The 57671-nt window shown below is 45.3% G+C and carries 46 protein-coding genes and 4 pseudogenes (2 of these 50 cut by a window edge); 30 read left to right on the top strand and 20 right to left on the bottom strand.

Translation table 11 applies throughout. The features are described 5' to 3' along the window. The 3 genes from dgcN to fusA form a co-directional block, all read left to right on the top strand. Positions 1 to 30, top strand: partial view of an N-acetyltransferase DgcN gene (gene dgcN / locus C1S74_RS19585; RefSeq protein ID WP_045397084.1) — the 3' end only. Its footprint begins 975 nt before the window's first position; 30 of the gene's 1005 nt are visible here — the last part of the coding sequence; the start codon falls outside the window, past its left edge; the stop codon is at positions 28 to 30. A gap of 14 nt (positions 31 to 44) precedes the next feature. Continuing rightward, entirely contained in the window at positions 45 to 1031 is a 987-nt protein-coding gene (gene dgcA / locus C1S74_RS19580) for an N-acetyl-D-Glu racemase DgcA (RefSeq protein ID WP_045397083.1), read from the top strand. A 309-nt stretch (positions 1032 to 1340) separates the two neighbouring features. Further along, entirely contained in the window at positions 1341 to 3359 is a 2019-nt protein-coding gene (gene fusA, locus C1S74_RS19570; RefSeq protein WP_045397081.1) for an elongation factor G, read from the top strand. Positions 3360 to 3426: 67 nt separating this feature from the next. On the opposite strand, the gene C1S74_RS19565 is transcribed toward fusA, so the two are convergent. Continuing rightward, positions 3427 to 3621, bottom strand: coding sequence for a hypothetical protein (locus tag C1S74_RS19565; protein ID WP_045397079.1), 195 nt, complete (start codon positions 3619 to 3621; stop codon positions 3427 to 3429). Positions 3622 to 3956: 335 nt separating this feature from the next. Here C1S74_RS19565 and C1S74_RS19560 point away from each other — a divergent pair, with 335 nt between their 5' ends. Beyond that, complete coding sequence (locus tag C1S74_RS19560) at positions 3957 to 6971, top strand: EAL domain-containing protein (RefSeq protein WP_082038992.1); 3015 nt, start codon at positions 3957 to 3959, stop codon at positions 6969 to 6971. A gap of 59 nt (positions 6972 to 7030) precedes the next feature. Here C1S74_RS19560 and C1S74_RS19555 read toward each other — a convergent pair whose 3' ends face one another. The 4 genes from C1S74_RS19555 to C1S74_RS19540 form a co-directional block, all read right to left on the bottom strand. Continuing rightward, positions 7031 to 7645 carry a sugar O-acetyltransferase gene (locus C1S74_RS19555; RefSeq protein ID WP_045397078.1) on the bottom strand — a complete coding sequence of 205 codons (615 nt, stop codon included), beginning with the start codon at positions 7643 to 7645 and terminating at the stop codon, positions 7031 to 7033. Between the two features lie 132 nt (positions 7646 to 7777). Beyond that, entirely contained in the window at positions 7778 to 7987 is a 210-nt protein-coding gene (nqrM, locus tag C1S74_RS19550) for a (Na+)-NQR maturation NqrM (RefSeq protein WP_045397075.1), read from the bottom strand. Further along, positions 7987 to 8484 carry a NifB/NifX family molybdenum-iron cluster-binding protein gene (locus C1S74_RS19545; protein WP_045397073.1) on the bottom strand — a complete coding sequence of 166 codons (498 nt, stop codon included), beginning with the start codon at positions 8482 to 8484 and terminating at the stop codon, positions 7987 to 7989. Before C1S74_RS19545 ends, nqrM begins: the two co-directional genes overlap by 1 nt. Further along, positions 8481 to 8771, bottom strand: a complete 291-nt coding sequence (locus C1S74_RS19540) for a DUF134 domain-containing protein (RefSeq protein ID WP_045397070.1) — start codon at positions 8769 to 8771, stop codon at positions 8481 to 8483. Before C1S74_RS19540 ends, C1S74_RS19545 begins: the two co-directional genes overlap by 4 nt. Before the next feature lie 341 nt (positions 8772 to 9112). On the opposite strand from C1S74_RS19540, the gene C1S74_RS19535 reads away from it, so the two are divergent. The 3 genes from C1S74_RS19535 to C1S74_RS19525 all read left to right on the top strand — a co-directional run bounded on the left by C1S74_RS19535 (position 9113) and on the right by C1S74_RS19525 (position 12327). Further along, positions 9113 to 10105 carry an ABC transporter substrate-binding protein gene (locus tag C1S74_RS19535; protein WP_045397067.1) on the top strand — a complete coding sequence of 331 codons (993 nt, stop codon included), beginning with the start codon at positions 9113 to 9115 and terminating at the stop codon, positions 10103 to 10105. Between the two features lie 88 nt (positions 10106 to 10193). Continuing rightward, positions 10194 to 11093, top strand: a complete 900-nt coding sequence (locus C1S74_RS19530) for an ABC transporter permease (RefSeq protein WP_045397065.1) — start codon at positions 10194 to 10196, stop codon at positions 11091 to 11093. Next, positions 11086 to 12327 carry a quaternary amine ABC transporter ATP-binding protein gene (locus tag C1S74_RS19525; protein WP_045397062.1) on the top strand — a complete coding sequence of 414 codons (1242 nt, stop codon included), beginning with the start codon at positions 11086 to 11088 and terminating at the stop codon, positions 12325 to 12327. Before C1S74_RS19530 ends, C1S74_RS19525 begins: the two co-directional genes overlap by 8 nt. Positions 12328 to 12403: 76 nt before the next feature. On the opposite strand, the gene C1S74_RS19520 is transcribed toward C1S74_RS19525, so the two are convergent. Further along, positions 12404 to 12640 (bottom strand): hypothetical protein, encoded by a 237-nt coding sequence (locus C1S74_RS19520; RefSeq protein WP_039975557.1) that lies wholly within the window; start codon positions 12638 to 12640, stop codon positions 12404 to 12406. A 198-nt stretch (positions 12641 to 12838) separates the two neighbouring features. Here C1S74_RS19520 and C1S74_RS19515 point away from each other — a divergent pair, with 198 nt between their 5' ends. Together C1S74_RS19515 and C1S74_RS19510 are read left to right on the top strand one after the other, a co-directional pair. Beyond that, positions 12839 to 13348, top strand: a complete 510-nt coding sequence (locus C1S74_RS19515) for a copper resistance protein NlpE (protein WP_045397059.1) — start codon at positions 12839 to 12841, stop codon at positions 13346 to 13348. Between the two features lie 193 nt (positions 13349 to 13541). Next, positions 13542 to 14354, top strand: coding sequence for a 5'-methylthioadenosine/S-adenosylhomocysteine nucleosidase (locus C1S74_RS19510; RefSeq protein WP_045397057.1), 813 nt, complete (start codon positions 13542 to 13544; stop codon positions 14352 to 14354). Positions 14355 to 14401: 47 nt separating this feature from the next. On the opposite strand, the pseudogene C1S74_RS19505 reads toward C1S74_RS19510, so the two are convergent. Continuing rightward, positions 14402 to 15287: pseudogene (locus C1S74_RS19505) on the bottom strand (LysR family transcriptional regulator). A gap of 94 nt (positions 15288 to 15381) precedes the next feature. Between C1S74_RS19505 and C1S74_RS19500 the strand changes: the two are divergent. Further along, entirely contained in the window at positions 15382 to 16314 is a 933-nt protein-coding gene (locus C1S74_RS19500; RefSeq protein WP_045397055.1) for a DMT family transporter, read from the top strand. Positions 16315 to 16361: 47 nt separating this feature from the next. Here C1S74_RS19500 and C1S74_RS19495 read toward each other — a convergent pair whose 3' ends face one another. Beyond that, entirely contained in the window at positions 16362 to 18047 is a 1686-nt protein-coding gene (locus tag C1S74_RS19495; RefSeq protein WP_045397053.1) for a hypothetical protein, read from the bottom strand. 333 nt (positions 18048 to 18380) lie between these two features. Between C1S74_RS19495 and C1S74_RS19485 the strand changes: the two genes are divergently transcribed. Beyond that, a complete protein-coding gene (locus C1S74_RS19485; protein ID WP_045397050.1) occupies positions 18381 to 19472 on the top strand; it encodes a transporter substrate-binding domain-containing protein in 1092 nt (363 codons plus the stop codon). A gap of 109 nt (positions 19473 to 19581) precedes the next feature. Here C1S74_RS19485 and C1S74_RS19480 read toward each other — a convergent pair whose 3' ends face one another. The 3 genes and pseudogenes from C1S74_RS19480 to C1S74_RS19465 form a co-directional block, all read right to left on the bottom strand. Next, positions 19582 to 20100 (bottom strand): glycine zipper 2TM domain-containing protein, encoded by a 519-nt coding sequence (locus C1S74_RS19480; RefSeq protein WP_052437413.1) that lies wholly within the window; start codon positions 20098 to 20100, stop codon positions 19582 to 19584. A gap of 220 nt (positions 20101 to 20320) precedes the next feature. Then, positions 20321 to 20587: pseudogene (locus C1S74_RS19475) on the bottom strand (GlpM family protein); the annotation flags it as partial. 364 nt (positions 20588 to 20951) lie between these two features. Continuing rightward, on the bottom strand, positions 20952 to 21311 hold the full coding sequence (locus C1S74_RS19465; RefSeq protein ID WP_045397045.1) for a hypothetical protein: 360 nt from the start codon (positions 21309 to 21311) through the stop codon (positions 20952 to 20954). Between the two features lie 231 nt (positions 21312 to 21542). Here C1S74_RS19465 and C1S74_RS27090 point away from each other — a divergent pair, with 231 nt between their 5' ends. Further along, positions 21543 to 21725, top strand: coding sequence for a hypothetical protein (locus tag C1S74_RS27090; protein WP_045397043.1), 183 nt, complete (start codon positions 21543 to 21545; stop codon positions 21723 to 21725). Between the two features lie 31 nt (positions 21726 to 21756). Here the strand turns inward: C1S74_RS27090 and pncB are convergent, their stop codons facing one another. After that, positions 21757 to 23067 (bottom strand): nicotinate phosphoribosyltransferase, encoded by a 1311-nt coding sequence (gene pncB / locus C1S74_RS19455; RefSeq protein WP_045397040.1) that lies wholly within the window; start codon positions 23065 to 23067, stop codon positions 21757 to 21759. A gap of 391 nt (positions 23068 to 23458) precedes the next feature. On the opposite strand from pncB, the gene C1S74_RS19450 reads away from it, so the two are divergent. Both C1S74_RS19450 and C1S74_RS19445 read left to right on the top strand, forming a co-directional pair. Continuing rightward, a complete protein-coding gene (locus tag C1S74_RS19450; RefSeq protein WP_045397038.1) occupies positions 23459 to 24184 on the top strand; it encodes an NUDIX domain-containing protein in 726 nt (241 codons plus the stop codon). A gap of 32 nt (positions 24185 to 24216) precedes the next feature. Beyond that, complete coding sequence (locus tag C1S74_RS19445) at positions 24217 to 24870, top strand: nicotinamidase (protein ID WP_045397035.1); 654 nt, start codon at positions 24217 to 24219, stop codon at positions 24868 to 24870. 111 nt (positions 24871 to 24981) lie between these two features. On the opposite strand, the gene C1S74_RS19440 is transcribed toward C1S74_RS19445, so the two are convergent. Both C1S74_RS19440 and katE1 read right to left on the bottom strand, forming a co-directional pair. After that, on the bottom strand, positions 24982 to 25446 hold the full coding sequence (locus C1S74_RS19440; protein WP_045397032.1) for an ankyrin repeat domain-containing protein: 465 nt from the start codon (positions 25444 to 25446) through the stop codon (positions 24982 to 24984). Between the two features lie 100 nt (positions 25447 to 25546). Then, the gene (gene katE1, locus C1S74_RS19435) at positions 25547 to 27061 is read right to left on the bottom strand and encodes a catalase KatE1 (protein ID WP_045397029.1); all 1515 of its coding nucleotides are present in this window, start codon (positions 27059 to 27061) and stop codon (positions 25547 to 25549) included. Between the two features lie 523 nt (positions 27062 to 27584). On the opposite strand from katE1, the gene C1S74_RS19430 reads away from it, so the two are divergent. Continuing rightward, positions 27585 to 27941 carry a VOC family protein gene (locus C1S74_RS19430; RefSeq protein ID WP_045397027.1) on the top strand — a complete coding sequence of 119 codons (357 nt, stop codon included), beginning with the start codon at positions 27585 to 27587 and terminating at the stop codon, positions 27939 to 27941. Between the two features lie 780 nt (positions 27942 to 28721). Here C1S74_RS19430 and C1S74_RS19425 read toward each other — a convergent pair. Continuing rightward, positions 28722 to 33068 carry an Ig-like domain-containing protein gene (locus C1S74_RS19425; RefSeq protein WP_156145313.1) on the bottom strand — a complete coding sequence of 1449 codons (4347 nt, stop codon included), beginning with the start codon at positions 33066 to 33068 and terminating at the stop codon, positions 28722 to 28724. Between the two features lie 777 nt (positions 33069 to 33845). Between C1S74_RS19425 and C1S74_RS19415 the strand changes: the two genes are divergently transcribed. Continuing rightward, positions 33846 to 34673 (top strand): DMT family transporter, encoded by an 828-nt coding sequence (locus C1S74_RS19415; protein WP_244184861.1) that lies wholly within the window; start codon positions 33846 to 33848, stop codon positions 34671 to 34673. On the opposite strand, the pseudogene C1S74_RS26915 reads toward C1S74_RS19415, so the two are convergent. Continuing rightward, positions 34671 to 34832 (bottom strand): annotated as a pseudogene (locus C1S74_RS26915) (DNA-binding transcriptional regulator YciT); the annotation flags it as partial. The gene C1S74_RS19415 and the pseudogene C1S74_RS26915 sit on opposite strands and share 3 nt — an antisense overlap. Positions 34833 to 34866: 34 nt before the next feature. Beyond that, positions 34867 to 35256 carry a VOC family protein gene (locus C1S74_RS19405; RefSeq protein WP_045397019.1) on the bottom strand — a complete coding sequence of 130 codons (390 nt, stop codon included), beginning with the start codon at positions 35254 to 35256 and terminating at the stop codon, positions 34867 to 34869. Positions 35257 to 35414: 158 nt separating this feature from the next. Here C1S74_RS19405 and C1S74_RS19400 point away from each other — a divergent pair, with 158 nt between their 5' ends. The 10 genes from C1S74_RS19400 to C1S74_RS19350 all read left to right on the top strand — a co-directional run bounded on the left by C1S74_RS19400 (position 35415) and on the right by C1S74_RS19350 (position 53065). After that, positions 35415 to 35894, top strand: a complete 480-nt coding sequence (locus C1S74_RS19400) for a peptide-methionine (S)-S-oxide reductase (protein WP_045397016.1) — start codon at positions 35415 to 35417, stop codon at positions 35892 to 35894. Between the two features lie 818 nt (positions 35895 to 36712). Further along, the gene (locus C1S74_RS19390) at positions 36713 to 37153 is read left to right on the top strand and encodes a PTS sugar transporter subunit IIA (RefSeq protein ID WP_045397012.1); all 441 of its coding nucleotides are present in this window, start codon (positions 36713 to 36715) and stop codon (positions 37151 to 37153) included. An 11-nt stretch (positions 37154 to 37164) separates the two neighbouring features. Continuing rightward, positions 37165 to 38565, top strand: a complete 1401-nt coding sequence (locus C1S74_RS19385; RefSeq protein ID WP_045397009.1) for a PTS fructose transporter subunit IIBC — start codon at positions 37165 to 37167, stop codon at positions 38563 to 38565. A 121-nt stretch (positions 38566 to 38686) separates the two neighbouring features. Next, a complete protein-coding gene (locus C1S74_RS19380) occupies positions 38687 to 41518 on the top strand; it encodes a GH92 family glycosyl hydrolase (protein ID WP_045397007.1) in 2832 nt (943 codons plus the stop codon). A 120-nt stretch (positions 41519 to 41638) separates the two neighbouring features. Continuing rightward, positions 41639 to 44059 carry a GH92 family glycosyl hydrolase gene (locus tag C1S74_RS19375; protein WP_045397004.1) on the top strand — a complete coding sequence of 807 codons (2421 nt, stop codon included), beginning with the start codon at positions 41639 to 41641 and terminating at the stop codon, positions 44057 to 44059. Between the two features lie 47 nt (positions 44060 to 44106). Next, positions 44107 to 46812 carry a GH92 family glycosyl hydrolase gene (locus tag C1S74_RS19370; protein WP_038894441.1) on the top strand — a complete coding sequence of 902 codons (2706 nt, stop codon included), beginning with the start codon at positions 44107 to 44109 and terminating at the stop codon, positions 46810 to 46812. Positions 46813 to 46884: 72 nt separating this feature from the next. Continuing rightward, complete coding sequence (locus C1S74_RS19365; protein ID WP_045397000.1) at positions 46885 to 49341, top strand: GH92 family glycosyl hydrolase; 2457 nt, start codon at positions 46885 to 46887, stop codon at positions 49339 to 49341. 89 nt (positions 49342 to 49430) lie between these two features. Further along, positions 49431 to 51911, top strand: coding sequence for a GH92 family glycosyl hydrolase (locus tag C1S74_RS19360; protein ID WP_045396997.1), 2481 nt, complete (start codon positions 49431 to 49433; stop codon positions 51909 to 51911). 361 nt (positions 51912 to 52272) lie between these two features. After that, positions 52273 to 52452, top strand: coding sequence for a hypothetical protein (locus tag C1S74_RS19355; RefSeq protein ID WP_045396994.1), 180 nt, complete (start codon positions 52273 to 52275; stop codon positions 52450 to 52452). Between the two features lie 109 nt (positions 52453 to 52561). Beyond that, positions 52562 to 53065 carry an ankyrin repeat domain-containing protein gene (locus tag C1S74_RS19350; RefSeq protein ID WP_052437283.1) on the top strand — a complete coding sequence of 168 codons (504 nt, stop codon included), beginning with the start codon at positions 52562 to 52564 and terminating at the stop codon, positions 53063 to 53065. A gap of 44 nt (positions 53066 to 53109) precedes the next feature. Here the strand turns inward: C1S74_RS19350 and C1S74_RS19345 are convergent, their stop codons facing one another. Continuing rightward, positions 53110 to 53475: a VOC family protein gene (locus C1S74_RS19345; RefSeq protein ID WP_045396991.1), complete on the bottom strand. Its 366-nt coding sequence runs from the start codon at positions 53473 to 53475 to the stop codon at positions 53110 to 53112. A gap of 166 nt (positions 53476 to 53641) precedes the next feature. Between C1S74_RS19345 and C1S74_RS19340 the strand changes: the two genes are divergently transcribed. Further along, the gene (locus C1S74_RS19340) at positions 53642 to 53992 is read left to right on the top strand and encodes a rhodanese-like domain-containing protein (RefSeq protein WP_045396989.1); all 351 of its coding nucleotides are present in this window, start codon (positions 53642 to 53644) and stop codon (positions 53990 to 53992) included. A 73-nt stretch (positions 53993 to 54065) separates the two neighbouring features. Here the strand turns inward: C1S74_RS19340 and C1S74_RS19335 are convergent. Both C1S74_RS19335 and C1S74_RS19330 read right to left on the bottom strand, forming a co-directional pair. Next, positions 54066 to 54934, bottom strand: a pseudogene (locus C1S74_RS19335) (SDR family oxidoreductase). Positions 54935 to 54945: 11 nt separating this feature from the next. Beyond that, a complete protein-coding gene (locus tag C1S74_RS19330) occupies positions 54946 to 55539 on the bottom strand; it encodes a hypothetical protein (RefSeq protein ID WP_045396987.1) in 594 nt (197 codons plus the stop codon). Between the two features lie 146 nt (positions 55540 to 55685). Here C1S74_RS19330 and C1S74_RS19325 point away from each other — a divergent pair, with 146 nt between their 5' ends. From C1S74_RS19325 to C1S74_RS19315, 3 genes are all read left to right on the top strand, one after another. Next, positions 55686 to 56231, top strand: coding sequence for a TetR/AcrR family transcriptional regulator (locus C1S74_RS19325; RefSeq protein WP_045396985.1), 546 nt, complete (start codon positions 55686 to 55688; stop codon positions 56229 to 56231). A 93-nt stretch (positions 56232 to 56324) separates the two neighbouring features. Further along, entirely contained in the window at positions 56325 to 57227 is a 903-nt protein-coding gene (locus tag C1S74_RS19320; protein ID WP_045396983.1) for a LysR family transcriptional regulator, read from the top strand. A 78-nt stretch (positions 57228 to 57305) separates the two neighbouring features. Continuing rightward, positions 57306 to 57671: the beginning of a linear amide C-N hydrolase gene (locus C1S74_RS19315; RefSeq protein ID WP_045396981.1), read on the top strand. 630 nt of this gene lie beyond the right edge of the window; the window shows 366 of its 996 coding nt (coding positions 1–366); it begins with the start codon at positions 57306 to 57308; its stop codon lies beyond the right edge, outside the window.

Here is a 57671-nt window from a genome sequence, read left to right as displayed (position 1 = left end):
GAAATAGCCCAAAAAATTATTGCGATTTAAGGATTGTAGACGCGATGAATATTCATGTAGAACCGGTCACCATTGCGATGGCGACGCCTTTTCGGATCTCTCGTGGGAGTCGAACCGAATGCCACGTGGTGCGAGTAACAATAGAGCAAAGTGGCGTGAGTGCCCAAGGAGAATGCACGCCATACCCTCGCTATGGCGAATCCGTTGAATCTGTCATAACAACTATCTCTCAAGCGGCCCATGAGCTTAAAGGGTTATTTAATAAAGGCGAGACAAATCTTGTTTCTCTACGAGAGAAGCTACAAGCTATTTTACCTGCGGGCGCCGCGCGCAATGCAATAGACTGTGCGATGTGGAACTTGCAAGCTAAGCTAAGGGGCAAGCAACATTCCCAAGACCTATTTGAACTGCCAACATCAATTGTCACTGCGATGACTGTGTCGATTAACACGCCAGAAGCAATGGCAAACCAGACTCGTAACTACATCGAACAAGGCGCAAAACTACTTAAAGTGAAGCTCGATGGCGAACAAGTGATTGAGCGTGTACGCGCTGTTCGTGAAGCGGCAGGCGATGCGATGATAGTGCTGGATGCGAACGAAGCTTGGCAAGATCTCGATTTAGAAGCGACCTTCGCCGCACTGGCTCCGCTCAATATCACCATGATTGAGCAGCCATTGCCATCGAACAACGACAGCAAACTGAAAGACATTCCACATCCAATCCCACTTTGTGCTGACGAGAGTTGCCATACGCGTCAACAATTGCATAAGTTAGTGGGGAAATACGAAATGGTGAACATCAAGCTCGATAAAACGGGCGGCTTAACCGAAGCCCTGTTGCTGGCAGAAGAAGCTAAGCGACTTAAGTTTGCGCTTATGTCAGGCTGTATGCTCGGCACATCACTGGCGATGCGTGCCGCACTGCCTATCGCGGTGCAATCAAAAGTGGTCGACTTAGATGGTCCAGTTTTACTGGGTCAGGATGTTGAGCCTGCTTTGGTATATCGAGAAGGTGAAATCATTCTGTAAAGAATCGGCGATGGCTCCGTCACCGATTTCATGACCTAGATTAAAAAACAATCACCACCAGCATGAAATAAGTCACATAAATTACATGGTTATTACGGCATGCTAATACCGTAGTAACCTCTAATGCGCTTTTCAGCAAGGTGGTGGTTGTATGTATAGAGTCATCCGAAAAATGACATGGAAGACGAAAAGGCGGTAAACCCGCCCTACTCCAATGCAGTTCGTGACCTGAATTCAGGTTTGCTTTGGAACCGTTGATTTGCCAACGAAGGCTTATTCGGTTTCGCGCGTCATTTGCAAGGAGGCTCTATGCCTATCAATAAGATCCGCAACGTCGCTTTTGTCGGTCAAACGGGTACCGGCAAAACCACTCTGATAGAAAAACTGCTCTACACCTGCCAAGCCACCAATCATTTAGGGTGCGTGGAAAAAGGTGATACCGTCACCGACTTTGACCCTCAATCCATTCAATATCAACACAGTATCGAAGCCACCCCCGTCGCCCTTTGTTGGAACAAACATCGCCTTAACCTCATCGACACTCCGGGACAGAACGAATTACTCGGACGCACGCTCAGCGTGTTCCCTGCCGTAGAAACTTCAGCGTTGATCATCGACCCTCAAATGCCCATCAACCAAACTGCTGATCGCTTATTTGCCTTCGCGAAACAGCAACAAAAATGCCAGATGATCATCATCAACAAGCTAGACAATCACGGTAATAAGCTTGAAGCCGTGATGGAAAACATCATTGAGCATTTTGGCGATAACTGTTTACCAATCAACTTACCTTCAGCCAATGCCAAATCCGTGGTCGACTGTTATTTTGAGCCAGAATTAGAACGTGACACTTTGCTTTCACGAGTTGAAGACGCTCACGAAACTTTGATTGATCAGGTTATTGAGGTCGATGAAGCCTTGATGGAGCTCTATCTCGAACAAGGCTCAGAACTGACAGCAGAACAACTGCACGACCCATTTGAGGAAGCGTTAAGAACAGGCCACGTCATCCCAATTTGTTTTGTTTCTTCTGAAACGGGCGCAGGCGTCGAACTGCTCTTAAGAACGTTGGCAGAAATCATGCCGATGCCAAATGAAGGTAACCCGCCACTGCTTGAAAAAAATGGCAAAAAGGTCAAAGTAAATTGTGAAGCACTCGAACGCAGTGTCGCGCATGTATACAAAATCAGCGTCGATCCTTACATGGGTAAGTTAGCCTATTTGCGCGTCTATCAAGGCGAAATAAATGCTGGTTCTCAACTCTACATAGGCGAAAGCAACAAAGCCTTTAAAGTCGGACACCTATACCAATTGCAAGGCAAAGACCGCAGTGAAATCCCTAAAGCGTTGGCAGGTGATTTCTGTGTGTTAGCCAAAGTGGATGAGCTTGAGTTTGATGCCATTGTGCATGACTCCCATGAAGAAGATGGCGTACAACTTAAAACACTTAACTTCCCTGATTCCATGTACTCACTGTGTCTCAAACCGATCAAACGAGGCGATGAGCAAAAGCTCAGTGATGTGCTTAATAAAATCGCCAGTGAAGATCCATCGCTTAGAATTGAACATCGCGCACGCACCAACGAGACCATCATCAGTGGACAGGGTGAATTCCACCTCAAAGTGGCATTAGAGAAAATGTCCAATGTCTACAAACTGGAGGTTGAAACCAGCCAACCAAGTGTCGAGTATTTTGAGACCATTACTAAGCCTGCTGAAGGGCATTACCGCCATAAGAAACAAAGTGGCGGCGCTGGTCAGTTTGGTGAAGTGCAGTTGAAAGTGCGTCCCCTAGAACGGGGAACTGGCTTTAAGTTCGTCAATAAAGTCGTCGGCGGCGCGATTCCAACCTCACTTATCCCTGCGGTAGAAAAAGGCATTGTACAAGCCCTTGAAGAAGGGGCAATTTCTGGCAACCCAATCAAAGATGTCGAGGTAACGGTTTACGATGGTAAATACCACTCGGTTGATTCAAAAGAGATCGCCTTTGTGATCGCGGGTAAGAAAGCCTTTTTAGATGCCATCAATAATGCTGGACCAATTGTCTTGGAACCGATTATTCAGATGGAACTGCATATTCCGACATCGAATGTCGGTGATGTGTCTGGCGATCTTTCAGGGAACCGAGGCTTAATTGAGGGTACCGAGCCTATTGATGCCAACTTCACCATGCTAAGAGCAAAATCTCCGGTTAACGAACTGCAAGATTATGCGCGACGATTACGCTCAATAACGGGTGGTGAAGGCAGCTTCAATATGACGCTAAGCCATTACGAACCAGCACCGCCAGCCATACAAAAACAAGTGTGCGACGAAGCAACGCAGTAAAGCTAAGTTAACACCGGTTTCAACAAAAACGCCCTCAATCTAGAGGGCGTTCTCATTATCAATCAAATTACTTATCAAGTGACAAACCTATCTGGCTGAGCTTGCTTTCAAACGCTTCCACACTTTCGGCCTGATAAGTTGGAGAACCGTTAAAGTAGCGAGGTTTCTCTGGCAACATCGCGTTTTTCAACTCTTTTTCCTGATCGACATTGTCATGATAAACCGTTATGCGATTTGGAATATCCTGTTTCATTACAGCCATTTTGGTTCTCCTTTATTAAGACGAACTTAAAGCGTAGATGCGAACAAAAAATGCGCAAAAAATAGCGTGCAAAAATTAGATCTTCTAGACAATTTATTTGTGAATGCTCGGTGATTTTATAAACCAAATGTGAGTGGTATTTTGACGCTACGCCAGTGAAATGACAGTGATTTCATCCGTTCCCCTACCAAATGTGCGCCTATTATCATTTCCAATATTTACGTCTTTTTTTTGAGATTTTAGTCAGTAATGTTGTGTTGCAGACAGCCTCACATTGAAGAACATCCAGAGGCGGTACTTTTTCTTTATGAGCTTTACTCTAATTACTGATTCAAATGACTAGACGAGTTTTAGATAGACGACCAACCATTGGTATCATTCTGCCAATGTTGAGCGGTTTTTATATGGGAGAGCTTAACGCCACGTTGCGCCAAATGGCCAAACAGCATGGGGTTAATTTGATTTTTATTCGAAGCGGGCATCGCCGAGATTTCGATTTACCCGTCGCACTGAATCATCTTGATGCTTTGATGGTGGTGCTGCACTCCGCCGCAGATCACTTGGTTCAGACGGCGCTAAACAAGGGCATTCCAGTACTCTCTTTAGGTGCAAGCTATGCGCCGTTAGACGTAGAACAGTTTATTAGCGTTCAAAGTGATGGTGTCAAAGCGCTTTACCATTGGTTGTCTGAGCAAGGCCATCAACGTATTGGCTTTTGTGGTGACCTATCTGTAAACGACGTTCGTGCTCGCTTCAAAGCTTTCCAACACGCAACCAGCGAACATCATGGTGCCTTTAACCCTGATGATTTTTTCTGTGTCAGTAACTGTTCCTTAGCTGGAGGACGAGAAGCAGCTGTCGAGTTTGTCCAACGTGACTCACAATGTACAGCGGTTATTTGTGCTACTGACCACAATGCGATTGGCATGATAGAGCAACTCAAACATTTACAAATCAATGTTCCAGATAAAGTCGCGGTCGTGGGAATCGATAATGTATTCTTCGGCCTACAAACTCAGCCCCCGTTAACAACAGCCGATCAGCAATTGGAAGTTCTGGCACATAACGCCTTTGAACGCGCACTTGAGAGAATCAACGGTGCCCCCTTCTCCAGCCACATCAACCAAGTACCACAGAAACTCGTGATTCGACAATCTTGCGGTAATCGTAATCCAATTTATGAATCAGCAGAGTGCCCGAACTCTATTCGCCACGCGCTGCTAAATGTGGCAGGTCGTTCGCCCACTGAGATTTTCGAAAACTTCTACTCTCAAGCCCAAAATGGCTTCAACTCGATCCTTGATGCGCAAAGCCTTTACGGCAACAATCTCGATTGGGCTTGCCTCGCCCAATGCAACCGAGAGCAATATCTGGTAGAAAGCTGGGTAGAGCAAGGCATGACCCAACCAACGACTCTGCCGAAGCAAAGTACTGCAAGCGATGACATCCGAGACTTCCCATTTCTAGAAGGATGTGAACATTTTGTTGCGACGGTCATGCCCGTTGCTACCGGTCAAAAGAATCAATGGCAACTAGTAGCCGTAGTCGATTCATTGAACGACCCACAAAACATTGGCACTCAGTCCGTTTTCAACAACTACCTCGATATGTTGTCTTTGTTCATCGAACGCGACGCCTTGCTCAATACCAGCACCTTGCGTCAGAAAAACTCACAGCAGTTGCTGCAACAACTCAAAGTGGTATCGAATAGCTCAAATGATGGTATCTGGGACTGGGATTTAACCAGTAATAAACTACGTTGGAACAGTCGTTTGGTGAACATGCTCGGCAATGAAAGCATCTCCCATAAACGTTCCATCGATTGCGACCATCTATTCCAATTTATTCACCCTGAAGACATCGACCAATTGGAAGAACACATCCAAGCACATTTGGTTGATAGAGTGCCGTTCAAAACTGAATTCCGCATTCGCAAACACGATAGTAGTTACATCTGGGTACAAGCCAATGGCTCTGCTGTGCGCAATGCACAAGGTCATGCGGTGCGCTTTATCGGCTCAATGACCGATGTGACCGAGCAAAGAGAAAGTGCAGCGAAAATTCATCATATGGCGTATTTCGATTCTTTGACAGGCGTGGCTAACCGCCGCAAGATCATGGAAGACATTGTTGAGCATATTGATACCAATCCAGATAAGCCAAGTGCAATTATGTTGATGGATCTCAACCGATTTAAAATGATCAACGACTCCTTCGGACATCACGTCGGTGATGCCTTGCTATGCCATATCACCAAGGAACTTGAGGACGTGTTACTCGAACCACATACCATCGCTCGCTTAGGTGGTGACGAGTTCTTATTTTTCTGCCAAGTCAGTAATGCTGCGCAAGCAAGTCAAATTGCCAGCATGATTTTACGCACCATCGAAAAGCCGATGATTCATGAAGAAATGGAATTGGTCAGCCAAGGCAGTTTGGGGATCTCTTTCTATCCATTCGATGGCAATAGCCCAGAAGAGTTGGTTAAAAAAGCCGACATCGCCATGTATCAAGCCAAGCAATTAGGTGGTCGCAAAGTGGTGCATTACAACAACACTATGGAAGCTACCACACAAAGCTTGATGAAGTTTGAACATCACCTAAATCGAGCCCTCGAACAAAGCGAAATTGATGTGTTCTATCAACCACAGTTGTGCCACAAAACGCAGCGTGTGATTGCGGTTGAAGCATTAGCTCGCTGGCAGTCTGAGGCGCTCGGTTTTGTGCCTCCAAGCCAGTTTATTCAAGTCGCTGAAAATGCAGGCATGATCACGCGATTGGGTGAATACATCCTTAATCGAGTCTGCCGTGACGTTCAGCAATCTGCTTGGCTGCAATCAATGAGCCACATTTCGGTTAACATCAGCGCAAAACAACTTGTTCAGCCTTACTTCGCTGACGAGGTCATTCAGACCATCCTCAATTACCGTCTGCCGTTGTCATTGTTCTGCATCGAGATCACCGAAACCGCTGCCATTAGTGATTACGACTTGTGTGTGAAGTCGCTTGAGAAGCTAAAAAAAGCAGGCATTACCATCTCTTTGGATGACTTTGGAACGGGGTTCTCCTCGTTATCATTGCTGAAAAAGCTCCCGTTAAGTGAAATAAAAATAGACCGGACTTTTATTGCAGACATCATCAAAGACCAATCCAACTTAGACTTTGTATCAACCATGATTTTAATGGGTAGGAGCCTTGGGTATCGCATCGTTGCAGAAGGGGTCGAAACCGCAGACCATGTCTCTAGCTTGAGTGGTCTTGGTGTCGATTTATTACAAGGTTATTACTTCAGTAGACCTATGCCTATTGAGCAGTTAGAGCAGCAATACACACCACTCAATGTGATTTGATAAGAGCAAAATAGACAAGGCGAGCAAAGTCGCTCGCCTTGTCCTTCATTCAATCTATTTTAATCTAGCTTAATTTCCATCAATGGTCGCCACATCTCGATAATCTCTTCCTCGGATGGCATTTCGCTCTGCTCGATGGTCTTTACTACACGGCATGGGTTCCCAACCGCGACACTGTCGGCGGGAATGTCTTTGGTAACCACACTACCAGCACCAATAATTGTTCTATCGCCAATCGTCACACCGTCCAGAATGATGACACCTGCGCCAATCCAAACACTGTCACCGATGGTAATTGGGTTGCCCGTTGCTATCGGACGAACGCGTTCTGCCAGTTCAAACGGATGTCCCGCCGTGCTGATCACCACATTCGGGCCAATTTGCACATACTCACCAATATGAACAGGTGCAAGATCGAGAATGGTGACGCCAGCATTCAAAAAGCCACCTTGGGTAAAGTGGATGTTCTTACCCATGTCACAATAAAAAGGTGGCACAATATTCACGCCGTTCGCACTGCCAAGGAGCGACTCGATGATCTCGGCTTTCTTCAAATGCTCGGAAGGTCGTGCGTGATTAAAGTCATACAGCTTCTCCTTCACTTCGGTTTGAAACTCAAACAGCTCAGGAGTAATAGGAATATGCACAGAAAAATCAGCCAGTTTGCTACTCATCGACAACCTCTAAATAACCCAGAATACATCGATAAATAATCGTAAACTCAGCCACTTAACCGCCAACTTTTAGTATCACTTCGATAGGTATTTGCGAGCAACAGCGCATTTTGACGTTGGCAATTGGAGGCACTACCTATTCACTTTCGAGTTTGGTTCTTGGATCTGATAAAGGCGGCGTTCGTTCTCCGTACAACTCGTCTCGCAGTTACACACTTTATCAACGCCTACGTTGTTCAAGCCACCGCAACTGCCTTGAATGCGCTTGTTGTGAAAGATCACGCCCAGTGACATCAACAAAATGATGGCTAAGAACCCAAGAAAAGTGAACAACCAAACCATTACTTCACCTCTTTGACGTAAGAAGAAACCAATGCTTTTAGTTTAGTCGGGCGAAGTGTCATGAGTGTATTTTTTGATTGGGATTGGGGGTTGAGCGATAGCTGTGGCGCTTTTTTGCTGCCGCAACCACCACAGCCACCTTTTTTGGCGTGATTGGTTGAAGGACGACCTTGCGTTGCAACCGTTAATGGCGAGCGCGGCACGCCCATCACATCGTCCAATGAACTACGCGTCGATAGCTTGAAGACTTGCTTACCACTGCTCAGAAGCTTGCCAAGCGCACGCTCCCCGATGTTGCGAACCAAAACCGCATCCACCTTGTACTCTTGCAAGGACTGAATAAGTTGCGATTTCGCTTTGCAGCCAGCTTGAGGCATAGCGGCAATATTAGCGAGGTTCTTCAACAATCCTTCCGTGTCGGAATAAATCGCGATGTATGGGGCTTTAACAAAGTGATTGGCGACGCGTTCGCCGTCGTTCGGAATGGCGTAAATCATGAGTTTGACTCCTGGTCAGGAAAAACAAGTGCATGACCCTCTACTAGGCTCTTCGCGACTTTAAAACGCGCGCTTTTCACCATATTACCAAAGGTCTGGCGAGAGACTCCCATTTGGTCGGCGGCTTGCTGTTGGCTCAATCCTTCCAGATCTGCCAATCGCAACGCCTCTAGTTCTTCTGGCAATATGTTGACTTTTTCTAGCTCATAAAACGGCACGCCATTGGGCTTAAAGCAATGGTGCGCTGCACTTCCGCATATGCGTCTTTCTATTTTTGGTCTCGCCATCACAACCTCTCTACAAAACGCCTTCACCTTACGCCCATTTGTGGCATATGCCAATTACAGTTTTTAGCATATGCCAATATCTTAGTTTGCAAAAATCGAGTTCAAAGCGAAATATTCGTTAGACATCTAATAATAATGCAACAAAACATACAAACCACCATACGATTCATTGACATGAGTCGATAAAAAACCTCTCATTTGTGAGCCTATTTTCATCAAACATTCACTATCACTTTCACGCTTGTTAACAAATAAAGCTATAATTCATCTAACACATTAGTTTGAACACTAATGATTAATTCGTTACCCTAAGTGAGCTATTTAGAGAAAGGAAACTCAATATGACGTACAAAACTCCCTTACTACTAGCGATTGGTGCGCTAGCGGCGACCAACGCAAACGCAAGTGAGTGTGGAACGGTTACCATTGCAGATATGAACTGGAACTCTGCAACACTGATTGCCAATGTGGACCGTTTTATTCTTGAGCACGGCTACGGCTGTGATGCCGAACTCATCCCCGGCGATACCATGCCGACCGGCACCTCAATGATTGAAAAAGGCCAACCAGACGTCGCTCCAGAACTTTGGAGTAACAGTCTGAAAGATGCATTAGACAAAGGCGTTGAAGAAAAACGCCTTCGCTATGCGGGCAAAGCGCTGGTCGACGGCGGTGAAGAAGGATTCTGGATCCCTGCCTACCTTGTTAAACAATACCCTGAAATGAAAACCATCGAAGGCGTGAAGAAGCACGCTAAGCTGTTCTCTCACCCAGAAGATAAAAGCAAGTCCGCATTCTACAGCTGTCCTGCGGGCTGGAACTGCCAGATTAGTGCGGGTAACTTGTACAAAGCAATGGACCTAGCAAGCGCTGGTTTTGATATTATCGACCCAGGCTCGAGTGCAGGTTTATCCGGCTCTATCGCAAAAGCTTACGAACGTGAGCAAGCATGGTTTGGTTACTACTGGGCCCCGACAGCTGTGTTAGGTAAATACGACATGGTGAAAGTCGATTTCGGTAGCGGCGTGGATTTGGAAGAGTTTGTGAACTGTACAACTCAACCTGAATGTGACGCACCAAAAGCAACCATGTACCCACCTTCACCAGTTCATACGATCACCACTGAAAAGTTTGCTTCTCGCTCTCCAGCCGCTTATGACTACTTCTCTAAGCGCGGCTTTACTAATGCAAACATGAACCAACTATTGGCTTGGATGGAAGACAACCAAGCTGACGGCGAAGAAACGATGTTCCATTTCCTAGAAAACTACCCACAAATCTGGACCGCTTGGGTGCCTCAAGACGTAGCTAAAAAAGTGCAAAGCGCACTGTAAGACTTAGACGTTTCGTAAACGGTATAGGAATACCAAATTTGTTGTATGCCGAGGCTCAATCGAGCCTCGGTAAGAAAAGGAATTAAACATGTCTGACTCGAATTGGCTGAGCGAATTTCCAGAAATGGATCGCTCCGATCTTAGAACCATCCGAAAAACACTTGATGGCGCATACCGCGACTTCTCTCGTGAATATGGCGACCTTATTGAATCCTTCTTCGACCCACTGCTCTCATTTCTCGTTTGGTTCGAAAAACTCCTCATTTCTACACCATGGATGATCATTCTTGGTGTGTGTACCGCATTGGTTTATGCCGCAAGCCGATCGTGGAAATTGGCTGTCGCGTGTTTCGTGTCATTAATCCTGATTGGGTACTTTGGCATGTGGGAAGACACGATGCGGACGCTCAGTATAATCACGGTGTGTACCATGCTCGCCATTGCGCTCGGCATTCCGATTGGTATTGCCATGGCACGCTCCAATCGCGTGCAATCCGTCGTGACACCACTGCTCGACGTGATGCAAACCATGCCCGCGTTCGTCTATCTGATTCCGGTCGTTATGCTCCTTGGTATAGGTAAGATCCCAGGTTTGATTGCTGTTGTGATCTACGCGATTCCACCAGTCATTCGTTTAACCAACTTAGGCATTCGACTCGTAGATAAGGAAGTTCTTGAAGCCGCCACCGCCTTTGGTGCAAGTAACAAGCAACGCTTAGTCGGCGTACAATTACCTTTGGCAATGCCAACCATTATGGCTGGTATCAACCAAACCATCATGATGGCACTTTCTATGGTTGTTATCGCTTCTATGATTGGCGTTAAAGGCTTAGGTCAGCCAGTATTAAAATCAATCACCAACCAGTATTTCACCCTTGGTCTGCTTAACGGCCTAGCAATTGTGGCACTGGCGATTCTGTTTGACCGAGCGTCGCAAGCTTACGCGAAGCGAACCCAAGCACACTTAGGAGATCTGAAACATGACTAAGCCACTTATTGAAATTAGCGGGCTGTATAAGATCTTCGGACCAAAGCCAAAAACAGTGATTGAGCGAGTAAAACAAGGCCAGAGCAAAGACCAAATTCTGGCTGATACGGGCCATACCGTTGGTTTAAAAGACATCAATCTACAAATCAAGAAAGGCGAAATTTTTGTCATCATGGGTCTATCTGGCTCTGGTAAATCGACAATGATTCGCCACTTCAACCGCTTGATTGACCCAACGATGGGGCAGATTTTGGTCGAAGGTGTTGATGTGATGAAACTATCACCAAAAGAGTTGGAAGAATTTCGTCGTCACAAAATGTCGATGGTATTTCAACGCTTTGGGCTGCTCCCTCACCGCACTGTCGTAGACAACGTTGCTTATGGCCTTGAAATTCAAGGCTTCAAGAAAGATGAGCGCCTTGCAAAAGCGAACGAGTGGTTAGAAACCGTTGGTTTAAAAGGCTACGAGAACCAATATCCAGCCCAGCTTTCTGGTGGTCAGCAACAACGTGTGGGGCTAGCGCGCGCATTAGCAACCGATGCAGAGATCCTATTGATGGACGAAGCTTTCTCCGCTCTCGACCCTTTGATCCGAAGTGAAATGCAAGATCAGCTTATCGAACTGCAAGAGAAACTGCACAAAACCATCATCTTCATTACTCATGATTTGGACGAAGCACTTCGTTTAGGCGATCGCATTGCGATCTTGAAGGACGGCGAGTTAGTACAGCAAGGTTCTCCAGACGAAATTCTGCTTCAACCTGCTGATGAGTATGTAGAGGCGTTTGTTAAAGACGTGAACCGTGCCCGCGCGCTCACAGTTGAAACCGTAATGCAGCCACCAGCGTACCGCATTGCAGCAACAACTATCGAGGAAGCGCTCATCGAAATGAAGCGTGTGAAGCAAGATTATGCCTACCACGTGACCGACGAAGGCTATCAAGGTGTTGTCACCAAAGAAAGTTTATTGGACGCAGCGAAGACTGACGGTGCGCAAGAGTTGGATGACGAGATTTACGAGGAAGTACCTGTTGTCTCTCCAGACACGGTTATTGAACAAGTTCTGCCTGATACCATGTCATGCGATTACTCACTCCCAGTTGTTGATGACGAAGGTAACCTGCAAGGTGAGCTAGAACGCAGCGCCGTAGCAGAGATCTTCACTGATGCTTCAGAAGAGGAAGCACCATCAAAGGAGGTCAAAACCCCTCCGCCAATGGATAAGGCGTCCTAATAGGTTAAAGGCTCATCATCTGATGAGCCTTTTCTATTTTTCTAGCTATCTCTGTCTTGTTACCTACTGGCTCTCATTAAGAATGCAACCATATAAGTAAGGCAAAAACCAACAGACACAACACAATACCAAACAGAAGAACGCGCCCTTTCATCTCTGGTGATACCGGTCGATGAGGCCGTTTACCTAGCGTCAGAATATACAATCCCGCATACCCAATACGATAAACAACGCTATTTAAAATGAGTTCAAACATGAGCCAACGAATAAGCGAACCCAATACTCGGGCAGTTCCTATAAGTAATTCTTCCATTTTTACTTCCCTGTCTTTCTATTTGCAAATCACTGACGTTAAAGAGTTTTTCTAACAAAGACAGATCAATGGTTTGCTTTCTTCTGACGCAGGTGTAGGAAACGAGTCTATTATTAAGACCATATACCCAAGTGACCTTAGCATACATGCTTCGAGATCATTTCGGTATATCAACTTGTTGATTAAAAGAGGAATAAAATGAAAAAGACACTATTAGCACTCACCAGTGCCGTATTTATTTTAGCCGGTTGTCAGGACGAGAGACCAGCAGAGACAACCACAGTTGACGTTCCTCAGGCGACAGAAGTTGAAAGTACGGTTGATGCAACTCCTATTGAAGAAGAGCAAGTGATCACGACTGATACGTTTGTCGATTCTGGCCACAATGCGCAAAATGCACTGGATTGGAACGGCATATACAAAGGCAAGCTTCCATGTGCAGATTGTGCAGGAGTCGACACAACGCTAACACTGAATGAAGACGGCACTTACTCATTGGTAGAGCTGTATGAGGGTAAAGAAGGTGAACCAATCAAATCTGAAGGTAAGTTCACTTGGAACGAGTCTGGCAATACCATTACTTTGGTCGACGAGTCAGGTCCAAACCAGTATTTCGTTGGTGAAAACATGCTAATGAAGCTGGATATGAATGGCGAAAAAGCAACAGGCGAGCTAGCGTCATTCTACAACCTAAGCAAAATGCCTTAGCGCTAATTCATCATTCAATTTAGTCCTGATAGAACATAAATCCGAGCTTCCCCCGCTCGGATTTTTTATTTCTCGTTATTTAGAATGAAAATCAAAAAAAATCATCCATTAAGAAAATTAACAAATTCATCAATTGACGCAAACGTTTGCTATTGATAGATTGCGCCATCTTTTCCTTTTGTAAATATGTCGTATGCAAATTCTTAAACGTTTCGCCACACTGGTTCCTGCCGTGCTTTCATTTTCTGTTTTCGCTCAAACTCAACCAATCCTTGTTCAAGGTGCAATGGATATTGAAACCAGCACGCTTGTAGAAGCCCTAGATGACGCAAAAGAAACCACCGTTGGTTCTTGGACTTTCTGGCAAGGTGAAATCGACGGCTACCCAGTCGTGGTATCTCGTACCGAAGTTGGCTTGGCCAATGCAGCCGCTTCTACCACGATTGCAATTGAACACTTCAATCCTAAATACATCATCAACCAAGGAACATCTGGCGGTCACGATCCTGAGCTATACCGTGGTGATATTGTCGTGGGTGAAGCCAGCTTCAACATGGGCTCTTACAAGTCTGAGTTTACTGAAAAAGGCAAAGGCATCGACCCAACGAAGTGGCAGAACTTCGACGTAACCATGCGTTTACGTGAAGACGGTGAGTTTGTTGAACATAAACAGTTCAAAGCGGATCCGGCATTGGTTGAAACTGCTCTTTCTTTGTCTGAAGAATACAAAAAAGGCAAAGTTGTAAAAGGCTTGATTGGTTCAGCGGACGAGTGGAACCGCGAAGTAGACCGCATCAACTGGTTCCATGAAACGTACGGTACATCTGTTGAAGAGATGGAAACCTCATCAGCGGCTTTGGTTGCTCAAGCTTACCAAGTGCCATTTGTTGGGATTCGCATCTTGTCGAATACTGACCAGCACAAACAAGACTTTGACCCGCAAACCGCTGTCGATTGTCAGCTATACACGATTGATGTGATTAAAGTGCTGATCAAAAAGCAATAGTCGCTTTTTTGAATCGCAAAGGGAGGCACAACGCCTCCCTTTCCTATTTATAGGCACTGCTGCTTGAGCCAGTTTGTCAGTTTTATAATTTCGGTCTGACGGGCTCGGCTCTTTTTGTGCACAAAGTAAAAGCTATCTCCCGTCTCCAAACCGTGCGAAGGGATATAAACCAAATCTTGAGCCTTATCCCGTTCATTCAACATGAAGTCATTGGCAAACGTAATGCCCTGATCGTAACGAGCAGCTTCAATTGCTAAAAGCATGTGACTGAAGTGCTGCATGTCGATGTTCTTTGGAAGCTCATAACCACCCACGCTGCACCACTCTGCCCAATCTTTACCACGCTCACGATAGATGGAGTCAGTAGAAAGAATCGGATAGTTCCAAAGTGCATCCGGCAACGGTTGGTCCTGAATTTCCTTCCAAAGATTTAAACTACATACAGGATACAACGTCTCATCATACAAACGTACCGCCATGTAATTGCGTTTTGGTTTTTGAACCGTGATAAAGCAGTCACCCACGCTGTCCGTTTGCTCGGGGTCTCCGGCGACCATATTGAGTGTGAGATCAATTTCTGGGTGCTGACGCTTAAAGTCTGCCAGACGTGGTATCAACCACTTCACCGCCAAAGAACTGTAAATCGCCAAGCGTAAACTGCCCTTTTCTCCTTCACGTACCTTTTGGCTCGCTATCGCGATGGCACTAATTGCCGGGCTGATATCTTCGAGGTAACGAAAACCAGTATCTGAGAGCGACAGCTTACGACCTTGGCGAATAAACAAGGCTTCGCCAAGATAGTCTTCTAAGTATACGAATCTGGTGACTCACTGCACTCTGTGTCACATTGAGCTCTTCTGCAGCAAGGGAGAAGCTCAAATTACGCGCCACGGATTCGAAACAGTGGACCGCTCTAAGAGGTGGCAATTTCATCATCTAAAAATCTCATACTTAAACTAATAAATATCATTTCACTTCATACTATGACATCCCCTACTCTTTGGCAAAGAAACAGGAGAGGAATAACGTGAAAGTCACATCTGTCGGCGCAGCCATGCTGCTATTAATTGTTGGTAACCTAATTGCGGTGCTCTCAGACGCTTTGATCAAAAGTGTCGGTAACGAGGTGCCAGTTTTTCAGTTTGTGTTTTACCGACAACTTTCTGCCGTCATGATGCTGCTGCCTATTTACCTTTTCACTAAACAAGCCCCATTGATGGAAGGCTTTAAATGGCATGCGGTTCGCGCTCACGTTTGGTTGACGGGTGCTATTTTTATGGTCTTCGCGATCTCTTCGATGCCGCTCGCGACCGCCAATGCGATCTTCTATGCTGCGCCGCTTATCATGTTGCCACTTGCCGCGTTCTTTTTTGGTGAAAAGCTCTCTGCTCAGTCTATCGCCGCTGCCGTCATGGGCTTTGCTGGCGTAATCGTAATTATTCGTCCTGATCAAATTGATTGGGCGGCATTATCAGCATTAGCGGTCGCGGTAACACTTGCCATCAACAACTTGCTGATCCGTAAGCTGCCGAAAAATCAATCCGTGGTACACACGCTGTTGATGACCAACCTTACCGGCATTCCGGTTTCTCTGTTACTTGTATTTATTGAAGGTGAAGCATGGGATTGGAGCTCATTCCCGGTAGCGATTGGCTCTAGCTTGTTCATTATGATTTATGCTGCAACTTGTGTGCTGGCTTACCGTTCTATTGATAGCAACAAAATTGCCAGCGCCGAGTACAGTGGTTTAATTGGCGCAGTATTCGTTGGTTTAATTGGCGCAGTATTCGTTGGTTTAATCTGGTTTGGTGAAGTGCCAGATATCTTTATGGCAATTGGCACCCTCATGATTGTCGTCCCACTGATTTGGCTATCCAAACGTGAACGCCGCAAACAAAAACAAGCGCAAGCCGCGAAAGCACTTGAAGAGCAAAATCACCATCAAGCGCCTGTAACGTAATCAAACATGAAAAGGGACGTATCCACGTCCCTTCTGCTTATTTGTTTCTACTTGATGGTATTGATAGTGATGGCACTCTGTTTTAGCGCTTTGAAACCATCACTATGTTTAATTTCGTCCAACGTCGCAGCCACATTAAACTGACCTACAATCTGCTTGGCGGCTTCAAAAGGCGTAATTCCTTTTTCTAGCTGATTGATATCGTACCCTGCAGCTTTCAACGCATAAATGGCTGCAGCTCCACTTGGGTAAAAATACCCCCAACCAAATTGTGATTCCACGCTTTCACGATTTTGGTATTTGGTGGTAAACGCATACGGCTCTACAAACTTAAGTTCAGAGAAGTTTGGTAATGCATTTCTCAATGCCATCACTTCCACATACCAAGCGCTGCCTTCAAATAACTCCTGCCCCAAGCCCATGTTCTTCGCATATTGTTTATTGCTAGAATCGATACGGATCTGCTCTTGAGTCAGCGCGATATACTGTTTTAACATCGACTTTGCTTCATCTTGAGTCATTACTTTAGGTAACGACTTGAATAGATCGAGCACAACCAGCTTATAAGTAATCTGCTCAACGTTGACCGGATAACCATTCAACTCATTAAAGTAGTTTGCAGGATCTTTAAAGTACGCAAGTTGATAGTCATGAAACATTTCGTGCACGGCCAAAGCTATCGTATTACGCTGATGCTCTTTGTTTAGGTAGGTATCCGATGGTTTATATACTTGAAGGTAGTATTTTCCTCCATTAAACGCATATTGTCTTTCGTAGGCACCATTGCCCTTGTTGATCGCATCATGAAAGGTATGCATGTTTGGTTCATATTTATAGATATCCAACGCACCGCTTTCATTAACCCCGAGTTTTTGAGCATCCTCTGGAACTTTATGAGGGTTGATAAGATACGCCGTTACAGGCGTACTGCTTTTCTCATCCAAACGGAGCATGTAAGCAGGCGCTTTAGCTAAGTAATCACCATAGCTCCCCCAAATGGACTGAAACTTTAGTGCATTCAACGAAGCATTGAACTGCTCAAACAACTTGTTATCAATACCGTTCGCTAATGCCGTATCTCCCGAAGCAGATACAATGTCTCCCAGTCCATACTTTTTGATTTCCTGTTCACTCATATTGTGAATGCTTTCAGCTGGTGCGGCTTTGATCGTAAAATAATAGAATCCTTCTGGATAGGGCAACCCCATCTTTTGGTAGTAATCGATGTAGGGTTGGTGATGCTGATGACCAACAGGGAAATCAGTCGCGACTTGCTCACCCGCCGCCCAAGAGTGAACACCAATCGTGGCACCACTTTCTATGGTTCGTTTGGCACCTGCGAGAAACAAATCCGTGCCACCTGATGCGATTTGGCCATCAGAAGCAATGTACGAGTCCAACTGTTTTGCCCGTACTTTATAAGCAAGTTGGAGATTTGCTTCATCATCAACAGAACCATCAATACTAATGAACTTGAGCTGTTTAATATTGCTGTGTTTTGTCATCATTTGCTCAAACGCTTTTGGTGAACCCTGACAGATAACGCCCCTCAGTTCAGCAACATCACCTTTCACCACAAATGACAAACTTGGCTCTTGTGTTGAAAGCTGATCACCACATTGAGAAGTGAATACATTTGATTTGTTACTCGTCGTAGAACTGTCGCCCTTTCCTTCCGTTCCACAACCCGCCAATACGAAAGCAATACTCATGGTTAATATTTGCTTGTTCATTCCTTTCCTCAATAAAACGCCGTTCAATATTTGAAAGTATGATAAACAAAATAACCTCGCTTTCTGCTGATTCTTACGTGCGCTTACACACGCTTAAGAAACCACCGATAACAGGACTTTTGTAAGCAAGCGAGACAAATCTATGTATGTTAGTAAGTAGGGAGATAAGGTACTGAAGGCATCAACTGCTATAGTTAAAACAGTAAATAATAAAACTGAGGCAGTACTGAATTCGTCATCATTTCCATTAAATTCTGATCGTTTTTGCATTTGTAGAGTGAACCATCGATCTAGATACAATTCATTCACTGCCTCTTCTTTGAGGGCCTGTGCATGCAAAATGGTTTCCAAACGACTTTGCGATACTTTGTCGCTACAACACTTTTGTTCTTCGTATTATTCAGTTCTTTTTCTCATTCTAACCCGTTAAAAGTCGGTACGTATCCATGTCCACCTTTTGTGATTGGCTCGGTCGATACCGAGTTGAATGGTTTAAGTGTCGAACTTTGGGAGTTAATCGCGAAAGAGATGAATGTTGAATTTACCTTTGAGAATCACCCGTTAAATGACTTGCTCAACGCTATTGAAACCGAACAAATCGACGTTGGTGTTTCTTGTATATCCATCACACCGGAACGCGAGTTATTCGCTGATTTTTCTCATTCTTTTTATGAAACCCACCTCGCAATCGCAGTAAAAAGCCAAGGCTATTTTCACACTCTCAAATCGATATTTTTAAACCCAGCCCTGTGGTTAATTGTTGGAGCCATTATTCTTATCGCAGGGATCATCGGTGCCTTTTTCTACGTGTTGGAAAAAGGAAATAATGAGAAACTCTACTCAATGAAAAGTCGAGTGGGGCGCTGGATAGAGAGCTTTATTCTCGGCTTACTCTTTATCACTCGTGGTCCGTTTAATTACTTTGAATTTAAGAGCTTAACTGGACGAATCGTTACGGTGTTCATTGGTGTGTTTAGCATGCTTTTCATCGCCAGCATTACTGCTATTCTGGCCAGCAAACTCACGCTCAGCCAAGGTTCATCGCAAATCAAAGGCATCAATGATCTCGCCAATGTTGAAGTCGGCACCAAAACCGCCACCACCTCTTCATTGCTACTAACAAGCTTTGGTATTCGACACAAAGACTATTCAGACATGACGGAACTTTTAGCGGCACTAGACAAAGGCGAGATAGAGGCCATTGTAGCTGATGACGTGGTTCTGAAATACATGATTGGCAATGGCAGATTATCTGGGGAGTTTGAGGCTTTAGAAGTACTGCCATATCAGTTAGAAAAACAAAACTACGGGTTTATCATTACCGAAAACAACGGTTATGAAGAAGAGATTAACCGAGCGCTGCTTCAAATTCGTGAATCAAGAAAGTGGCGCAAAACACTCGTCGATTATTTTGCTGATAAGTAATGCTGAGATCATCCCAAAATGGATAGCTATTCAAAAGTGGATCGTTAAGAAAGTAAAAAGCCCTTTAATCCGGAGACTAAAGGGCTTTTACGTTCAACTAAGTTGGCAACTATTGCGGTAGTAACACTTTGCCATCTTGAATTGGGAATGTCTTACCTGTTGGTTTACTTTGCATGCGGACTGTTGTAGGTGTGCCAGCAACTTCATAAGTCACATCGTAACCCGCTACCTTCTCAGAGGTGGTGTATTCTGTGTGACATTGCTTCTCAGTTGACGTTACTACATCGCCTTGCTGTACATTGTCTTGAATCTTACGACCTGTCATTGCACCTGCTACTGTACCTGCGGCGGTTGCAATCACTTTACCAGAACCGCCACCGATTTGGTTACCCAATGCCGCACCGGCTGCTGCACCACCAACCGTACCAAGGATCTTGTTGTTGTCAGTTGGCTCAACTTTGTGAGTCACAACCACATCCTTACATACCTGATGTGGGTTCTTCACTGTTTCGGTTACTGCTTCTACCAACGTGATGTTTGCTTCTGTTGGTGCTGGTGGTGTTTTATCCTTACAGCCTGCTAATACTGCTACAACCGCAGTTGCGATTGCGATAGATTTCATATTCATAGTTTACTTCCCAGTATGGTTATCTTTGTTTGGCGGTATAGTAAATCTAGAAGAAAAATTCACATCAGGTGAAAACAAACACTCGGTCATTAGCAGGTTAAAAAACGGCGTTTTATAAACGGAGTGTTAGGAAACGCTCAGGTTAAGGTCAATCAGAGCCAGATCACATCAGTTTGAGCTATGATTTTTACGTAAGCTACAACGTCAAGTTGGGCAAACTTTACGCAGGCACCATCCATCGCACCCAAAATGCTAACAGCATGATCGCAAACATCACCCAAACCAAAATTGCAGCGGAGAGTGTACCGACAAGACTCAAACGGTAACTGAAGTAAAAGACTGAAATCAGATACGCCGCATAAGGAATCAAAGAGTAAATACCGAACAATGCCGTTTGGCGCAGCGCTTCCATATCTCGTTCACTGCCAACAATGAAATGCACAATCAAAACGAAGGTCGGAAACAGAGGCACCCAACCTGCAATATATACCCAAGTGACTTCAAGATGCAGGTTTCAGAGCTTTGTCACTGATTCGAGCTCAAGGAGAGCATCGCAGTGTAATAACTGGTTATGTCCAAGAGGTTCGACGATGAAATCGGTTCAGTGATAAGCTCCCAAAGGGCGAGTTGCCTTGGCTCGCATACTTTGTTGACGATTTTTGATTTAGAGTCACTAGATCTTCAAATCGTCGCCGCATCTGCAAACCAAGTCATTCTCGCTGAACCAAGCATCTCGAGGTTACTTGGGTATAGAAGCTTTTTGATTTCGAGAGCATGGCAATGATCAACACAACGCACGCGCCAAGCATCGATTTAAGAAAGAGACTACTCATTGACGTCTTTTGTACTGGTTAAGCTAAGCTCAAGAATAACTCGTCATCCGTCAGATATTTGTGACGATGGCTTAGCGCTCGCAAGTGCATAAACATAAAGTCAGGAAAGCCCGGCGCAATGATGTTGTTTGGTTCCCAGAAGATGCCACCCACAAACACATAGCGTCCTTGTTTTTCGTCTTCATGCAACGGGTTATTGATTGGCGTAGTGAGCTCAGCACGACAGCCTTCTACCACACAAACAATTTGCCCTTTGAAAATCCCGATAACACGTTTAACAAGATTGGCTTTAATGCCGCACTTCCATGCTTGGCGTGTCGCCCATTCATAACCATGTTTGTTTATTGCTTTTTTCTGCAAATGCACAACCAAATTCATCATTCATTCCTGATCTGACCTTTGCTTGTACTATAACCAAATCGCCTTTTGGGTTTGCCGATATAAATTTGTCGAAACCATAGAAGATAAAAATTAAGAAACGAGAGCGCTACAACAATTCGCCTTTTACTTAACGACTTTTAGGATTTTTCTGACATCAAAAGCAGGAGCATGTTGCATAAAATATAACCAAATTTATAAAAATAATGATAGCGAGAGTAAAGGTGATGTATGGCTTTTGATAATTACTGGGATAAGGTACGCGAAAGGCACCTGAAAAGTATCAACCTTGAAGGGTTGATTATTAAGAGGATACGCGCGAACACTGGGAGTAAACGCCTTCCCTATCGCACAAAATGTGGCGCACTATGCGAAATAAAATACAACGAGAGTTGCGCTACAGAGAAAGAGTGATGAGAAAGCATCACTCTTATACATCGATAACTTAAGCGTCGATAAGGTAGTTGTCGCCTTCGTCTTCGAGGCGATCGATCAAAACACGGCACTCATCAAGATCGAGGGGCTGTTCAAAACGACGCTTCAAATTCATCAAAAAGAAAATATCTTCACACATCGCTTTCTCTGGCTCATCACTGATTTTCGCCACTGGTGAGCCATTGCATGACACCATCTTAATAACAATAGACAGCGGCTTGTAAGCGACACCTTGTGCGTTCGTGTAATCACCCATATCGTTCGCTAACGACGTACCAATACCAAAACTCACTTGAACGCGACCTTGGAAGTGTTCGCAAATATCCAATGCTTGGTCAAAGTTCAAGCCGTCTGTAAATACCAAGGTTTTGGTCATAGGGTCGATGCCAAGCGATTGGTAATGTTCAATCATCTTCTCGCCCCAAGTGTAAGGGCAACCGCTGTCATGACGGACACCAGCGTAAGCATTGCTGAGTTCTTCATCGAAGTCTTTTAAGAACGCATCAATACCAATGGTGTCAGTTAGCGCAATACCTAACGCGCCGTTAAACATCTTTTGCCAACGCTGCAACGCTACCTTTTGTGAATCACGAACATTCACTAGCGCTTGGTGCCCCATAAACCATTCGTGTGCCACCGTACCAATTGGCGTGAGGTCGAGCTCTTTCGCCAAATGGTAATTACTGGTTCCAGTTAGGCAATCAGGTAACTCTTTGCTCAGGTACTGCAGCATTGAGCGCTGTGCTTGGAAAGAGAAACGACGACGGGTCGACATGTCCGCAAACTTGAAGTTAGTGATGTTACGGCGTTTCAGTTCTGCTTTAAGACGACAAACTTTCTCTTCTAGAACGGACTGGAATTGCTCGACTGGAATCTCTGCCCAACGTGCACGGCTACGCACTTCAGACACAATGCTCATGATGATGGTTTCGTAGAGAATGGTTTCTTTCCAAAGACCATTGATGGTAATACGCAATTGGCTCGTACCATCCGCCATGGTTTTAATATTGAAAGAAACGTCACGTTGAGGGTTAAAACGAAACACATGCAGAGCGTCAACAAACTCAGGGCTGAGATAAGGCGCGACGCCTTTCATGTACTCGATTTCTTCTGCAGAGAAGGTGATATCTTGCAGTTTAAGTACTTCGGCTTTCACCTCTGGCAGTAGCTCAGACAAGTCTTCTTCACTGCGCACTATGAATTTGTAGGACACCATCGCATCAGAATAGAGCGCTGCAACAGCACTCATCATATTCACTTTGTATACGTCAAAATCTAACGCACTTTGGATGATGCGAGACGAAAATAAATTGGTGGTCATTCGGAGCCCTTCTACACGCCCTTTTTCGTTTATACCTAAATTCCCTCAGCGCGGTGCAAACCGTATCTTATTGTTTTCCCAACGAAGTCGGCGGGAAGTTCTCAACAAGGCAAACTTGGGTATATAACTTGTTGTTACTAACTAAATTGCGTAAACAATAAACACCCTCTTAGGGTTTGTCAACTTTTGTTACTAACTACTCTTTTTTATAAGGTTTTTCTGTGTAAATTTCACACACCCACTGTGGATAACATAAAACATATAAGCACTTCTTTGCTTAAAGCAAATCGAACTAGATTACTCGCTACGTTTCTAACAATCGGTTACTTACCCATTGATTGACTACTTGTTATGCGCTAGATTACTTACAAATTAATCTCAGGACTTAATCATGATCGTAACCGTCGACATCATTCCATTCAGACTATCTGGCTGCGCCGATAAAGGGTTGGAAGTGTTGCTGATCAAGCGTTCGAATCCAGAGCGTCCTTACCATGGTGTATGGGCTTTACCCGGCGGATTCGTGTTTGATAAAGACATGACCCACGAAGGTGGACGCCCAGCAGACGAGAACTTTGAAGCGGCACGACGTCGTATCTGCCGTGAAAAAATCCACACCTACCCTCGCCACTTTAGTGAAGCTTTTGTCGATGGCGACCCAAAACGCGATCCTGAGGATTGGAGCCTGAACATCACCCACTACGCCTTGGTTGACCGTAACAACAAAGAACAGATCGATAACGCTGGCGTACCAGAATGTCATCTAAAGTGGTTCCCTCTACAAGCGATTCTCGATGGAGAAGAAACGCTCGCTTTTGACCACCAAAAGATGATTGAGAAAGCATGGCAGAAGCTGCGCGCCTCTATCGAATACACATCAGTACTGCTGTTCGCACTTGATAAAGAGTTTTTGGTTGCCGACATCATTGCGGCGTATCAAGAGTTCGGTATCGACATCAGCCGAATGACAATCAAACGTCGACTGGTCGATTCTGGCGTACTTAAAGCCACCAACAAAGTTGCATCTACGAACAAAGGTAAAGGCGGAAAACCCGCGATGGTATATACCCTTGCTAGCGACGAAGTGACCTTTTTTCAAAACTGTTTGCGTGGTTAACGCAAGCACAAAAGACAGACAAGGAGTCTGCCATGACCGTTAAAGTTAACTACCAAACCACCGCAGTGATTGACGTGGATCCTGAGAAAGGCTTCACCGAGCTTTGTCCTGAAGAACTGCCAGTGACAGGAGCACTAGAAATCGTTCCTGAGCTGTTAAAAAACCACACCAAAGGCCGCTTAAAAATGGTCAGCCGTGACTTACATCCACCAAAAGCCGCATGGGACGCAGAGACGCCAGCCAATATGCTTGAGCCAGTAGGGCTACCAAACGTCGACATTAAATGGAATCGCCACTGTGTGCTTGGCACTACAGGTGTTGAGTTACTTGATGGTTTGCCTGCTATTTTGGATTACGACTTTCAAGTCAACAAAGGCATGGACCCAGACGCACACCCTTACGGCATCTTTTTCCATGACGTAACCGACACCAAAACCACTGGTGCAAATGAGTTCCTTAAATTCAATAACATCGATACGGTTGTGATTGGTGGTTTAGCGCTCGATTTCTGTGTGAAGAAATCGGTGACGCAAGCTCTAGACTTAGGTTTCAAAGTGATTGTTAATCTAGCGTCTAGCCGCGCAGTATTACCTGATACGGTCGATACCGTTATCACAGAGATGGAAGAGAAAGGCGCGGTATTCGTCAGCAATGCCGATGACATCATCGTGGAAAACTTCGCGTAATTCGTTTGGCTCTCATCGCCTTTTGTTAATAAAGAAAACGGTCCAGTTTATCTGGAACGTTTTTTGTTTGTGGCGTCTAAGAAAAGGGAATGCTTAATCACGCCACAAAAATTAGTGCTGAAGCGATTTCAGCACATTGGATTGGCCATAGATTTCAGCAAATTCTTTCAGATTCAATCCTGCTTTGTTACGCAGTTCGGTAGAACAATCAGCTTGATAGAGATCCTTCGCGATGCTGATTTCGCGTTTAATAAGTGCCCCCATCAAGGCCGTATTGCCTCGCTTATCCTGTAAACACGCATTAGCACCAGAATCGAGCAGCAAACGCACAGTCTCTTTATTTCCCTGATAAGCAGCAACCATTAATGCGGTATAACTTTGGTTGTTGCGTTGGTCGATTGGGAAGCCTTGAGAAACAAATGTATCAACCACTTCATTATTGCCAATTCGCGCTGCGTCAAAGAACAGTTCAACCAAAGATTGATATTCCTCTTCCAGTTTGTCTTCGGCAGCCAATAAGCTGAGTGAGAAGCACAAAGAAAAAAGAACGGAACTGAGCAAAAATACAGTTTTCATTTACCCATCCTCACTTACATAATTTGAAAATGACCCACGGGAGCCCTGATTTTCGGGCAGAAAAGAGCAGATAAATCTCCCGCAGGTCAAAACTTAATGCTTACATCATCGCTTTGTTTTTCACTTGCGTGAGATTAGTGTCGGTCGCTTCAGCAAGGCGCGAACCGTACTCCTTATCTGCGCGATAGAAGTAGCTCACCATGGTTTCCTTAACGTCTTTATCCATCACCTTGTTCAGGTCACCCGCTAAGTTGGCAATCAAATCGCTTTGGTCTTGCTCGTTCATGCTGCGGTACAACACACCCGCTTGGTAGAAGTTGCGAGGATTGCTGATCGCTTTTTGTTGAACAGTGCCAACCAACTTGGTTTCAACCACTTTAAATTGCGTATCTTCTGCCAGCGCCAATTTACGGCTTGGTTCGTAGTTCACATCACCATTGCCTTTCTTCGCGTTGTTGCTCAATCCATCTTGGTTATGATTGTTCACTGATGCTGCAGGACGGTTTACTGGCAGTTGGAACAAGTTCACACCCACACGGTACAACTGTGTATCTGCATAAGCGAACAAACGACCTTGTAGCAAACGGTCTTCCGACGGTTCAATACCAGGAATCAGATTCGAAGGCGCAAATGCCGACTGTTCAGTGTCTAAAAAGAAATTTTCTGGTAGGCGGTTCAATGTCATTGTGCCAACTTTTTGATCCGGTACATTGAGCCACACTTTGGTTGCATCAAGGCCATTGTAGTCCAGCTTGCTCAAGGCTTCTGGCGACAATACCTTCACGTAAAGATCCCACTTAGGGTAGTTACCACGCCCAATTTCTTTATAGAGATCATTAGTTAGATGATTGAAGTCTTTACCTTGCATTGCTACTACTTCATCAGGACGAAGACTTTCAATACCCTGCTGGCTCTTCCACTGGAACTTCACATAGTTCACATCACCTTGCTGGTTAATCCACTTGTAAGCGTGAACGCCAAAGCCATCCATTGTGCGGTAGCTCGCTGGCGTACCTAGGTTACTGTAAACCCAAGTCAGCATGTTGGTCGCACTCGGCTCGTGACTGAAGAAATCAAAAAATCGATTTGGGTCTTGTACATTCGTTACCGGTGACGGTTTTAAAGAATGCACCATATCTGGAAACTTAATCGAATCGCGGATGAAGAACACAGGCAGGTTGTTCCCTACCAGATCCCAGTTACCCTGTTCAGTATAAAATTTAGTGGCAAAACCACGAGGATCACGAAGTGTCTCTGGTGAGCCTTTCGAGTGAATAACGGTCGAAAATCGAACGAAAACAGGAGTTACCTTTCCTTTGTTAGTAAAAGGAGCGGAAACCGTTAAGTCACTAAAATCACCAGATGCAACAAATTCACCATGAGCACCCGTACCACGAGCATGTACAACACGCTCAGGAACACGTTCTCTAGCAAAACGCTGCAATTTTTGGATCAGATGAACGTCTTGCAACAATACACTACCGTTTTCACCTGCTGTGATGGAATTCTGGTTGTCACCGACTGGTGCACCATTGTCTCTTGTCAGGGTTTGCGCCTGTAGAGATGTGCTGGCTAAACCAACTGTAATTAATAAAAAGCTTTTTGACATCTGCATGGTTGCTCTCCAATGCGTGCAAACCATTTAACCAGTCGAGTGGTCAATGGATTTTCAAAAGCTCTTTTCTGCCCAAAAAGAATATATCTTTAATGATTACATTTGTTTAATGGGAAATAACGATAGATTTGATAGGGATAATCTATGAGACCTCTTAATTTTCATCAACCTGATTAATAAATTATATACCCAAGTGACTTCAAGATGCAGGTTTCAGAGCTTTGTCACTGATTCGAGTTCAAGGAGAGCATCGCAGTGTAATAACTGGTTATTTCCAAGAGGTTCGACGATGAAATCGGTTCAGTGACAAGCTCCCAAAGTGCGATTTGCCTTGGCTCGCATACTTTGTTGACGATTTTTGATTTAGAGCCACTAGATCTTCAAATCGCCGCCGCGTCTGCAAACCAAGTCATTCTCGCTGAACCAAGTATCTCGAGGTTACTTGGGTATAGACTCGGTTCGAGAATCTCAACGGAAGAATCATTACACTGACAAAAAACACTACGATCAAAAGGACACCATGATGCATCAACATGAAAAGTTAAATTACGTTGAGTTCGGCACGCCAGACATCAGCGCAACCAAGCAGTTTTTCGAGCAAGTTTTTGGGTGGAGTTTCGTTGATTATAGTCCTGAGTACAGCGCATTTTCTGGTCAAGGATTGGATGGTGGCTTTTATGTAGCAGAACAGGCCAGCCAAACCGCAAAGGGCGCGGCTCTGCTTGTGTTCTATAGCTCGGATATTCACGCTACGTTAGCCAAAGTTGAGAAGTTCGGTGGACAAGTGATTCGTCCGATTTTTGAATTCCCCGGTGGTTGCCGTTTTCATTTCACTGAACCAAGCGGGAACGAGTTTGCGGTATGGTCTGAAAGTCATTAATTAATGATGAGTAAAACATGAAAATTTTAAAGCGTTGGTTTATCACCTTCCACTATACCCATAAGCTCTCGCTCTTTTAAGAGAGTCAAACCCGTCATCATCTGATAAGTTATTTTTTCATATATTCATCCTTTAATTGAAATTGTATGATTCTGAATTTTTATTTTCACTTTTATTTTATAAGTTTGAAATTCAAATTGTAAATGGCAAGCTAGAGGTGCTTAGGTTGCCATTATTAATTTACTAGAAAGAAGTCATACATATGTATATTGATGTAAATGACATTGATATAAAAATTGCGCTATGCAATACATTAGACTTGAGTAACCTCCCTCGCTCTATAGCCACTCTCATCATTATAACAACAGCTGCAAACCATATTAGTGCGAGCATAATAGACTCTAATGGGTAACTGGTAATCAACCCATTAACCGGTTCATAAGACCTTAAAAACAAAGATGCAACATTCATAGAAATGACGTTCAAAATAATGAACGAAGTATTAAAATCAGATTTTTTAAATTTCATTTTTATTTGTAAATTAGATTAAGAAACCATTATTTATCGAAGAATAAAGGTGAATATTGATTAATCAAATAAAGGTGAGCAATAATGCTCACCCATTATTAATTCATCTCGACAGTAACTATGGCAACAATTAAAGCACAGTGTAGACCTAAATTAAGTCACTTACCGCTTCCTTTAATTTTTCCATTCGAAGCCTTATTGATATAGGCTGCTGTACTTTTTATTTCCAAGCACATTAGCCTATATCCATAGTTACTCAACTACGTTGAAGTCTTCACTATCCAGAAATTCACCATATTGAGAATAGAAATACACCGTTACAGGTCCTACAGATTCTCCTTCTAAAACAAGACCATAGTCATTTTCACTTAATATTTTAACGTTGTTGTTACTCGGCGCAGCTTTCGTGCCACTCAAAAGGTCATAGTAGACGTCATGATCTAATAGATGAAAACCTCGCCTGATGATTAATTCAACGCTTTCTCCAACTTTAATTTCATCGACTTTACTCCAGTCCCCTGTGCCTATCCATAAACCAGAGGTAATTCTACTATCTGCACTAATTTTTCTCTCCGCTTGATAAAGTTCACCATTGAAGTAGATACTTCCAACAAACTCAGTGAATGCGTATTCATTGAAGTATTCTTCCTTATAAAAGAATCTAAAACCTTGTAATGTTTGCTCATAAGGCAACTCAGAAGACTTTATCGTCCATGCAACATCCTCATATGGGTAAGTGATTGTAGTAGCATTACTTAAAGTCATCGTTATATAAGGTTTATGGTAAGCATCAAGAATTAATTCACCTAGAGAATTTGTTCGTAAAAAATGAAGAGTCGTGTTTTGTACCGTTACAACCTCTTCAACTTGCAATACTATATTTTTGGTAACACTCAAGCCTTTATAATAAGCAGTTAACTCCAGACTTCCAGATTTAATAGGGTAAAGCGTATCACCTTGAATATCGATTAAATCGTTAGATGTTGTGCTGTACGTAACTGAACCAGCTTTTCGAGTTTGGCCGTCAGTATAGCTAACCGTCACATTAGGTTTAATGTGATCACCTAAAAAGGTACTTACTATTGGCTCAATATCAAGTTCAATCGAATATATTGGATTATCTGGAACGGTGACTTCAATAACATCCGAGTTAACTAGCCCGTCAGAAGAAACAGCCTTAACGTAATACGTACCTGATTGGAGAAAGCTCACTTTGGCAGTAGAGCTAGAGTCTGTTTGTTCGACGGCATAATAGTCTGCCCCTAGAGGCACTCCAGTGATATTACTCACGCTAATAGTACAAGTCATACAAGGCTCGCTAAGCCCATTATCTACTTGGCTATAGATATTAAATTGATAACCGCTGTCAGTAATCAGATAGTTGTCGAGATCCGAGTTTAGTGCAGTGAGTGTTAAGCTTGTAACTTTGTCAGAAGTAACTTCAATAGCCACAGAGTTGGTTACTTCATCTATGTCATTCAGCTTTGCATAGACCTCACCAGATAACGCCTTGATTATCAGTGCTTCACCTAAAGAATTGCTATCTAGCATAGCACCATAAAAAGTGACAGATGAGAGATCAGTAACCTTATCTCTTAGACCGGAAGCGTAGTTTTTATACAACGTATATTGAATTTTATCGCCAACTTTGTAATTCGCTCGCGCTAACTGTAATTCAACATTCGTGAGAGTCATATCGACTCCACCTACTTCAACATCAAAGCTCGTGACTGGAGTGCTGCCTAGCTCAACATTACCATCCACAACGTTGGTACTGTAGCCGTTCAGCGTAAAGTTAATATTATCTTCCTGAATATGAAGTTTGTTACCGACTAGTGCGACACTAGAATCTTGAGGTAAGACTTCCCACACCATACTGTTATCAATAGCATTGCTGCCATCTTCATAATGCAGCGTTACATTTAAATCTACGACTCCTTTACCTGGTAACTTTACATTTTGTCCACCACGTACCGTCTCTCTTCCGATTTCAACGCTTCTCGAATTAACAGGAATTGGGGAGGCAACCGTTATATTTATGCTATGTTCAAAATCACCATAACGAATACTTAAACTTTCCTCACCTTCTTCCTCAAAGTAAAACTCACCTACCTCGTTACTAGGGGAAAACTTAATATTGCCATTTACATTCCAATTAACTAAATTCGATATATCCCTATTGACCAGAACACCATCAACATTATAAACACCAATCGCTTGGAAACGAGCAGTGTTACCTTCCATTGCTGGTATATCTGTAATCGCTACAATTTTAATATTATTTAGAGAACCTCCTTCTACTTCTATAGCAGGTGCAGATGCAACGGTAAAATCTAGAACATTACTATGGATCTCACCTGTCGGCGTTATGTAAAACGCTTGCAACGTTCCCTCACCACCACTATTACCAGTTACGGTCATACTGTTTTCATCGAAATTAACGGTACCTTGGCTAGTCCACGTTATATTATCTTCTTGAAGAACCGGAATTTCCTCACCCAAACTACCGACTTTCATGATAGATATTTTGGCTTCCGTTTCACCTTCAATCAAAGAGGGTTTATCTGCAGAAATTTTCACACCTGTAATATTGGATACAACGTTTACGATCACCGACGCAGTCTTAGTGACAAAATTGTGCGTGTAACTTGCTTCAATCGTTGCGGTACCGACAGCCTTAGTGGTAATCACACCGCCGTTAACTGTCGCTATAGTTGGGTCGGTTGAACTCCATACTATATTACGGTTGTCAACACTCTCTTCACTTCCATTGTAAGTCGCTTGCACGGTTAATGTTTTTTGACCACCAACTGACAGGGTCACGTCGTCAAGATTTAAATCAATACGTTCAAGTTGACGTTCCTCGACTTTCAACTGAACTGGGTCACTCATGGTACCTTGATACGTTGCAGTTATGTCTGTCGTTCCTAAATCTCCACTGGCGGTAATATATCCATTGACGACTGTCGCAACACTAGTATCAGACGAATACCAAATAAGGTTATTATTATCTAACAGCCTTTCTGTTCCATCGGTATATTTGACGATTACACTCGCCTCAGTACCCTCACCTTTTGAGATGGCTTCTTGCTCTAATGTCACGACTACTGCACTTGCTTTTTTGTACAATATGTTTATTGATGCAGAAGCTTGGTATTGAGGATCACTTTTCAACGTAGCAGTTACAACGACTTCCCCTTCTTCAAGTGCAGTCACGGTATTCTGAGAAACAGAGACTAACGCGGGCTTATCAACCGTTAAGCTATACTCTTCTGCAGATAACATCATGCTATTGCCGTTATCAAAGTGAGCGGTAACTTCATACTCTGTGCTTTCACTTACCGCCAATTTGACGTTTTCAGGGCTAATGGTAAGGTGATTTAACGCACTGTCCCTTACAACAATTGACGTAGTTGCCACTAGGTTGCTGTTAAGCGATGCTTGAACGACAGCTTCACCCACCTTCAGGCCTGTTACTAATCCATCACTAGACACTTTGACCACTTCATGTCCAACAATGACTTCCCATGTCGCAACATCAGTGACCTCAAATTCAGTTAACTCTCCCCAAGTCATCTGAGCAGTAAGCTGCAATGGCCTGTCCATCACCATTTTGTGGTGGCCAATATCAGGTGTAACAATAGACACTGAAGCGACGTTCTCGTCACTCGCTGCAACTACAACAGTTGAACTTGATATATCTTGATATTTGGCTGTGACATAAGACATCCCCTCTGTTACGGTACTAAAAATATTACCTTTACGCTCTACAGAAGCCCCCTCAATCTGATAAGTCGCTTCCTCCAAAACACGGTCATGACCATCAGAGAAAATACCAAGCGTTACTATTTCAGCTGATACACCAATAGCGGATTCGATTAGCAATGGAAGGGGTCTGTTGTCGCTTTCACTAGCGACTACAATAAAATCTAGCATCGCATCTGTTACGGTAACTTTCGTTTGAGCTGATTCCCCCTCATACTCTGCAGTCACCACTGCCGAGCCGACGCTTTTACCAATGACCTCACCATCGACTATAGATACAATGCTTTCATCAGAGATGTTCCAATTCACTTCTTCTGACATTAGCTCTCTTGTCAGCCCATTCGAATATGACACTGTCGCGATAAGTTTTTCCTTAAAACTTACTGGTAACGTCAACTCAAAAGGCGTTAAACTAAATGCCGCGACAGGTGAAGATAATACACTTACAGAAATAGGATTTGAGGAAACCGAATTATATTTAGCTATCACTGTTACAGGTTGTTCAGTTTTACTTTTCGTAATCAGAGAACCGGTTTCAGCTACAATATCGAACGCAACATTTTGGTATTCGAAATCAACATCGCTTAAGGGGATAGATGACTCTTCTCCTGTATCATTATCTAAAGAAATAACCTCGACCGAAACTTCTTGACCAACATAAAGATTTACTTCTTCATGCTTTCCGTTAATTAGTAATTTTACAGAAGTATCATCAGAACCACTATTACTATTATTAGAAGTATCACTATTACTACCATTACAAGCGGACAATAAACTTACCGTAATAAAGGCTAATATCCACTTTAAAACACTCTGTTTTATACTACCATTCATAATATATCTTCTCTATTCTCGCTCTGCCTAAGCTACCCGCAGTTGCCTTTAGGTAAAAATTGCAGTGGATACTATTACCATTAGAAAATAATAATCTTGAACTTCACTATAAACATCTGAAAATATGAATATTCTTACAAACAATCAAGAACATACAAAAGCAATGAGTTATGTTATTTGATATATATCCAAGTGACTTCAAGATGCAGGTTTCAGAGCTTTGTCACTGATTCGAGTTCAAGGAGAGCATCGCGGTGTAATAACTGGTTACTTCCAAGAGGTTCGACGATGAAATCGGTTCAGAGACAAGCTCCCAAAGGGCGAGTTGCCTTGGCTCGCATACTTTGTTGACGATTTTTGATTTAGAGCCACTAGATCTTCGAATCGTCGCCGCGTCTGCAAACCAAGTCATTCTCGCTGAACTAAGCATCTCGAGGTTACTTGGGTATACATAAAACGCACTTTGCCATGTACCTCTTTTGTTTTTTAGACTCAAAAGCGATGCTTGAACGTTTATACAAAGGATTAGATGTCATTTTCACCTAACGCGACTAAACGGCAATGAGTTCGGAGTGTGGTTTGAGGGCTATTAGTTCCCCAGTCACTTTCGGAATGAGCATTGTATTTCTGGTTGATATCATCCTTGGTTTAATTCACTGTTAGCACAACAATTAATCAATGAGGCGCTAGACCTCGACCAAGGACATATTATGACCGCAGCCAGTTTTTTTTCGCTTACTCTGCCTCGCAGCTATTTGGGGCGGCTCATTTCTGTTCATGCGAGTCGCTGCCAACACCTTCGGACCGGCTTACTTAATCGAGTTTCGAGTAGCATTTGCGGCAATATCGTTGCTGTCGATCGCCCTCTACCTCAAAAAGAAGCTCGCCTTCACCAAACACATCAAGCACTTTTTCATTATTGGCTTGTTTAATAGTGCGGTGCCGTTTCTGCTTTTTGCCTACGCCGCTCAAACACTGAATGCATCTACCTTAGCCATTCTCAATTCAACGGCACCGATATGGGGCGCCTTAATTGGTTTTGTGTGGTATCGCAGCCCGTTAACCGCAAAGGCGATTCTAGGTATGGTGGTAGGTATTAGCGGTGTCGCCGTCCTTGTCGGCTTGGATTCATCAACCATCGGCAAAGAGACCATTTTCCCTATTGGGGCGAGTTTAATGGCTTCTTTCAGCTATGGTATTGCGACCAACTACACTAAGAATGCGCCGCAAGTGCCTGCCTTCGATAATGCACACGGTAGTATGTGGGCGGCGGTGATTTGGGTACTTCCTTTGCTGCCATTTTTACCAATGCGTGCAGATCCAAGCAGCTTTGAATGGAGCTCAGTAGTCGCACTCGGAGTAGTATGTACAGGTCTCGCTTATTTGCTCTACTTCCGCTTAGTCTCTGATATTGGCCCAGCTTCAGCACTGACTGTCACTTTCCTCGTACCAGTCTTTGGTATTTTGTGGGGTTATTTGATTTTGGATGAGCCGATTGGTTTTAACACCATCATAGGTACGATTCTGGTTCTTAGCGGTACTATGTTGGTCACCGGATTTTCACCGGCTGCGATGCTTGCAAAACGTAAGGCAAACGCGGCTTAGTTGGTTAATGTCTCTCGTTTTTCCGATCCAGGGCGGGTAGAACTGCCCGAATTTGCTTGAATCAAGACATGGGCTAGTAAAGCCCGTGTCTTGGCTCAAGCCGTCAATGCCTAAGGAAGCGGTATTAAAATGAATGTTCTCGATACATAACTCAGTAACCCGCTTGTCAAGCAAACCAATAAGCTAAGTCGCGTTACACCGTAAGCTCAAGACGGTTGCCGTCCGGATCTAGCACGCAGCTTTCATAATAACCGTCACCTGTTTTTCTCGGGCCATCGATCCATTGGTAGCCATCACCCACTAAGGTTTTGGTCAATTGCCCCACTGCCTGCTCTGATCCTAGAGCGAAGGCAAAATGTGCCAACCCCGTTACCTGCATCGCATGAGATTTTTCACAAGCGGTCACACCTTCCATCGACATTAATTCCAATCGTGCACCACTTTCAAACGAAAGAAAGTAAGATGAAAACTGCTTAGTTGGGTTGTGGTATTTATCGTTAGACACCGCGTTAAAGTATTTCTCATAGAAGGCTTTTAGCTCTTCCAAACGTTCAGTCCAAATCGCGATATGTTCTATTTTCATTAGGATTCCCCCTAGCTCTTAACTGCGTTCAATCTAACGAGGAAACGCAGCACAAAAAAGAGAGCAAATCACTTCTGAGTTGTTCCTGTTTTATGGTTGGAGTTGTGTTTGAATGAAAGTGATGCCCATAATGGCGCAAAGTTTTTCAGGACAGAATGATGGAAGAAATTTACTTTGCAGGCGGCTGCCTTTGGGGTGTTCAAGAATTTATGCGCCACCTTCCGGGCGTAATCAGCACCGAAGCAGGACGAGCAAATGGCACGACGGATAACACTCAATACGAATACGATGGCTACGCCGAATGCGTGAAAACCCAGTTCGACCCTGCACAAGTGTCGGTTGAAACTTTAATGGGGTATCTGTTTGAGATCATCGACCCGCACAGTGTTAACAAGCAAGGTGAGGACGTAGGTGAGAAGTACCGTACTGGTGTCTATAGCCAAAACGAACAACACCTAGCAATTGCTAAAGCGTTTATCGCAGCAAGACCGGATGCTGAGAAGATCGCCGTAGAAGTACTGCCACTCACAAACTATGTGCCAAGTGATGATGAGCACCAAGACAGACTCACGCACTTTCCAAACGACTACTGCCATATCCCGTTAGATTTGCTGCATAAGTACAAAAATCCGTCTTAATGGATAAGCTAAATCCAGCGTAACAACCCTTCCTAACCTCCCCTTGGCTTCAAATTCGGAGCTTACATTCGCCAATGTGTATCAAGGGGAGAAACTAGCTAAGTTCACAGTCAGCTCTACTAAACCGTCATTCCGTTCAGTGGCAACGGAGCGTGATGCGAATCTATTGCCAACGAACAGCCTGTACCATTGAGCCCGACAAACGCACAAAACAAGAGTCCTGCTCGCTTTATGTCTTTTCTCAAAGAGATAGAAAATTAAGTTAATAAAAGGGTTACTATACCCAAGTGACTTCAAGATGTAGGATTCAGAGCGTTGTCATTGAGTCGAGTTCAAGGAAAACAACGCAGCGTAATAGCCAGCTCTTTCCAAGTTGTTTGACGCAGCAATCGGGTCAATGACACGCTCCCGAAGGGCGAGTTGCCTTGGCTTGCATACTTTGTTGCCGATTCTTGATTTAGACCCACTAGACCTTTAAATCGGCGCCGCGTCTACAAACCAAGTCATTCTCGCTGAACCTAGCATCTCGAGGTTACGTGGGTATAGATAGGCTTTAGCACAAAGCCTCTTTTTTATAGCAAAATTGAACCATATTTGATTCCCTTCTCGTTTATTTTCAAGCTTAATTATTAATTTCAAAATAAATGGAATATAAGTCACAATACTAATTCCCTTCTCGCTCATTGATATTAATGACTTCTATCACACTTAGCTCTCAGTGATACAAAAATATAGTTATTGGATTTTTTTTTACTATTTCAGAAAACCGTAACATTAATTAAATTTGCCTCATTACTTCAGTACCAATGAGTCAAAAAATGATTACAGAACTAACAAACGTCAATTTAATTAAAGGCAACCTTCAAGCAAATAATAAAAAAGAAGTCTTTGAAGATCTAGCACAAATGCTATTCGAAAATAATCGAATCAGCAGCAAAGAGGCTTTTTTAACCGACATCGAAGCACGTGAAGCATTAAGCGTGACTTCAATGGACGGCATCGCTTACCCACACTCAAAGAGCAAAGCGGTGACAGAGCCTGCAATCGCTGTTGGCGTAAAGCGCGAAGGCATCGAGTATGGCGACGAAGAGGGAGTCAAACCGACCGTATTCTTCATGATTGCCTCACCAGATAACGGTGCCGACCACCATATTTATGTTCTTCAAGAATTATTCGGCAAATTTAGCGAAGAGTTTATTGAAGATATTCATAACGCAAAAGACGAAAACCAAATACTAAATATTTTAATTAATTCATAAGGCGTGAAATTATGAGTACAATCACAGCTCAAGCTAGTAATAATAGCGATTTCAAAAAAATCCTAAGTACCATGAAAGGTCACCTTTTATTCGGTACTTCTCACATGCTTCCATTTATCGTTGCGGGTGGTGTACTACTGGCGCTGGCGGTAATGGCATCAGGTAAAGGTGCGGTTCCTGCGGACGGTTTATTAGCTGATATTTCTAATATCGGTATTAAAGGTCTGGTGCTGTTCCCAATTATTCTTGGTGGCTTCATCGGTTACTCAATTGCAGACAAACCAGCTCTAGCACCAGCGATGATCTCTTCTGGCATCATGGCTGACATGGGCGGCGGCTTCCTTGGTTGTATCGTAGCGGGCTTCATCGCAGGTGGTGTGGTATTCCAACTTAAGAAGATCCCTCTTTCTGCTAACATGACTGCGTTGGGCGCTTACTTCATCTACCCTCTACTAGGTACGCTTATCTCTGCAGGTATCGTTCTATGGGGTATCGGTGAGCCAATCAAGATCTTCATGGCGTCTATGAACGAATTCCTAGCTTCTATGGCTGGCGCTTCTAAAGTGGTTCTAGGTACGATTCTTGGTGGTATGACTGCATTCGATATGGGCGGTCCAATCAACAAAGTAGCAACGCTATTCGCTCAAACTCAAGTTGATACTCAACCATGGCTAATGGGTGGTGTTGGTATCGCAATCTGTACGCCTCCTCTAGGTATGGCACTAGCAACATTCCTATTCAAGAAGAAGTTCACTAAGCAAGAGCAAGAAGCAGGTAAAGCAGCAGCAATCATGGGTTCTATCGGTATCTCTGAAGGTGCTATCCCATTCGCAGCAAACGACCCTGTACGCGTTCTTCCTTCAATCGTTGCTGGTGGTATCGTTGGCTGTGTGTTCGGCTTCCTAACAGACGTACTACTACACGCACCATGGGGCGGTCTAATCACAGCACCTGTATCAAGCAACATCCCAATGTACGTTGTGGGTATCGCACTAGGCTCTCTAACAACAGCAGTTATCGTTGGCTTCTGGAAACCAGTTGCTGAAGAAGAAGCAGAAGACGAAATCGCAGAAGCAGCACCTGCACAAGCTCAAGCGGCTTCAGCAGCAGGCGAAGGCGAGTACGACATCGTAGCAGTAACATGTTGCCCATCTGGCGTAGCACACACATTCATGGCAGCGAAAGCACTAGAGAAAGCAGGTGCGGCAGCGGGTCTGAAAATCAAAGTAGAAACTCAAGGTCAAAACGGTATCCAGAACCGCATCACTGACCTAGATGTAGCAAACGCGAAGCTGGTTATTCTAGCTCACGATATCCAAGTAAAAGACGCTCACCGCTTTGCAAAAGCAAACGTTGTTGAGTGTTCAACGAAAGAAGCGATGCGTAACGCAGCGACTCTTGTGAAAGCTTAAACCTTAAGCTCCTCCCCCTAAGAGCCCTTTCCCCCAAAGGGCTCTATTTCAAGTTTTTAAGTTTTAGTAATACCCCTGATTTTTTTAATTATATAACCCTACAATTTACAAGGCTTTAAAAATGAAATTCAAACCTTCCCTACTCGCTTGCGCAGTTCTCAGTGGTCTAGTCGGTCTGACTGGCTGTAACGACGACACAACCAACATTTATGAAGGCGGTGACACCAACCCTGCACTACCGGATATTCCTGACGGCGGCAAGCCAGTATGTCCTCCAGTTGGCGATGGCGACTGTGATGACAAGCCAAACCCAGAAACACCTGAAATCGACATGGGTGTTCACATCCCGGTAGATTTCGCCGATATGGACGTAACACGCTACGTCAACCCATTCATTGGCACAGGTAACCTAGGCAACACCTACCCTGGTGCAACCACACCACACGGCATGGTGCAGCTTTCTCCAAACAACGGTTCTAACGGCTGGGAATACATTTCAGGCTACTACTACCACGACGCTCGTACTTCCGGTTTCTCTCATACCCACCTTTCCGGAGCAGGTGCTGGCGACTTGAACGACATTCTCGTCATGCCAATCAACTCGCGTTCGGATTACATGATTGATGAAGGTTCGGCAACGCTAAACCTAGAAGCGTCTCGCTTCCAACATCGTGACGAGCAAGCGACAGCAGGCTACTACAAAGTCGATCTATTGGATTACGACATCAAAGCTGAATTGACGGCATCTGATCGCGTTGGTGTACACCGCTACACCTTCCCTCGTGATGAGAAGTCAGAAATCATCGTGAACACTGGCTTCAAAATTAACTGGGACTACACCTCAGATTCTTACTTGAAATGGGACAAAGACAATAACCGTCTAGAAGGTCACCGTTTCTCAGATGGTTGGGCACCAAGCCAAAAAGAATTCTTCGTGATGGAATTCGACCAACCAATCAAAAACGTTCGCTTTGCTTACTACGATAAAGAGCAAGGTCGTTACATGGACGTGCCAGAAGGCATTACAGAAATCGGTAACGAAACACGCGGCAAGTACCAATACGCACGCGCTTACGTAGAGTTCGACACATCCAAAGACGGTTTAACGGTTGAAGCTAAATTGGCGCTATCAAACGTTGAGATTGGCGAGAACGGCAAGTCTGGTGCTTCTCTTAACATGACAGAAGTTGCTGGCATGAACTTCGACCAAGTACGCGAAGCGGCAACGAAGAAATGGGAAGACGAACTCGGCAAGATCCAAGTCTCTGGCGACGAAGATTACAAACAGACGTTCTACACCGCGATGTACCACTCGTACCTAGGTCAAACCATTCACTCTGACTTAGATGGTCGCTACCGCCAAGTTCACCAAGGTCGTAACGCTTACCCAGATGGCAACACACCTTGGGGCGATAAGATTGATACGCTGAAAGAGTCAATCCGCACTGCCGATGCCAACAAAGATGGCAAAGCAGACTTCACGCGCTACGACACTTTCTCGTTGTGGGATACCTACCGCGCGGTTCAACCGCTGTCTTCGATTCTTGAACCTGATCGCCTAGCTGACGTGGTGCTGTCTATGCTGTCTTACGCCGAAGAAGAATGGGTGGATGACAAAGGCAACGTGCGCAAAGGTCGCCTGCCTGAGTGGACATTCAAAGGCAACGAAACAGGCATGATGATGGGCATGCACTCAACGCCTGTGATTCATGATGTGTTGTCGAAAGGCTCACTAGAAAAACGCATGATTGATCTTGGCTTCACAGAAGCAGAGCGCAAAGACGTTAAAGAACGTTTAGTTGAAGCGATGATCACAGACGCGCGCGCCGCAACGAGCCAAGGCGTAGCATGGATCAAAGAGTACGAAGAACAAGGTTACGTGCCAGCGCAATTGCACGACACTCCACCAGATTCTTACGGCGGTCACTCACCATTTAAAGACTCTTGGACAGCATCTTACTCGCTTGAATACTCAATGAACGACTGGGCAATCGCACAATCGCTCAAAGAAGTCTTCGGTGAAGAAGATCCACGCTACACCGAGTTCGCTAACCGTTCTAAAAACTGGCAAGCGCAATTCGACTTCGGTGGTAAGCAATACCAAGGTTGGTTCAAAGCTCGTGACTACGATGGCGAGTTTATCGACGCAGGTTGGGTAGACCCAATCACTGGTCGCGCTGTGGGTAAAGACTGGCGTCCAGACATGTTCAACAGGGCATTCTCTGAATCGAACGGCTGGCAATACTCGTTCAGTGTTCAGCACGACATTCATGGCTTGATTGACCTGATGACACGCTTCGACAAGACACAAAACCCTGAAGCAGAACGCGGTGACTTGTTCGCAGCTCGCTTGGATGAGTACTGGTCAACTTACCCAGACCGCAACGCAGGCGACAACCAATTCCCAGTGTTCAACACAGGTAACGTTGGTCAGCACGTACAAGGTAACGAACCAGATATCCACGTGCCGTACTTGTACAACTACGTAGGTCAACCTTGGAAAGGTCAGGCAGCCATCGCCGCAGCAACCAACATTTGCTACAAGAACACCGCTGACGGCATTTGTGGTAACGACGACTTCGGCACGCTCTCTGCGTGGTTCGTGTTCCGTGCGCTTGGTTTCTACCCAGTGAACGCTTCTTCTGGCATCTACGAAATCGGTACTCCGCTGTTCGACAGCGCGTCTATCGATGTCGGTAACAACCAGAAATTCACGGTTACCGCGAAGAACGTTAGCCGCGAAAACATCTTCATTCAATCGGCTCGCTACAACGGCAAAGACTTCAACCGTACTTACCTGACTCATGACGAAATCATGTACGGCGGTGAGTTGGAGTTCGTGATGGGCGACAAACCAAATCAACGTTGGGGCTCTCTAGAGCAAGATCTTCCACCAGCACAAGGCATCGGTGAGTTCTTGCATGAAGACGAGATGCCAGCAGGTTCTCGTTAATCCCAATAGCGACAACTCAGCCGGGGGAGCGCATCTCCCGGCTATCCCTACAAGCAAACTTTATAAGCAGTCTCTTATAAACACTTTTTTATATACGAATAACGACAAAACGGTATGCACATGTTTAAACGTAATCTTATCTCTTTGGCTATCCTGGTTGGTCTGACGGGTGGCTTGACTGGCTGTAACAGCGACAACGATTCTTCCTCTTCACTGCCGGGCGATCCAATTGTTGATCTCGCGGTGTTGAAATACGTCGATCCTATGATCGGCACAGCGGCTTCTGGTCATACATTCCCGGGCGCGACGGTACCGGCAGGTATGGTTCAACTGTCTCCCGATACTTTCATCGGTTCTAACACTGATCACGAATCAGGACTTAACCCATGGCACTCAGCTTCTGGCTACTGGGATTCATCCAACTACGAAACTGGCGAAGTAGTTAACACTGACGTTCCGCTGTACGGCTTCTCCCATACTCACCTTTCAGGTACAGGCGCAACGGACTTAGGCGACATCTTGGTTCTGCCATATGCAGACATGGCGAACACACAGCTGAACTCTTTCGACAAAGCCAATGAAGAAGCAAGCGCAGGCTACTACAAAACCAAGCTGAACCAAGGCCAAATCGAAGTAGAACTGAGCGCAACCAAACGCGTTGGCTTGCACAAATACACCTTTGCTGATGGCGCAGACCGCAACGTGAAGTTCGATTTGGGCCATACCCTAATGAACAACAACGGCAAGTCTTTGAAGAACAAAGTAGAAGTGGTGGACGAATACACCATTCGCGGTCGTAAAACATCAACAGGCTGGTTCCAAGGGCAAGATCACCAAGGTCAGGACATCTTCTTCTACGCGAAATTCAACCAACCAATCGCCAAAGCACTGTTAGGCGAACAAGACCTAGAACCAACGCGCGAAATGCGTAATGGTGCGGTTTACTCAGGCGATGATCTGACGGCTTACCTAAACTTCGGCACAGGCGAAGAGCCAATTGAAATCCGCGTCGGTATCTCTCCAGTTAACTGGCAAGGTGCACAGAAAAACTTAGAAGCAGAAGCACCAAGTTTCGACCTAGCAAAAGTAAAAGAAGACGCAGAATACGCGTGGGCTGAGAAGCTAGCAAAAATCAAAGTGGAAGGCGGTACAGAAGCAGAGAAAACCAACTTCTACACAGGTATGTACCACATGATGATCGCGCCAATCGAGTTCTACGATGTGGATGGTCAATACGTGGATATGCTTGGCACAGTGCGCACACTGAAAGATGGCGACACACCAAACTACTCGATTTACTCAACGTGGGATACGTTCCGCGCGGTTCACCCAATGTGGACCATCATCGACCCCGATCAAGCAACGCTATACGTGAAAGACTTGATTCGTAAATCCAACGACGAGTTTGGTCTATTGCCGAAATGGGAAGGTCATGGCTCAGAAACCGGCACCATGATCGGCTACCCATCGGCAGCGATTCTGGGCGATGCGGTGACCAAAGGCTTGATTGATGCAGAGCAAGCTTACACGGCTTCAGTGAAATCCGCTCGCTACACACCGCATGAGTACCCACAGATTCATGACGACATCCTAAGCTCACTCATGGCAGGTCAGTTGAACTACCACGAGAAAGAACAGTGTGTTCGTTACCCGAACTGGAACTCAGTGTCGTACTCGTTGGAATTCTCATTCTACGATTGGACGATCGCAGAAATGGCGAAAGCCGCTGGCGATATGGACGCGTATGAAGAGTTCAAAGCTCGTTCTTACAACTCTTTGAAACACTGGGATGCAAAAGCAGGTAACGCAGACGGCACGGGCTTCTTCGTACCAACAGAATTGAAAGAAGGCGACCCATGTGCGCTGAAATACGCTTCAACTGACTTCGACCCTTACAAGTCTGACGCGTTCTACTACACAGAAGGGAACGCGTGGCAGTGGCAATGGGCGTTCATGCAAGACTTAGACAAGCTGACTGAAATCATGGGCGGCACTCAAGGTCTGAACGACAAGCTGAACAACCTATTTACTGCCGATCCAAATGGCGGCGAAGCGCACCAAGACATGACAGGCTACATCGGTCAGTACATTCACGGTAACGAGCCTTCGCACCACGTCATCTACTTGTACAACCGTACTGAAGAGTCTTACAAGGCGCAGGAATACCTAGACCAAGTTTACGACCAGTTCTACAAACCGACACCAGACGGCATCATCGGTAACGAAGACGTAGGTCAAATGTCGGCGTGGTACTTGATGTCAGCACTGGGCTTCTACCAAATATCGCCAACCGATCCAACCTACAGCATCGGTCGTCCAATCTTCGACAAAGCGACGGTAGACATTGGTTCTGGCACGTTCACGGTAACGGCTGAGAACAACGGTCCAGACAACATGTACATCAAAGAAGTGACCATCAACGGTAAGCCTCTGGATGTGTACAACACCTTCCAGCACAGCGAATTCAAAGCAGGCGGCGAACTGCACTTCGTAATGACGGCTGACAAGTCTGAAGCAATGCAAGCCAACCTAGGCGAATAATGATTTTGAGGGGGCCTCGTGTCCCCTTTTCTCGTGGAATAGAAACAATGAAACTAAAAAGAACCCTACTTTCTACTGCAGTGTTAACCGCCATGCTTGGTCTTGCTGGTTGTGGCAGCGACTCTGATCCAGAAACTCCTGTTATCTCTACCCCTACTTTGGAATTCGTTGATACCTTGATCGGCACTAAAGGTCTCGGCAACGTTAACCCTTCTCCAGTCATGCCAGAAGGTATGATTCAACCGTCACCAGATAACTTCGATCCAAACGGTTGGAATGGCAAAGGCTCACCTGTTGAATACGATCCTGTACACAGCCTGCTTTCTGGCTTCTCAATGACCCACATTTCCGGCGCAGGTAAAGGCGACTTAAACGACTTCGCCTTCTTGCCATACACAGGCTTCAATACTGATGCCGTGACCATGGATAAAAGCTCGGAAGTGGCAGAGGTTGGTTACTACTCGGTTGACCTTGTAGAAACTGGCGTAAAAGCTGAGCTGTCGGCAACCGACCGCGTGGCGTTCCAACGTTACACCTTTAAGCCGGGTGAAGATCGCAAAGTACGTATCGATCTTCAACACGAACTGTTGGAACAATACGGTAACCACTCTCGCAGCATCTACTACAAACGCGTTAACGACACCACAGTCGTAGGCGCGCGTACCTCAAACGAATGGGGTCAATGGCAAACCGTGTTCTTCGCGGCAGAATTCTCTGATCCAATCATTGAAGAGAACCTGTACACCAAGCTGGCTTCTGAGAGCAAACTGACTCCAACTGACGCTACCGAAGTCGGATTAGAAGATTACCGTGGTTACGCAGAGCACAAACCAATGCCGGGCGAACCAGAACCTGACCCAGAACGTTTGGCAAAACGCGCAAACGATGTCCTGACTCATTTGAACTTTGGTAAAAGCGATGAGCCATTGGTGGTCAAGGTAGCGATTTCTGGCACTGGTGTTGACGGCGCATTGAAAAACCTAGAAGCAGACACTAACGGCTGGGATTTCGACAATGTCGTACAACAAAACCGCGTGGCTTGGGAAAATATCCTTGGCGAGTTTGAACTGGAAGGCGGCAACAAAGCCGACAAAACCATGTTCTACACCTCGCTCTACCGTACGTTTGTTGCTCCATTCCTATACCAAGATGTGGATGGCAAATACCGTGGCATGGATGGCAAAGTGCACCAAGCAGAAGATGGCTTAGTGAACTACTCAGTGTACTCAATGTGGGATACCTTCCGCGCCGCACACCCACTGAAAACCATCATCGATAAAGACCGCGCGATTGAGCACGCACGCGATCTATTGAACAAATACCAAACGGGCGGCGTACTGCCAAAATGGGAACTGCACTCGGATTACACTGGTGAAATGGTCGGTCATCCTGCAGTTTCGGTTATAGCCGATATCATGGTCAAACACCCAGAAGCCTTTACTGCTGCCGAGTTTGATTTAGCACTGAAAGCTGCTGACGAAACAGTCAACTTCAACCTTGATAAAACAGAGAGCTGGGTGCCTTACCAAGATGCTTGGAACGGTGACAAACGCTTCACGGTCATGACACGTCATAACGACTACCAAGAAGACGTCGGCTTTATTCCAGCCAACACCAAATGGGCACCGGATTCTGGTGACAAACCGGGTTACGTGGAAGGCTTGAAAGTCGATAAGTACGACGAGCTCGTGAACGAGTCGGTGTCTTACGGTCTTGAGAACGCTTACTACGACTGGTGTATCGCTCAGATCGCTAAACTTGCGGGCAATGACCAACAGTACGACCGCTACATGGCACGCTCAGAATCGTTCAAGAACTACTTCGATTACAACCCAGAACAATACGGCAAACTGCAAGACACCAAAGGCAACGCATTGGGTGCAACGGGCTTTATGCGTCCGGCTTACATGAACAGCGGCAGCAAGGTTTGGGCAAACAACCTGAAAGCCGAATGTTTGGACGAGAACATGGCGCTGTCTATCCCAGACGGTATGGACTACAACGCCTGTAAAGACCGCAAAGCACTCAACGAAAGCGATGTGTTCTGGCCTTACCGCGCCGAGCACCGTGGTGAAGACTTTACCGAAGGCAACACATGGCAATGGACATGGTTTGCACCGCACAACTTGAACGGTCTGGCTAACGTGATGGGTGGCGAGCACATCGACCGTACTGACTTCTCTCTTCCTGAAAACGTAACCGAACAAGGCAAAGCGGCATTCTTAGCCAACTTGAATGCGCTGTTTAATGCGGACTCCAACGCTGATACGAGCCAATCACACGATATGTCGGGCTACATCGGTCAGTTCGTGATGGGTAACGAGCCTGATCATCACGTGCCTTACCTATACAACTGGACGGCAGAGCCTTGGAAGACACAAGAAATCGTCGATCAAGCGATGAACGAGTTCTACCACCCAACGCATGAAGGTCTGATTGGTAACGAAGACGTCGGTCAGATGTCGGCGTGGTACGTGATGTCTGCATTGGGCTTCTACCAAGTCACACCGGGCGAAGCAAGCTACACCATCGGTCGTCCTCTGTTCGACAAAGCCGTGATTCCAGTCGCGGACGGTAAATTCACCATCACCTCAGAAAATAACAGCCAAGAGAGCATCTACGTGAAGTCGGTGACCATCAACGGCAAACAATTGAGTGACAACTTCAGCTTCGCGCACAGCGATTTGAAAGACGGTGGTGAGCTGCATTTCGTCATGACTTCAGACAAATCTGAAGCGATGAAAGCGCAGTAGCCGACACCCATCCAAATAACGAAAGGGGGCATCTAGCCCCCTAAAAAACTTCACTTCAGTGGAACCATAAAAATGAAACTAAAAAGAACCCTTATCTCTACCGCTATTCTCGCTGCCATGTTTGGTCTTGCTGGTTGTAACAGTGATGACGACAACAGCAAATCTGGTACTCCATCCCTCGACACCACACTAACCCAATACGTCAACCCATTGATTGGTACTGGTGCAGATGGTCACACATTCCCAGGGGCGGTTGTGCCTTACGGTTTGGTACAACTTTCTCCTGATACCGAAATGGAAGGCTGGGGCTCTGCTGCCGGTTACTTCGACCACGGCAAGCTGACTGAGATCCCAGTGTATGGCTTCTCCCACACTCACCTTTCTGGCACAGGCATTACCGACCTTGGTGACATCTTAGTTCTGCCTTTTACCAAGAAAGAAAACGCCGTTTTCAACACGTTCGATAAAGACAACGAAACCGCAGAAGCAGGCTACTACGCGGTTGAACTGAACAAAGGCGAAATCAAAGCCGAGCTAACTACCACGCAACGTGTTGGCTTCCACCGCTACACCTTCAAAGAAGGCACTACGCCACACATCAAGTTCGATTTAGACCACACCCTCAACAAAGGTCACTTCAACAACCGCACCATGAAGGGTGATTTAGAGTTCATCGACGCTTACACCATCCGCGGTTTACGTAGCTCGAACGGCTGGGCGAACAACCAGCACGTGTACTTCTACGCCACCTTCAACCAACCTATCGTCAAAGCCATTGCTCTAGTTGACGGCGCAGAAACGGAAATCGATGTAAACAACGACAACATCGACGCAGTGAAAACCATCGCTTACTTAGAATTCGCAGCATCATCAACACCGCTAGAAATCCAAGTAGGCTTGTCACCAACAGGCACAGAAGGTGCAGAGAAGAACCTAGAAGCAGAAGCGAAAGACGTGTCATTTGATACTGCGCGCGCTCAAGCCAACGACGCATGGCACCAAGAACTTAGCCGCATGATGGTATCTGGCGGCACGGAAGATCAGAAAGAGATCTTCTACACCGCGCTTTACCACGCTTCTATCGCGCCAATGATTTTCCAAGACGTCGACGGCCAATACCCTGCGATGCGTACCCGCATTCAAAAAGACGCGGGCGACACACCAAACTACTCTGTGTACTCCATGTGGGATACCTTCCGCGCAGCGCATCCACTGAAAACCATCATCGACCCTGAACGTGCCGAAGAGTTTGCCAACGACCTGATTCGTAAATACGAAGACGGTGGCATTCTGCCGAAATGGGAACTGCACAGCCATTATACGGGCACCATGATCGGCTTCCCTGCGGTCTCTATCATTGCTGACGCGATGGCGAAAGGCTTAGACATCGACCCACAACTTGCCAAAGAAGCGGCTGAGTTTACGGTGCGTTACCACGAGGCTTCTGAATTCCCAGATTGGACGGAAGACAACAACATCGGCGCAGCAAACGTTGTGCAAGTGAAAGTGTACGAAGAAAACGGCTTTGTTCATCACGGCTATTGGAACAGTGCGTCTTACACGCTTGAGTTTGCTTACGGCGACTGGGCAATGGCAGAAATCGCGCGCATGGCTGGCGATGTAAAACTGCAAGAAGAGTTTATGACTCGTGCCGACAACTGGCTTAACCATTGGGATGCAGAAACTGGCTTCTTACGTCCGAAAAACCACCCGCTAAGCTCATCACCAAACAAACCGCCTTTGGAGTTCAACCAACCAATTGATGAAGAGCGTTTGGATGAGTGTGAAATGGTTGAATGGCCTGAAGGCTCAGGTGTGATGAAAGAGAAATGCCCACTGCTACCATTCGCCCCTTACTATGTGGACGAGTTTGCCTACACCGAAGGGAACGCGTGGCAATGGAAGTTCCAACCAATGCACGATTTCAACCGCCTGAAACAAGAAATCTATCAAGCCGACTTGGCGCAAGGCAAAGACACCACGCCAGAGAAAGCCTTCCGTGAAGATTTGGACGAGCTATTTAATGCACGTTCTTCAAACACAGGTGAAGAGCTGCCAGACCTAACGGGTTACATCGGTCAGTACATGCACGGTAACGAGCCATCGCACCACATTCCTTACCTATACGCGCTAACGGATGAGCCATGGAAAGCGCAAGAGTACCTAGACCGCATCATGTCAGAGATGTACACCAGCGAGCCAACTGGCTTGATTGGTAACGAAGACGTAGGTCAGATGAGCTCTTGGTACTTGATGTCGGCAATGGGCTTCTACCAAGTGACGCCTGCGGAGCCGGTCTACACCATCGGTCGCCCTATGTTTGATGAAATCACCATTCCAGTGGAAGGCGGCGAGTTCACAGTCATCGCAGACAACAACAGCCCACACAACAAGTACGTGAAGTCTGTAACCATTAACGGCAAACCGCTGGATGCCAACTTCACCTTCAAGCACAGCGAAATCAAAGCGGGCGGCGAGCTTCACTTCGTCATGACGGGTGACAAGCAAGAAGCGCTTCAAGCTCAGTAACGTTTTATGTAATTCGTGTTTAAAGAATAAGCAGATAGATTAACTCAGTGGCAGGAAGTGACGCGCTTCCTGCCTAAGGAATCAAGATTATGAACTTTACGAAAACCGCTATCGCGACCGCTGTGATTGCAAGTGTCATTGGTTTGGCTGGTTGCAACGATGACGACGATAACACCTCACCAAGCGTCGATACTTCCAACCTAAAATACGTCGACCCATTCATTGGGACAGGCTTTAACGGACACACCTTCCCGGGTCCTGTTGTACCAGAAGGCATGGTGCAACTTTCTCCAGATACCGAGCTGATCGGCTGGCACTCTTCATCAGGTTACCACTTCGATAAAAAGACCCTATTTGGCTTCTCCCACACTCACCTTTCTGGCACGGGTATGGGTGGTTTAGGTGACATTCTGTTCCTGCCGTTTACCGAAGATAAAGCCAAGTACATCGAAGACAGCGACGACTACCGCGAAGCGATTTCGGTCAAGATGGACAAAACCTCAGAAGTGGCAGAAGCGGGCTACTACTCGGTGAAGATTGCAGAGAACGGTATCAAAGCTGAGCTTACTGCGTCTGAACGTGTCGGCTTCCACCGCTACACCTACCCACAAGGTCAACCACAACGTTTGAAGATAGACCTCAACTCCATCCTAAACAGTGACTGGGGTTCGACCTCTCTGCGCAACAAACTGACAGTGAGTGAAGACGGTCATACCATCACGGGCGAGCGCGATGCAGCGCACTTCTCTGGCTGGGCAAAGAACCAAAAAATCTTCTTCTATGCGACTTTCGATAAGAAGATCAAAGACGTCTACATCCTTGCCAATGGTGAGCCTGTTGACGGTCTATCGGCAGAGCACGTTTCTGAATTGATTTACGATGACGAAGGCAATGCCATCAAGCGTGTCAAAGCAGACGTCACTGCCTACATCGAATTTGAAGATGAAGGCTCACAAGAGTTGAACGCGCAAGTGGCGCTGTCTGCGGTTGATCCACAAGGTGCAGAAAACAACTACGATGCCGAAGCGAATGTCTCTTTCGATACTGCGCGCAACAACGCACGCGAGAAATGGGCAAAAGCACTCAACTTCTCTATCGAAGGCGGCACGGAAGATCAGAAAGAGATCTTCTACACCGCGCTTTACCACACCAAGATTGCGCCTATGGTGCATCAAGATGTAGACGGTCGATTCCGTGGCATGGGCAAAGGCTCGATTCGTGAAGGCGAAGGGGAATACTCCATCGCTTACGGTCAAGCGACAGAAGAACAGCCAAACTTCTCGGTTTACTCTCTATGGGATACCCAACGTGCATTACACCCGCTGAAAACCATCACAGAACCAACCCGCGCGGTGCAATACGCGAAGAACCTAGTTCAGAAGTACACAGAAAGCGGCTTGCTGCCGAAGTGGGAGCACTTAGGCGATGAGACAGGCACCATGGTTGGCTACCCAGCAGTAGCAGTGATTGCGGATGCGATGACCAAGTTCCCAGAAGAGTTTACTCAGCAAGAAAAAGAGCTGGCGCTGAAAGCCGCGATCGACTCTTCGACTTACGAGAACTATCCAGCACTGCAAGCCGATTGGGATCAGGGTGTATTGGATCGCACTTTAACCAAGCACATCGATTACATTGAGAAAAATGGCTTCACGCCTGCCATCCAACGTGTCGATGGTGAGCCAGTATTTGAAGACTACACGGTTGAGTCTGTTTCTTACGGTCTGGAAAATGCGTTCTACGATTGGGCTATCGCACAAATCGCCAAAGCAGCCGGTGATACTCAAGCGGAAGAGCAATACCTTGAACGCTCGAAAGGCTACAAAAAGTACTTCGATTACAACCCAACGGAATACGCAGAACATGGCGTGACGGGCTTTATGCGTCCGGTGATGATTGATGAAACCTTCATGACGCCATTCGACCCATATGGTACGGAACACGAAACAGGCAACTACACCGAAGGTAACGCATGGCAGTGGACTTGGTTTGTACCGCATGACATCGCGGGCTTGAAGACCATCATGGGTGGCGATGCTGAGTTCCAGAAAAACCTAGAAGCAACCTTCACCGCAGAAAGCCAAGGCACAGAAACACCGGATATGTCTGGTTTGATTGGTCAAGTTGCGTTTGGTAACGAGCCTTCACACCACATTCCTTACCTATTCAACTGGACCGCAGAACCATGGAAGACACAACAAGTCGTCGACCACATTCTTGATGACATGTACTTTGCTGCGCCAGAAGGCGTAGTTGGTAATGAAGACGTAGGCGCGATGTCCGCTTGGTATGTGATGTCTGCATTAGGCTTCTACCAAGTGAACGCGGCAGAACCTATCTACACTGTGGGTCGTCCGCTATTCGACAAAGCAGTGATTCCGGTTAAAGGCGGCACGTTCACCATCACCACAGAAAATAACGCCGATGACAACATGTACATCAAGTCTGTCACTATCAATGGTAAAGCTTTGGATAACGGCTTCTTCTTCGACCATTCCGAGTTCAAACCGGGTGGCGAGTTGCACTTCGTGATGACGGGCGAGCAATCTGAAGCGATGAAAGCGCCTCAATAAGCCTCTATCACTCTTCCCTCTTCAAAGGTCAGTTCGCAAGCGCTGACCTTTTGTTTTCAACAACTCATCGAGATTGGGTCTCAATGTTCTGGCAAACATTTTTGGCTTTCTACATAACTTTATTGACCGCAACCACGAGATAAAAATAAGAACTCGATTCATTAACCCTGTGAGGGTCGACGACTTAGCTCAGTTCATTAGCCGACATTCTTTAACGTTAAACAATAAGTAACCATCTAATTTAATTGTCTTTTAAATTGATAATAGCATTTTCAATTTTGGCTCTTTTGATAATGCCGTATTGAGCGTTAGAGAACTCTGTAATGTATAGCTTTTCGCATAACAAAAAGGGTTAACTTTAATGAAAGACTATGACGATGGTGGGCTTCAATTGGTGGATGAAGTCGTCACAAAAGGACGACTCGCATACCGTAACAATACACCTTTCGATGACAACCCTTACCCGATTGTCACTCTCGAATTCATGAGTTGGTGGTATGGTTGGCTGCTAGAAGAAGAGCAAAAAATGCTGGCAGCCTAAATCGTTTAATGCTTCTTCTCTCCCAATGAAAAAATCAATAAACCAAGTTTACCTAGAGCCAAAAACGTCGGGTATGCTTGTGGAGTTCTATTACTAAATACAGGTAGATATGGACATCAAACAAAGCGTCAGGACGACGATTTTCACCCTCTCTTTCATCACAACGGCCCTGGCAGTGTTTTTGAAGCACTCAATAACGGAAGAACGCATGATGCTATGTGCTCTTGGTAATGAAATCCTAATATTTGATAGTGAAGATTGCATTACCTATTTTGAGATATTTGGCGTATCGGAAGAACTCATGGCTTTGGTTGAGCAGCAATACGGCATTGCTTCGATTCTGAGGGCAGGAAGTCACAGCCGTTTTAGAATGGCTGATGCGTTAGTAACACATGGGTTTGACGTCAATTGGATAAACGAAGATAAGATTTCGCCTTTACATTCCGCCATCATTCATGATGATTTTGAGTCCTTCAAATGGTTAATGCAAAAAGGGGCGAACAAAGAGTTTCATTGCCCTAAGTTGGGCAGAAATGCGACTGAATTTTTGAATTTGGTTTACACCGAGAATCCGACCATAAACCGAGGCGCAATGTACGGACTGTTACACTAGTACTTAAGGCGAGGAAGAGAGCGAGCTGCTCCCTTTATGCTTTTTTAATCGATATTCTGACTGATTCTCCACAACACCCCGCTTGGGTCGTGCAAACAGAACTCTCGCATCTTCCAAGGCTGGTCGATAAGTTCCGTTATCTTTGCTCCAAACGATTTAAGGTCCACTTTCGACATATGTTCGTGCCAACTGGCGACATCTTCCACCAACAAATGCATCATGAAATTATTGCAGTGTTTTGGCTCATAAAAGTCTTGCAGCAAGAATGAACAACTGCCCTTGAAGAAGTACGCCACGCCGCCCACGTCCGATGGCATTTCAAAGCCCAACGCCTGATAGAAACGCTTGGATAGCTCGTAATCTTTCGCCGGAACAAAAGATTTAATTTCAACAATATTGAGATTTTTCATTCCCTAAATTTCCATTTTGTAGCTCGTAATAACTTACTTTAGCTATTCTGAAAATAATCACCAATACTTGTGTTCCATTTAATCAAAACAACTCGATAAAGAGCACATCGCCCTTAGCAGATAGCGCGTATAATCTGCATCAGAATCACTAGGGATTGAAAATTCAATGAAAAAGCTACTTCCGATTTTATTCACTTGCTTGAGCTTAGGTTTCGCAACGCCAACGGTACTCGCTTCTGAGCGTGCGGAGCAAGGCTGGCAACTGATTGAACAAGGCGCAATGATTGTTGATGTGCGAACAACACAAGAGTTTGCTGACGATCACTTAGACAATGCGGTTAACTTTCCGCTCTCTGAGCTAGATAAGCACTTTGCTAACGTCGATAAAGACGCGCAAATCGTCCTTTACTGTCGTAGCGGCAATCGTTCAGGTCAGGCGTATCAATACTTGCAATCACAAGGTTTTACCAACCTGCATAACGCCGGCGGTTTGGTTGAGATGCTGCAAGCAAAGTAGCGTTATTTTGCTGAATAACAAACGAAAAAGCACACAGAAATGTGTGCTTTTTGATGCATTGAAAACAATAAAATCACCCATTGTTAGCCAAAGCTAGCTCATCAAAATAGTCCTTAAGATGGTGGTTGCCATAAGTCGGAGCGATATTGTCGTCACCTAACATGGTGAGAAAGAACTCTGCAGGACCGCCCCACTTTTCTGGCAAGTGACAAGCAATGGAAAGTGAAACCTTCCGAAGCATATCTGGTAAATGCGTATTACGAACAGGCTTAGCTTGAGCAGAAAACGCAAGTCGAGCGATTTCATTGGCTGACAAGACTTCTGGTCCACCGACATCCAATTCCGTTTCTTTTTTATCAATCGCGTCTACACAAAATCTCGCCAAGTCTTTTCCGTGAATGGGGTTAAGCAAGTTTTCACCATCGCCAAAAGTAAACACTCGACCCGATTTCGCCATGTTGTACACCTCGGTAATATCAGAGAAAAAACCATTCGGGCGAATCACACAAGGGGTTAATTTTGTTGATTGCAGAAGCGACTCGCAAAGCGTTCTTTCGCCTCTAGCAAACGAACTTGAGGGTACTTCTGAGCATTAAACGCAGAGATGTAGATGAATTTACCAACACCTGCTCGTTCTGCTTCTTTGAGTAAGTTCAAGTTCGCCTGGTAGTCGACATCCAAATAGCCTAACCCATCTTTCTGGCGAGTAATGCCCAAGCATGAGATAACAACATCGACACCCTCGCAAACACCTTCAAGCTCATCGGGATGAGTCACTTGAGCCTCAATCACCTGTGATTCTTCTACGCCCATTGCGAGCAACTTAGCTTTGCTTCTCGCAATGGCTTTAAACTCAACGTGTTCAAACAGCAGTAGCTCAGCAGTATTCGAACCTAAGTACCCAGTTGAGCCCGCAATTAAAATTCGAGGGTGCGTTTTCATAACATGGTTTCCTATTCTTGTTCTGGACGATACGGTTCTTCACGCAATACGTGGCTCACCAATAACTTTAGGTAGAACAGTGGTAAAAACCATTCCAAACCCTGTGGTGCTTGTGCCCAGTAAATCGAAATAATCAGGCTTAGCGAATACAAAGTCAGCGCAACAGGACGTTGCAGATACAATGGCGTTTTCATGACTACGCTACACGCCAGCACCATGTAACCACCAATCACAACAATCCACACAATATCGAAGTTCAAGAACGCCCAACTGTAGAGGGAGAGTTGCACAAAATGAGTCAGAATAAAGCTCATGTGCTGCTTAAAGCCTTGCCCTTCTCGATGGAACCAACGCTTGGCTGTTGAGGTCGCGTTCGTAATAATACCGCCGATAATATCCACCGTGAGCAACCCAGCAATTAAGTACTGAATACCAGTCCAACCCAGTTGTGCAAAGTACGCATAAACCATCATGACAAAGCCAGCGGCGAAAGGTATATAAAGCTGCAAGTTCTTTTCTGCTCTTGTTGCACCCGGACCAATCAGCTTATCAATCCCACCCCAGAAACCCGCTCTTGTTTGAGGAACACTCCAATCAATTTTCATACTAAAACCTTATTTCGACCACTTGGTCTTTTTAAATTAGTACGCTTTAAGAGTTAGGTAAAGATCTTTTTTGTCCACTCGGTCTAAATAAAAGATCTTGTGTTATACTGCAAGGCATTGCGGTAATAAAAACTGAGAAGAAAACTATGCCGAAGGTCGTCGATCATGAAAGCAGACGTAGAGAAATTGCCTTAAAAGCAACCGAAGTTTTCCTTAAGTTCGGTTACAAAAACATTGGTATGAGACAGCTGTGCGAACAGTTGGGCATGAGCAAAAGTGCGGTTTATCACTATTACAAAAGTAAGGATGAGCTGTTCAAAGCCGCGACAGAAGCCATCGTCAACTTTGATGCAGAAGTGCTAGCAGATAGACCAAACTCAAGTGAAGCGAATACAGAACAACAAGTTGAAAACTTCGTGTTGATCTTCCAGCAAATTGCTCCACGTTTCTTCCAAGAGATGAAGCTTGTCTCTGATTACATTGATGTGATTGGACAAGAAAACGTCGCCACCGATCCATGCATGTTACTTGCGAGTCAAAAGTACATGACGATGCTGGAAAACTACGTTTCAGCGCAACACAAAGAATCGCTTTATACTCTATTGCTAGGGCTGTTGAATCATCAGTTGATGTTGGGTAAAGCGCTTGAAGACGCGCATGTTATTGAGCAAGTTGAGCAAGTATTGAGATAAGTAAGTTCATCACAACTTACCCTTCTCTATCTGGACTCAGCAAAAGGCTTACATTAGGTTTGAAGAAGATTATTTTTGTAGAACCAAACCATCATGAACATTAGTTATGAGCAAGTGACCGCCTTTGTCGCCGTTGCCGAATGTGGCTCTTTTAGCGCAGCAGCAAAACGGTTAAATAAACACCGCACCACACTTGGTCAGGTGATCACCAACCTCGAAATTGAAATCAACATGATCTTGTTTGATCGTTCGGCCCGCTATCCACAATTGACGGAAGAAGGCCTGGCACTGTATCAGCATGCAAAGAACCTAACTGAAACCACCAAGTCTTTTGAACGTCTTTGCCAGAGTACAGAGCAAGGCAACGAGAGCCAAATTACGGTCTGCCATAGCGAGTTAGTACCAGGAAAACTGATTCAAGATGTGATGATTGGGATTCGCAAAAAATTCCCGTTAGTCAAAGTGAACTGGCTTCACAAAAACAATTACGAAACCAAAGATCTGTTCGAACAAGACGCCGCCGACCTTGCTGTCATGTTTGTTCCAACGGGCAATGCCACGACGGCGTTCAGCTACACCTATCTACTCAATCTCCCCTTTGTTGTTTGCGCCACCAGTGAATTTATCAAGCAACATCAGATCGTTGACCTCACTTCCCTTAAGCGAGCAAGGCAACTTTTGATGGCGGATTTTCACCATACTGGCATTGCACAAACTCTGACGATATCGAATCTCGCCCAACAAATCGAAAGTGTGAATGTGCTCAAAAACCTGTTAGTCGCAGGCGATGGCTGGGCAATCGTCCCAACCCATTGTGTGGAGGATCTTTTGGCAAACCAACAGTTACAGACCATTGAAGTAGATGAACTCCATGCCGTGCTTCAGTTTCCTATCAACCTTTGGCAACACAACCGACTAGCTGGCCCCGTCACCCGAGAAATGATTCGACTGTTTAAAGAGCACAGCCACGCCCATACAGCCCAAAGTGAGGGTTGAATGCTCACAACGTGATTTAGGCTTTTTTGTTTTCCACCGTACACTCCAAATCGTTCCTAAACTTGAATCGGAGTTACTATGAAATTGAAAGCAATCACCTTAGCTCTTCTTGCTGGCACTCTTACTACTGGTGTAGCACACGCTTGTACCTCAGTCGCATGGAATACCGACTTAGGCACTTTCACTTCTAGAACGATGGATTGGATGGAATCGACCTCACCTGTGCTGGGTACAATTAACAAAGGCGACGTTCGTTCGCTCCAAGGTAATGGTCTCGGGAATACCTACACAGTGAAATACGACATGGTCGCCGTACTGGCTTATGGTGAATTGGTTGCCGATGGCGTAAACAGCGAAGGCATGCAGGTTAACGCCTTGTTCTACCCTGATATGACGATGAAAGAGGCGAAAAGCGGATCAGAGGTGACCCAATTTACCATCGCT

Origin of the sequence: Vibrio hyugaensis (assembly GCF_002906655.1) — a bacterium.
GTDB classification, from domain to species: domain Bacteria; phylum Pseudomonadota; class Gammaproteobacteria; order Enterobacterales; family Vibrionaceae; genus Vibrio; species Vibrio hyugaensis.
This window is presented reverse-complemented; position numbering and strand designations above follow the sequence as displayed.

Bases quoted from the DNA above. Each gene is read 5' to 3' on its own strand.
- C1S74_RS19405 (WP_045397019.1), bottom strand. From the start codon at position 35,256: ATGAAAATAGAACATATCGCGATTTGGACTGAACGTTTGGAAGAGCTA.
- C1S74_RS19565 (WP_045397079.1), bottom strand. From the start codon at position 3,621: ATGGCTGTAATGAAACAGGATATTCCAAATCGCATAACGGTTTATCAT.
- C1S74_RS19330 (WP_045396987.1), bottom strand. From the start codon at position 55,539: ATGAAAATTGATTGGAGTGTTCCTCAAACAAGAGCGGGTTTCTGGGGT.
- C1S74_RS19340 (WP_045396989.1), top strand. From the start codon at position 53,642: ATGAAAAAGCTACTTCCGATTTTATTCACTTGCTTGAGCTTAGGTTTC.
- C1S74_RS19530 (WP_045397065.1), top strand. From the start codon at position 10,194: ATGTCTGACTCGAATTGGCTGAGCGAATTTCCAGAAATGGATCGCTCC.
- C1S74_RS19540 (WP_045397070.1), bottom strand. From the start codon at position 8,771: ATGGCGAGACCAAAAATAGAAAGACGCATATGCGGAAGTGCAGCGCAC.
- C1S74_RS19515 (WP_045397059.1), top strand. From the start codon at position 12,839: ATGAAAAAGACACTATTAGCACTCACCAGTGCCGTATTTATTTTAGCC.
- C1S74_RS19535 (WP_045397067.1), top strand. From the start codon at position 9,113: ATGACGTACAAAACTCCCTTACTACTAGCGATTGGTGCGCTAGCGGCG.
- katE1 (WP_045397029.1), bottom strand. From the start codon at position 27,061: ATGCAGATGTCAAAAAGCTTTTTATTAATTACAGTTGGTTTAGCCAGC.
- C1S74_RS19485 (WP_045397050.1), top strand. From the start codon at position 18,381: ATGCAAAATGGTTTCCAAACGACTTTGCGATACTTTGTCGCTACAACA.
- C1S74_RS19350 (WP_052437283.1), top strand. From the start codon at position 52,562: ATGGACATCAAACAAAGCGTCAGGACGACGATTTTCACCCTCTCTTTC.
- C1S74_RS19465 (WP_045397045.1), bottom strand. From the start codon at position 21,311: ATGAATTTGGTTGTGCATTTGCAGAAAAAAGCAATAAACAAACATGGT.
- C1S74_RS27090 (WP_045397043.1), top strand. From the start codon at position 21,543: ATGGCTTTTGATAATTACTGGGATAAGGTACGCGAAAGGCACCTGAAA.
- C1S74_RS19440 (WP_045397032.1), bottom strand. From the start codon at position 25,446: ATGAAAACTGTATTTTTGCTCAGTTCCGTTCTTTTTTCTTTGTGCTTC.
- dgcA (WP_045397083.1), top strand. From the start codon at position 45: ATGAATATTCATGTAGAACCGGTCACCATTGCGATGGCGACGCCTTTT.
- C1S74_RS19425 (WP_156145313.1), bottom strand. From the start codon at position 33,068: ATGAATGGTAGTATAAAACAGAGTGTTTTAAAGTGGATATTAGCCTTT.
- C1S74_RS19345 (WP_045396991.1), bottom strand. From the start codon at position 53,475: ATGAAAAATCTCAATATTGTTGAAATTAAATCTTTTGTTCCGGCGAAA.
- C1S74_RS19365 (WP_045397000.1), top strand. From the start codon at position 46,885: ATGAAACTAAAAAGAACCCTTATCTCTACCGCTATTCTCGCTGCCATG.
- C1S74_RS19480 (WP_052437413.1), bottom strand. From the start codon at position 20,100: ATGAATATGAAATCTATCGCAATCGCAACTGCGGTTGTAGCAGTATTA.
- C1S74_RS19510 (WP_045397057.1), top strand. From the start codon at position 13,542: ATGCAAATTCTTAAACGTTTCGCCACACTGGTTCCTGCCGTGCTTTCA.
- C1S74_RS19525 (WP_045397062.1), top strand. From the start codon at position 11,086: ATGACTAAGCCACTTATTGAAATTAGCGGGCTGTATAAGATCTTCGGA.
- C1S74_RS19430 (WP_045397027.1), top strand. From the start codon at position 27,585: ATGCATCAACATGAAAAGTTAAATTACGTTGAGTTCGGCACGCCAGAC.
- C1S74_RS19450 (WP_045397038.1), top strand. From the start codon at position 23,459: ATGATCGTAACCGTCGACATCATTCCATTCAGACTATCTGGCTGCGCC.
- C1S74_RS19385 (WP_045397009.1), top strand. From the start codon at position 37,165: ATGAGTACAATCACAGCTCAAGCTAGTAATAATAGCGATTTCAAAAAA.
- C1S74_RS19545 (WP_045397073.1), bottom strand. From the start codon at position 8,484: ATGATTTACGCCATTCCGAACGACGGCGAACGCGTCGCCAATCACTTT.
- C1S74_RS19375 (WP_045397004.1), top strand. From the start codon at position 41,639: ATGTTTAAACGTAATCTTATCTCTTTGGCTATCCTGGTTGGTCTGACG.
- C1S74_RS19370 (WP_038894441.1), top strand. From the start codon at position 44,107: ATGAAACTAAAAAGAACCCTACTTTCTACTGCAGTGTTAACCGCCATG.
- C1S74_RS19325 (WP_045396985.1), top strand. From the start codon at position 55,686: ATGCCGAAGGTCGTCGATCATGAAAGCAGACGTAGAGAAATTGCCTTA.
- C1S74_RS19520 (WP_039975557.1), bottom strand. From the start codon at position 12,640: ATGGAAGAATTACTTATAGGAACTGCCCGAGTATTGGGTTCGCTTATT.
- C1S74_RS19555 (WP_045397078.1), bottom strand. From the start codon at position 7,645: ATGAGTAGCAAACTGGCTGATTTTTCTGTGCATATTCCTATTACTCCT.
- C1S74_RS19380 (WP_045397007.1), top strand. From the start codon at position 38,687: ATGAAATTCAAACCTTCCCTACTCGCTTGCGCAGTTCTCAGTGGTCTA.
- C1S74_RS19495 (WP_045397053.1), bottom strand. From the start codon at position 18,047: ATGAACAAGCAAATATTAACCATGAGTATTGCTTTCGTATTGGCGGGT.
- C1S74_RS19400 (WP_045397016.1), top strand. From the start codon at position 35,415: ATGGAAGAAATTTACTTTGCAGGCGGCTGCCTTTGGGGTGTTCAAGAA.
- C1S74_RS19320 (WP_045396983.1), top strand. From the start codon at position 56,325: ATGAACATTAGTTATGAGCAAGTGACCGCCTTTGTCGCCGTTGCCGAA.
- C1S74_RS19390 (WP_045397012.1), top strand. From the start codon at position 36,713: ATGATTACAGAACTAACAAACGTCAATTTAATTAAAGGCAACCTTCAA.
- C1S74_RS19445 (WP_045397035.1), top strand. From the start codon at position 24,217: ATGACCGTTAAAGTTAACTACCAAACCACCGCAGTGATTGACGTGGAT.
- C1S74_RS19355 (WP_045396994.1), top strand. From the start codon at position 52,273: ATGAAAGACTATGACGATGGTGGGCTTCAATTGGTGGATGAAGTCGTC.
- C1S74_RS19560 (WP_082038992.1), top strand. From the start codon at position 3,957: ATGACTAGACGAGTTTTAGATAGACGACCAACCATTGGTATCATTCTG.
- pncB (WP_045397040.1), bottom strand. From the start codon at position 23,067: ATGACCACCAATTTATTTTCGTCTCGCATCATCCAAAGTGCGTTAGAT.
- nqrM (WP_045397075.1), bottom strand. From the start codon at position 7,987: ATGGTTTGGTTGTTCACTTTTCTTGGGTTCTTAGCCATCATTTTGTTG.
- fusA (WP_045397081.1), top strand. From the start codon at position 1,341: ATGCCTATCAATAAGATCCGCAACGTCGCTTTTGTCGGTCAAACGGGT.
- C1S74_RS19415 (WP_244184861.1), top strand. From the start codon at position 33,846: ATGCGAGTCGCTGCCAACACCTTCGGACCGGCTTACTTAATCGAGTTT.
- C1S74_RS19360 (WP_045396997.1), top strand. From the start codon at position 49,431: ATGAACTTTACGAAAACCGCTATCGCGACCGCTGTGATTGCAAGTGTC.